At 65.4% G+C, this 56277-nt stretch carries 50 protein-coding genes and 2 tRNA genes (1 of these 52 only partly in view); 22 read left to right on the forward strand and 30 right to left on the reverse strand.

The features are described from left to right. Positions 1-250: 250 nt before the first annotated feature. Positions 251-1450 carry a tyrosine--tRNA ligase gene (gene tyrS, locus ACUY1T_RS19635; protein ID WP_446025251.1) on the reverse strand — a complete coding sequence of 400 codons (1200 nt, stop codon included), beginning with the start codon at positions 1448-1450 and terminating at the stop codon, positions 251-253. A gap of 111 nt (positions 1451-1561) precedes the next feature. Between tyrS and ACUY1T_RS19640 the strand changes: the two genes are divergently transcribed. Then, on the forward strand, positions 1562-2692 hold the full coding sequence (locus tag ACUY1T_RS19640) for an anhydro-N-acetylmuramic acid kinase (RefSeq protein WP_446025252.1): 1131 nt from the start codon (positions 1562-1564) through the stop codon (positions 2690-2692). 78 nt (positions 2693-2770) lie between these two features. Here ACUY1T_RS19640 and ACUY1T_RS19645 read toward each other — a convergent pair whose 3' ends face one another. Together ACUY1T_RS19645 and ACUY1T_RS19650 are read right to left on the reverse strand one after the other, a co-directional pair. Next, positions 2771-3913, reverse strand: coding sequence for a PilT/PilU family type 4a pilus ATPase (locus ACUY1T_RS19645; RefSeq protein ID WP_446025253.1), 1143 nt, complete (start codon positions 3911-3913; stop codon positions 2771-2773). A 29-nt stretch (positions 3914-3942) separates the two neighbouring features. Beyond that, the gene (locus tag ACUY1T_RS19650; protein ID WP_446025254.1) at positions 3943-4977 is read right to left on the reverse strand and encodes a type IV pilus twitching motility protein PilT; all 1035 of its coding nucleotides are present in this window, start codon (positions 4975-4977) and stop codon (positions 3943-3945) included. 78 nt (positions 4978-5055) lie between these two features. Here ACUY1T_RS19650 and ACUY1T_RS19655 point away from each other — a divergent pair, with 78 nt between their 5' ends. The 7 genes from ACUY1T_RS19655 to ACUY1T_RS19685 are packed head-to-tail and all read left to right on the forward strand — an operon-like array spanning position 5056 to position 9940. Further along, complete coding sequence (locus ACUY1T_RS19655) at positions 5056-5766, forward strand: YggS family pyridoxal phosphate-dependent enzyme (RefSeq protein ID WP_446025256.1); 711 nt, start codon at positions 5056-5058, stop codon at positions 5764-5766. A 60-nt stretch (positions 5767-5826) separates the two neighbouring features. Further along, the gene (gene proC / locus ACUY1T_RS19660; protein ID WP_446025257.1) at positions 5827-6651 is read left to right on the forward strand and encodes a pyrroline-5-carboxylate reductase; all 825 of its coding nucleotides are present in this window, start codon (positions 5827-5829) and stop codon (positions 6649-6651) included. Positions 6652-6707: 56 nt separating this feature from the next. After that, positions 6708-7298 (forward strand): YggT family protein, encoded by a 591-nt coding sequence (locus tag ACUY1T_RS19665; RefSeq protein WP_446025259.1) that lies wholly within the window; start codon positions 6708-6710, stop codon positions 7296-7298. 48 nt (positions 7299-7346) lie between these two features. After that, on the forward strand, positions 7347-8504 hold the full coding sequence (metX, locus tag ACUY1T_RS19670; protein WP_446025260.1) for a homoserine O-succinyltransferase MetX: 1158 nt from the start codon (positions 7347-7349) through the stop codon (positions 8502-8504). Continuing rightward, on the forward strand, positions 8504-9106 hold the full coding sequence (gene metW, locus ACUY1T_RS19675) for a methionine biosynthesis protein MetW (RefSeq protein ID WP_446025329.1): 603 nt from the start codon (positions 8504-8506) through the stop codon (positions 9104-9106). Before metX ends, metW begins: the two co-directional genes overlap by 1 nt. Before the next feature lie 34 nt (positions 9107-9140). After that, positions 9141-9602, forward strand: coding sequence for a DUF4426 domain-containing protein (locus ACUY1T_RS19680; protein WP_446025261.1), 462 nt, complete (start codon positions 9141-9143; stop codon positions 9600-9602). A gap of 8 nt (positions 9603-9610) precedes the next feature. Beyond that, positions 9611-9940 carry a Rieske (2Fe-2S) protein gene (locus tag ACUY1T_RS19685; protein ID WP_446025262.1) on the forward strand — a complete coding sequence of 110 codons (330 nt, stop codon included), beginning with the start codon at positions 9611-9613 and terminating at the stop codon, positions 9938-9940. Here the strand turns inward: ACUY1T_RS19685 and sfsA are convergent. Continuing rightward, positions 9899-10657: a DNA/RNA nuclease SfsA gene (sfsA, locus tag ACUY1T_RS19690; protein ID WP_446025263.1), complete on the reverse strand. Its 759-nt coding sequence runs from the start codon at positions 10655-10657 to the stop codon at positions 9899-9901. The genes ACUY1T_RS19685 and sfsA overlap by 42 nt on opposite strands. Positions 10658-10667: 10 nt before the next feature. Further along, the gene (locus ACUY1T_RS19695; protein WP_446025264.1) at positions 10668-11828 is read right to left on the reverse strand and encodes an aminotransferase class I/II-fold pyridoxal phosphate-dependent enzyme; all 1161 of its coding nucleotides are present in this window, start codon (positions 11826-11828) and stop codon (positions 10668-10670) included. Positions 11829-12055: 227 nt separating this feature from the next. Between ACUY1T_RS19695 and dksA the strand changes: the two genes are divergently transcribed. The 11 genes from dksA to ACUY1T_RS19750 all read left to right on the forward strand — a co-directional run bounded on the left by dksA (position 12056) and on the right by ACUY1T_RS19750 (position 24213). Next, positions 12056-12493, forward strand: coding sequence for an RNA polymerase-binding protein DksA (dksA, locus tag ACUY1T_RS19700; protein ID WP_167119305.1), 438 nt, complete (start codon positions 12056-12058; stop codon positions 12491-12493). 87 nt (positions 12494-12580) lie between these two features. Continuing rightward, the gene (gluQRS, locus tag ACUY1T_RS19705) at positions 12581-13459 is read left to right on the forward strand and encodes a tRNA glutamyl-Q(34) synthetase GluQRS (protein ID WP_446025266.1); all 879 of its coding nucleotides are present in this window, start codon (positions 12581-12583) and stop codon (positions 13457-13459) included. Between the two features lie 9 nt (positions 13460-13468). Continuing rightward, a complete protein-coding gene (locus tag ACUY1T_RS19710) occupies positions 13469-13645 on the forward strand; it encodes a hypothetical protein (RefSeq protein ID WP_197448823.1) in 177 nt (58 codons plus the stop codon). Continuing rightward, positions 13635-16592, forward strand: coding sequence for an ATP-binding protein (locus ACUY1T_RS19715; protein WP_446025268.1), 2958 nt, complete (start codon positions 13635-13637; stop codon positions 16590-16592). The genes ACUY1T_RS19710 and ACUY1T_RS19715 overlap by 11 nt, the downstream gene beginning before the upstream one ends. Then, the gene (locus tag ACUY1T_RS19720; RefSeq protein WP_446025269.1) at positions 16570-17961 is read left to right on the forward strand and encodes a sigma-54-dependent transcriptional regulator; all 1392 of its coding nucleotides are present in this window, start codon (positions 16570-16572) and stop codon (positions 17959-17961) included. Before ACUY1T_RS19715 ends, ACUY1T_RS19720 begins: the two co-directional genes overlap by 23 nt. 859 nt (positions 17962-18820) lie before the next feature. Further along, on the forward strand, positions 18821-20218 hold the full coding sequence (gene pcnB, locus ACUY1T_RS19725) for a polynucleotide adenylyltransferase PcnB (RefSeq protein ID WP_446025270.1): 1398 nt from the start codon (positions 18821-18823) through the stop codon (positions 20216-20218). Beyond that, entirely contained in the window at positions 20215-20718 is a 504-nt protein-coding gene (gene folK / locus ACUY1T_RS19730; RefSeq protein WP_446025271.1) for a 2-amino-4-hydroxy-6-hydroxymethyldihydropteridine diphosphokinase, read from the forward strand. The genes pcnB and folK overlap by 4 nt, the downstream gene beginning before the upstream one ends. A 110-nt stretch (positions 20719-20828) precedes the next feature. Next, on the forward strand, positions 20829-21620 hold the full coding sequence (gene panB, locus ACUY1T_RS19735; RefSeq protein ID WP_446025273.1) for a 3-methyl-2-oxobutanoate hydroxymethyltransferase: 792 nt from the start codon (positions 20829-20831) through the stop codon (positions 21618-21620). A 29-nt stretch (positions 21621-21649) separates the two neighbouring features. Continuing rightward, positions 21650-22498, forward strand: coding sequence for a pantoate--beta-alanine ligase (panC, locus tag ACUY1T_RS19740; RefSeq protein WP_446025274.1), 849 nt, complete (start codon positions 21650-21652; stop codon positions 22496-22498). A gap of 36 nt (positions 22499-22534) precedes the next feature. After that, a complete protein-coding gene (panD, locus tag ACUY1T_RS19745; protein ID WP_446025275.1) occupies positions 22535-22915 on the forward strand; it encodes an aspartate 1-decarboxylase in 381 nt (126 codons plus the stop codon). 122 nt (positions 22916-23037) lie between these two features. Then, complete coding sequence (locus tag ACUY1T_RS19750; protein WP_446025276.1) at positions 23038-24213, forward strand: acetyl-CoA C-acetyltransferase; 1176 nt, start codon at positions 23038-23040, stop codon at positions 24211-24213. Positions 24214-24301: 88 nt separating this feature from the next. Here ACUY1T_RS19750 and pnp read toward each other — a convergent pair whose 3' ends face one another. The 15 genes from pnp to rlmE form a co-directional block, all read right to left on the reverse strand. Further along, positions 24302-26434 carry a polyribonucleotide nucleotidyltransferase gene (gene pnp, locus ACUY1T_RS19755; RefSeq protein WP_446025330.1) on the reverse strand — a complete coding sequence of 711 codons (2133 nt, stop codon included), beginning with the start codon at positions 26432-26434 and terminating at the stop codon, positions 24302-24304. 200 nt (positions 26435-26634) lie between these two features. Then, positions 26635-26904, reverse strand: a complete 270-nt coding sequence (gene rpsO, locus ACUY1T_RS19760) for a 30S ribosomal protein S15 (protein WP_446025277.1) — start codon at positions 26902-26904, stop codon at positions 26635-26637. A gap of 106 nt (positions 26905-27010) precedes the next feature. Then, positions 27011-27928 (reverse strand): tRNA pseudouridine(55) synthase TruB, encoded by a 918-nt coding sequence (gene truB, locus ACUY1T_RS19765; protein WP_446025278.1) that lies wholly within the window; start codon positions 27926-27928, stop codon positions 27011-27013. Continuing rightward, positions 27928-28344 carry a 30S ribosome-binding factor RbfA gene (rbfA, locus tag ACUY1T_RS19770; RefSeq protein ID WP_446025279.1) on the reverse strand — a complete coding sequence of 139 codons (417 nt, stop codon included), beginning with the start codon at positions 28342-28344 and terminating at the stop codon, positions 27928-27930. Before rbfA ends, truB begins: the two co-directional genes overlap by 1 nt. An 18-nt stretch (positions 28345-28362) precedes the next feature. Continuing rightward, entirely contained in the window at positions 28363-30891 is a 2529-nt protein-coding gene (gene infB, locus ACUY1T_RS19775; RefSeq protein WP_446025280.1) for a translation initiation factor IF-2, read from the reverse strand. A gap of 27 nt (positions 30892-30918) precedes the next feature. Beyond that, positions 30919-32412: a transcription termination factor NusA gene (nusA, locus tag ACUY1T_RS19780; RefSeq protein ID WP_446025281.1), complete on the reverse strand. Its 1494-nt coding sequence runs from the start codon at positions 32410-32412 to the stop codon at positions 30919-30921. 56 nt (positions 32413-32468) lie between these two features. Continuing rightward, positions 32469-32930: a ribosome maturation factor RimP gene (rimP, locus tag ACUY1T_RS19785; RefSeq protein ID WP_446025282.1), complete on the reverse strand. Its 462-nt coding sequence runs from the start codon at positions 32928-32930 to the stop codon at positions 32469-32471. Positions 32931-33142: 212 nt separating this feature from the next. After that, positions 33143-33219, reverse strand: a tRNA-Met gene (locus ACUY1T_RS19790). 138 nt (positions 33220-33357) lie between these two features. Next, positions 33358-33444: transfer RNA gene (locus tag ACUY1T_RS19795), tRNA-Leu, on the reverse strand. Between the two features lie 25 nt (positions 33445-33469). Next, positions 33470-33829, reverse strand: coding sequence for a preprotein translocase subunit SecG (gene secG, locus ACUY1T_RS19800; protein WP_446025283.1), 360 nt, complete (start codon positions 33827-33829; stop codon positions 33470-33472). Between the two features lie 4 nt (positions 33830-33833). Further along, positions 33834-34583: a triose-phosphate isomerase gene (gene tpiA, locus ACUY1T_RS19805; protein ID WP_446025284.1), complete on the reverse strand. Its 750-nt coding sequence runs from the start codon at positions 34581-34583 to the stop codon at positions 33834-33836. A gap of 72 nt (positions 34584-34655) precedes the next feature. Further along, positions 34656-36005 carry a phosphoglucosamine mutase gene (glmM, locus tag ACUY1T_RS19810; RefSeq protein ID WP_446025285.1) on the reverse strand — a complete coding sequence of 450 codons (1350 nt, stop codon included), beginning with the start codon at positions 36003-36005 and terminating at the stop codon, positions 34656-34658. After that, the gene (folP, locus tag ACUY1T_RS19815; protein ID WP_446025286.1) at positions 35998-36864 is read right to left on the reverse strand and encodes a dihydropteroate synthase; all 867 of its coding nucleotides are present in this window, start codon (positions 36862-36864) and stop codon (positions 35998-36000) included. The genes glmM and folP overlap by 8 nt, the downstream gene beginning before the upstream one ends. 93 nt (positions 36865-36957) lie before the next feature. After that, entirely contained in the window at positions 36958-38967 is a 2010-nt protein-coding gene (ftsH, locus tag ACUY1T_RS19820) for an ATP-dependent zinc metalloprotease FtsH (RefSeq protein ID WP_446025287.1), read from the reverse strand. 226 nt (positions 38968-39193) lie between these two features. Further along, entirely contained in the window at positions 39194-39871 is a 678-nt protein-coding gene (rlmE, locus tag ACUY1T_RS19825) for a 23S rRNA (uridine(2552)-2'-O)-methyltransferase RlmE (protein WP_446025288.1), read from the reverse strand. A gap of 164 nt (positions 39872-40035) precedes the next feature. Between rlmE and yhbY the strand changes: the two genes are divergently transcribed. Next, positions 40036-40362, forward strand: coding sequence for a ribosome assembly RNA-binding protein YhbY (gene yhbY / locus ACUY1T_RS19830; protein ID WP_446025289.1), 327 nt, complete (start codon positions 40036-40038; stop codon positions 40360-40362). A 147-nt stretch (positions 40363-40509) separates the two neighbouring features. Here yhbY and greA read toward each other — a convergent pair whose 3' ends face one another. The 4 genes from greA to dapB all read right to left on the reverse strand — a co-directional run bounded on the left by greA (position 40510) and on the right by dapB (position 46491). Further along, on the reverse strand, positions 40510-40986 hold the full coding sequence (gene greA, locus ACUY1T_RS19835) for a transcription elongation factor GreA (protein ID WP_446025290.1): 477 nt from the start codon (positions 40984-40986) through the stop codon (positions 40510-40512). Further along, positions 40983-44228: a carbamoyl-phosphate synthase large subunit gene (gene carB, locus ACUY1T_RS19840; protein ID WP_446025291.1), complete on the reverse strand. Its 3246-nt coding sequence runs from the start codon at positions 44226-44228 to the stop codon at positions 40983-40985. The genes greA and carB overlap by 4 nt, the downstream gene beginning before the upstream one ends. 51 nt (positions 44229-44279) lie before the next feature. Beyond that, positions 44280-45425, reverse strand: coding sequence for a glutamine-hydrolyzing carbamoyl-phosphate synthase small subunit (carA, locus tag ACUY1T_RS19845; protein ID WP_446025331.1), 1146 nt, complete (start codon positions 45423-45425; stop codon positions 44280-44282). A gap of 262 nt (positions 45426-45687) precedes the next feature. Next, positions 45688-46491, reverse strand: a complete 804-nt coding sequence (dapB, locus tag ACUY1T_RS19850) for a 4-hydroxy-tetrahydrodipicolinate reductase (RefSeq protein ID WP_446025292.1) — start codon at positions 46489-46491, stop codon at positions 45688-45690. A gap of 133 nt (positions 46492-46624) precedes the next feature. On the opposite strand from dapB, the gene ACUY1T_RS19855 reads away from it, so the two are divergent. Beyond that, complete coding sequence (locus tag ACUY1T_RS19855) at positions 46625-48595, forward strand: MBL fold metallo-hydrolase (protein ID WP_446025293.1); 1971 nt, start codon at positions 46625-46627, stop codon at positions 48593-48595. On the opposite strand, the gene ACUY1T_RS19860 is transcribed toward ACUY1T_RS19855, so the two are convergent. The 5 genes from ACUY1T_RS19860 to grpE all read right to left on the reverse strand — a co-directional run bounded on the left by ACUY1T_RS19860 (position 48577) and on the right by grpE (position 53956). Continuing rightward, positions 48577-49506, reverse strand: a complete 930-nt coding sequence (locus tag ACUY1T_RS19860; RefSeq protein ID WP_446025294.1) for a DMT family transporter — start codon at positions 49504-49506, stop codon at positions 48577-48579. The two genes, ACUY1T_RS19855 and ACUY1T_RS19860, sit on opposite strands and share 19 nt — an antisense overlap. Then, entirely contained in the window at positions 49503-49784 is a 282-nt protein-coding gene (locus ACUY1T_RS19865; protein WP_446025295.1) for a DUF2218 domain-containing protein, read from the reverse strand. Before ACUY1T_RS19865 ends, ACUY1T_RS19860 begins: the two co-directional genes overlap by 4 nt. A 228-nt stretch (positions 49785-50012) precedes the next feature. After that, positions 50013-51164, reverse strand: a complete 1152-nt coding sequence (dnaJ, locus tag ACUY1T_RS19870; protein ID WP_446025296.1) for a molecular chaperone DnaJ — start codon at positions 51162-51164, stop codon at positions 50013-50015. Between the two features lie 105 nt (positions 51165-51269). After that, positions 51270-53201 carry a molecular chaperone DnaK gene (dnaK, locus tag ACUY1T_RS19875; protein ID WP_446025297.1) on the reverse strand — a complete coding sequence of 644 codons (1932 nt, stop codon included), beginning with the start codon at positions 53199-53201 and terminating at the stop codon, positions 51270-51272. Positions 53202-53323: 122 nt separating this feature from the next. Beyond that, positions 53324-53956: a nucleotide exchange factor GrpE gene (gene grpE, locus ACUY1T_RS19880; protein WP_446025298.1), complete on the reverse strand. Its 633-nt coding sequence runs from the start codon at positions 53954-53956 to the stop codon at positions 53324-53326. Positions 53957-54177: 221 nt separating this feature from the next. Between grpE and recN the strand changes: the two genes are divergently transcribed. Next, positions 54178-55854 (forward strand): DNA repair protein RecN, encoded by a 1677-nt coding sequence (gene recN, locus ACUY1T_RS19885; protein ID WP_446025299.1) that lies wholly within the window; start codon positions 54178-54180, stop codon positions 55852-55854. Positions 55855-55936: 82 nt separating this feature from the next. On the opposite strand, the gene fur is transcribed toward recN, so the two are convergent. Then, a protein-coding gene (gene fur, locus ACUY1T_RS19890) for a ferric iron uptake transcriptional regulator (RefSeq protein ID WP_446025300.1) crosses the window boundary here: on the reverse strand, positions 55937-56277 show its 3' portion. 106 nt of this gene lie beyond the right edge of the window; only the last 341 of its 447 coding nucleotides appear in the window; the start codon falls outside the window, past its right edge; it ends in the stop codon at positions 55937-55939.

Below are 56277 nucleotides of genomic sequence, written 5' to 3' on the forward strand. Positions count from 1 at the left end.
CAGCGGATGCGTACTTTACGGTTTTCCCCGCGCCCCTGCAAGGGCCGTTTGTAAAAAAGTTTCAGGACGATGACGGAGCCGTGATGAGCCGGGGAAGCCAGGCTGCCCACCAGCGTTTTCCACAGGCGCTCGCGCCCAAGGGCCTGTGGATGAAACGACGCTGCCGCCAGAGACGACAACGCCCGCACAGGGCGGGCGTTGGCAGAGCAACTGACTTGTAATCAGTTGCTCCGGGAAGCAGCGGAATGGCTCAGCGCAGCGTCACCCTGGCGTAGCGTTTCTTGCCCGCCTGGATCACGTAGCTCCTGCCGATATCGAGCATGTGCTCCTTGGCGACCACTTCGCCGTCGACCTTGACCCGGCCGTTGCCGAGCATGTCCTTGGCCTGGGCGCTGTTGTTGGCCAGGCCAGCCCGGTTGAGCACCGCGGCGATCGGGGCTTGTGCGCTGCCTTCGAAGTCGACCTCCACCTCGGGCAGGTCTTCGGGCAGCTCGCCCTCGGCCAGGCGGTTACCCGCCGACTTGTGAGCGTTGGCCGCGGCCTCTTCGCCGTGGTAGCGGCCGATCAGCTCCCGTGCCAGGACCATCTTGATGTCCCGGGGATTGGCACCGGCCTCGACGTCGCGCTTGAGCGCCTCGATCTCTTCGTTGGATTTCAGCGAGAGCAGCTCGAAGTAGCGCCACATGAGGCTGTCAGGCATGGATACGAGCTTATTGAACATCGCGCCCGGCGCCTCATCGACGCCGACGTAGTTGCCCAACGATTTCGACATCTTCTGTACGCCGTCGAGCCCCTCGAGCAGCGGCATGGTGATGACCACCTGCGGCTCCATGCCGAAGTGCTTCTGAATCTCGCGCCCCATCAGCAGGTTGAACTTCTGGTCGGTGCCGCCCATCTCGATGTCGGCCTCGAGCGCCACGGAGTCGTAGCCCTGCACCAGCGGGTAGAGAAACTCATGGATGGAGATGGGCTGGCCGGATTTGTAGCGCTTGTCGAAGTCATCGCGCTCGAGCATGCGCGCCACGGTACTCTGGGCCGCCAGCTCGATCATCTTGGCCGCGCTAAGCTCGCCGAACCATTCGGAGTTGAAGCGCACCTCGGTCTTGTCGGGGTCGAGGATCTTGAACACCTGCTCCTTGTAGGTCTGGGCGTTGGCGCGGACCTCCTCCTCGGTGAGCGGCTTGCGGGTGACGTTCTTGCCGGTGGGGTCGCCGATGCGCCCGGTGAAGTCGCCGATCAGGAAGATGATCTGGTGGCCCAGGTCCTGGAACTGGCGCATCTTGGTCAGCAGCACGCTGTGACCGAGGTGAAGATCGGGAGCCGTGGGGTCGAAGCCCGCCTTGATGCGCAGCTTGCGGCCGGATTCGAGCTTCTTGACCAGCTCGTCCTCCAGCAGGATCTCCTGGGTGCCTCGCTTCAGCAGCGCCAGTGCGCTTGCGACCTCGCTCATCGTCTCCCACTCCAAATACGTTGATCGCCCGTGCGGGCAGGGTCCATCGAATGGGGGACGATGGTAGCATGACTTGATGCCCTGCGGGGCCCCCAGCGTAGGGAGAGAAACATGGCACTGTTCGTGGGCTTGATGTCCGGCACCAGCCTGGACGGCATCGATGCTGCCCTGGTCGAGATCGACGCGATGAGCCAGCCGCGGCTGCTCGCCACCCATGCGGTAGCGATGCCCGAATCCCTACATGAGCAGCTATTGAGGCTTTGCCAGGCCGAACGGGTTGCCTTCGCAGAACTGGCCAGCGCCGAGGACGCCTTCAGCCGGCTACAGGCCGCTGCCGTCCTGCGACTACTCGAAGACAAGGGCATCGCAGCCGAGCAAGTCACTGCCATCGGTAGCCACGGCCAGACCATCGAGCACGCGCCCTGGGGCCACGTCGAGGGACCCGCCTACACGCTTCAGCTCGACAACCCCAGCCTGCTCGCCGAGCTAACCGGGTGCACCGTGGTAGCCGACTTCCGCCGCCGCGACCTGGCCGCCGGCGGCCAGGCCGCCCCCTTGGCTCCGGCCTTCCATGAGGCGCTGTTCCGACGTGCGGGACAGTGGCAACTGGTACTCAACCTGGGAGGCTTCGCCAACCTGACGCTGCTGCCGCCAACGGAAAGCGACGCCGAGGTGATCGGCTTCGATACCGGGCCTGCCAATGCCCTGCTCGATGCCTGGCATGCGCGTCAACGCGGCGGGCGCTTCGATACTAACGGTGACTGGGCGGCCTCGGGCCAGGTAGATGAGGCGCTCCTGGAACGCTTACTGGGCGAGCCTTTCTTTCATCGCCCACCGCCACGCAGCACCGGCCGGGAGCTGTTTCACCTCGACTGGCTCCAAAGCCACCTGACGGGGAAAGAGAACCCCGCAGACGTACAGGCGACCCTGGCGGAGCTGACCGCCACCAGCGTGGCACTGGGTATCGAAATGGCGCGGGAGATCACCGCCGCACCTGCGGCCTCAGCGCTGATTCCCTGTGGCGGCGGTGCACACAATCGCGATCTGCTTGGCCGCCTGGCCCGCCATTTGCCCGAGACCGCGCTGGTGCCCAGCAGCGATTGGGGCTGGCCGGCCGACTGGCTCGAGGCCGGCGCCTTCGCCTGGCTCGCCTGGCGCCGCCTGGAAGGGCTACCCGGCAACCTGCCCAGCGTCACCGGCGCTGCCGGCACCAGAGTTCTCGGCGGCGTCTACGCACCCTGAAGGAAGCGCTGTAGCATTAGGCGAGCCGTTGGAGCGCAACGCAGCGATTCAGCCGTGCGGCCAATGATTCAGTGCTTCCTAGAAGTCGTCGTCGTCGCGCAGCGATAGCCGCTGCGCACCATCCTGGGCCTTGGCCAGCACGTCGCTCTTCTCGTCACCGTACTTGATCATCATGCGCAGCTCGTTGGCCGAGTCGGCGTGCACCATGGCCACCTCCTCGCTGATCTTGCCCGCCTTGTAGAGATCGAACAGCGCCTGGTCGAAGGTCTGCATGCCCTGATCGCGCGAGCGGGCCATGACGTTCTTGATCTCCCCCACATCGCCCTTGCGAATGAGATCGGCGATCAGGGGCGTGCGCAGCAGGATCTCGATGGCCGGGCAGCGCCCGCCGTCTCGGGTCGGCAGCAGCTGCTGCGCAACGATGGCATGCAGGTTGAGCGACAGATCAAGCCAGATCTGCTCGTGGCGCTCGTGCGGGAAGAAATGGATGATGCGGTCCAGCGCCTGGTTGGCATTGTTTGCATGCAGGGTCGCCAGGCACAGGTGACCCGTCTCGGCAAAGGTCAGTGCGTGCTCCATGGTTTCACGGGTACGCACCTCACCGATCAGGACCACGTCCGGCGCCTGACGCAGGGTGTTCTTGAGCGCCACTTCGAACGACTCGGTATCGATGCCCACCTCGCGCTGGTTGATGATCGCCTTCTTGTGCGGATGCACGTACTCGATGGGGTCCTCGACGCTGATGATGTGCCCGCCCACGGTTTCGTTGCGCTGCTGGATCATCGACGCCAGAGTGGTCGACTTGCCGGTACCGGTACCGCCCACCACGAACACCAGCCCGCGCTTGAGGTTGGCCAGTTCGCCCAGCTGGGGCGGCAGGGAGAGTTCTTCGAGGTGAGGAATCTCGTAGGCAATGCGCCGGATGACCATGGCCCACTGGTTGCGCTGCTGGAAGGCACTGACCCGAAATCGCCCACGACCGGAGAGGCTCAGGGCGAAGTTGGCCTCGCGCTCCTGCTGGAAGCGCTCCTTGAGCCCCTCCGGCAAGGCCACGTTGACCAGCTCGCGCACCTGCTCCACCGAGAGCCGCTGGTCGCCAAGAGCGGTAAGCTTGCCGGCGGTCTTGATGGTGGGTGGCGCCTGCACCGAGATCAGCAGGTCCGAGGCCTCCTGTCGGGCCATGATATCGAGCAGCTGCTCCAGCCATTCTTGTGCTTTCATCTCCCGCTCCCCTTGTCCAATAGCCTGGATCAGCTAGCCAGCGCACTCTTGGCGCGGGCCTGGGCCTCGTCGCGATTGACCACGTTCTCGGCCACCAGCTTGGCCAAGGCGGCATCGAGGGTTTGCATGCCCTGGTTGCCGCCGGTCTGGATGGCCGAGTAGATCTGCGCCACCTTGTCTTCGCGAATGAGGTTGCGCACCGCCGCATTGGCGACAAGGATCTCGTGAGCCGCCACGCGGCCGCCGCTGCGACGCTTGAGCAGTGTCTGGGAGATCACCGCCTGCAGCGACTCCGACAGCATCGAGCGCACCATGGCCTTCTCCTCACCGGGAAAGACATCGATGATACGGTCGATGGTCTTGGCCGCCGAGGTGGTATGCAGGGTACCAAATACCAGATGACCGGTCTCGGCGGCGGTGAGCGCCAGCCGGATGGTCTCGAGGTCACGCATCTCGCCGACCAGAATCACATCGGGATCCTCGCGCAGTGCGCTGCGCAGCGCCTGGGCGAAGCCGTGGGTGTCGCGATGCACCTCGCGCTGATTGATCAGGCAGCGCTTGCTGCGATGCACGAACTCCACCGGGTCTTCGATCGTCAGGATGTGGTCGTAACGGTGATCGTTGATATAGTCGATCATGGCGGCCAGGGTCGTGCTCTTGCCCGAGCCGGTGGGGCCAGTGACCAGCACCAGGCCGCGTGGCAGCAATGCCAGGCGACGGAAGACATCGCCCAGCTCCAGGTCCTCCATGGTCAGCACCTCGCTGGGGATGGTGCGAAACACCGCGCCGGCCCCACGCGCCTGGTTGAAGGCGTTGACCCGGAAACGCGCGACGCCGGGGACCTCGAAGGAGAAGTCGGTCTCGAAGAACTCCTCGTAGTCGCGGCGCTGGCGGTCACCCATGATGTCGTAGATCAGTTTGCGGACTTCACGGTCTTCCATGGCCGGCACATTGAGGCGGCGGATGTCGCCGTCGACCCGAATCATCGGTGGCAGGCCGGCCGATAGATGCAGGTCGGAGGCGTTCTGCTTTGCCGAGAACGCCAGCAGTTCGGTAATATCCATGCGATTCCCCTGCTCCCCGGTTAAGGTTCTTGCGAGTATGACAGACCTTGTGGACATGACGGACTTCATGTGGATGAGATGACGGATACCATGCTTTCCGAGTCGCTGGCCAGTGCCCGCAGGCGTCTGGCCGAGGCCTTGGCGTCAGCTGAGAGACCGGCCGATGCGGCCAGGCTGCTTGCGGTCAGCAAGACCAAGCCGGCCGGCATGGTCCGTGAAGCCTGGGAGCTAGGCCAGCGGGAATTCGGCGAGAACTATGTGCAAGAGGCACTGGAGAAGCAGACCGAGCTTGCCGACCTGGGCGATATCGTCTGGCACTTCATCGGCCCGCTGCAGGCCAACAAGACGCGAGCCGTGGCCGAGCATTTCGACTGGGTACACAGCGTCGATCGCGAGAAGATCGCCCGGCGCCTGAACGACCAGCGTCCCGAGGGGCTGGGTCCGCTCGAAGTCTGCCTGCAGGTCAATGTCAGCGACGAAGCCAGCAAGTCGGGTGTCACCTTCGATGAGCTGGAAAGCCTGGCGCAGGCGGTACTCTCGATGCCCAGGCTACGTCTACGTGGGCTGATGGCCATTCCGGCCCCGGCCGCTGGTCTGGCAAGTCAGCGAGCACCCCTGGCACGGCTGCGCCAGGCTCTGGAGACGCTGCGCCAGCGCTTTCCCGAGGCGCCGCTGGATACCCTGTCGATGGGCATGAGCGACGACCTGGAAGCCGCCGTGCTGGAAGGCGCCACCCTGGTGCGGCTGGGCACGGCCATCTTCGGCGCACGGGACACCTCGCGTCGCTAGTAGACGCATCCGCACCGGCCATGAGCCGGTCGCACGATAACAGCAAAAGGACAGATCGCAATGGCCAGCAGAGTCACTTTCATTGGCGCCGGCAACATGGCCAGCGCCATCATCGGCGGAATGATCGACAACGGCCATCCGGCCACCGCCATCACCGCCACCTCGCCCAGCGATGCCTTCCTGGCGCCGATCCACGAGCGTTTCGGCATCCGCACCAATACCGACAACACCGCCGCGGTGCGCGATGCCGACATCGTGGTGCTGGCGGTGAAGCCGCAGGTGATGCGCGACGTCTGCGAGGGGCTGCGCGACACCCTGCAGCGTCAGCGCCCCTTGATCATCTCGGTGGCGGCCGGACTTACCGCCGCATCGATGCAGGCCTGGATGGGTGGTGGCCTGCCGCTGGTGCGCTGCATGCCGAACACACCTTCGCTGGTCGGTGCCGGCGCCGCTGGACTATTCGCCACACCCGAGGTCAGCGCCGAGCAGCGCGACCAGGCCACCGAACTGCTCGAGGCCGTGGGGCTGGTCGAGTGGGTGGAGGAGGAGGGCTTGCTGGATGCGGTCACCGCCGTGTCGGGCAGCGCTCCCGCCTACTTCTTCTTGATGTTCGAAGCCATGGAAGAGGCCGGGGTCAAGCTCGGCCTGCCGGCCGAGACCGCACGTCGCCTGGCGATTCAGACGGCCCTGGGTGCGGCCCGTATGGCGCAAGAGAGCGAACTCACCCCGGATCGCCTCAAGCGCAACGTGATGTCGCCCGGCGGCACCACCGAGCGCGCCGTGGAACACCTCGAGCAGGCCGGCCTGCGGAGTATCTTGGCCGAGGCCATGGAGGCGTGTGCCGCCCGCGCCCGCGAGATGGCCGAAGAACTCGGCAAGCGTTAGCCTTTCAGGCCGCCCGCAGCAAGAGGCGGCCATCTTGACGACATGGAGGAGCCCACATGGGCCAAATGGGAAATGCCGGCCTGCTGCTGGTCAACACCCTGCTCAATATCTACCTGTTCCTGATGATGCTGCGCTTCCTGCTGCAGGCATCCCAGGCCGACTACTACAATCCCATTAGCCAGTCGGTAGTGAAGATCACCCAGCCGGTCGTCCGGCCTTTCCAGGGCTTCCTCGGCCCGGTGTTGGGGCGCTTCGACCTGGCGACCCTGGCCGCGGCCTTCGTGCTCAAGGCGGTCAGCATCGTGGTGATCCTGCAGATCGCCGGCATCGGCATGCCACCGATCACCCAGGTGGCGATCGGTGCCATGGCCGCCATTGCCAATGCCATTCTCAAGATCTATTTCTTCGCCCTGATCGTGATGATCGTCCTGAGCTGGGTCGCCCCCAATGCGAGCCACCCCGGAGCGCTGCTGGTCATGCAGCTGGTGGAACCGATCATGGCACCGGTGCGCAAGGTCATCCCGCCACTGGGTATGATCGACCTGTCGCCGATCGTGGTTTTCATTGCCATCAGCATCATCGATGGTGTCGTGGTCGGCGCGCTGACTCGTGCCGCCGGCATCGCCGGCGCCCTGGTAGGCCTGTAAGACGCCGTTCGCCCATGGCGACCCCAACGACAGGACACAGAACGACACATGCCCGAGTTTCCCGATGACTCGGTCGGCCTGGTGACGCCGCAGACGGCGCACTTCGACGACCCCCTGGCCCTCGCCTGCGGCAGGACCTTGCCCGCCTACGATCTCGTCTACGAGACCTATGGCACGCTCAACGCCGAGCGCTCCAATGCGGTGCTGATCTGCCACGCCTTGTCGGGGCACCACCATGCCGCCGGCTACCATGACGTCGACGAGCGCAAGCCAGGCTGGTGGGACGCCCATATCGGCCCGGGCAAGTCCATCGATACCAACCGCTTCTTCGTGGTGTCGCTAAACAACCTGGGCGGCTGTCACGGCAGTACCGGACCGATCAGCGAGAACCCCGCGACAGGGCGCCAATGGGGTCCCGACTTCCCCATGGTCACAGTGAGCGATTGGGTGCACAGCCAGGCGCGCCTGGCCGAGCGCCTGGGCATAGAGCGCTTCGCTGCCGTGGTCGGCGGCAGCCTGGGCGGTATGCAGGTGCTGCAGTGGACACTGGTCTATCCCGAGCGGGTCGCCAACGCCGTGATCATCGCCGCCACCCCCAAGCTCTCGGCGCAGAACATCGCCTTCAACGAGGTGGCGCGCCAGGCGATCCGCTCCGACCCCGACTTCCATGATGGCTGGTATGCCGAGCATGGTACCGCCCCGCGTCGCGGCCTCAAGCTGGCGCGCATGGTGGGGCACATCACCTACCTTTCGGAAGATGCCATGGGCAGCAAGTTCGGCCGCGACCTGCGCAGCCAGGACCTGAACTTCGGCTATGACGTCGAGTTCCAGGTCGAGTCCTACCTGCGCTACCAGGGCGATACCTTCTCCACCACCTTCGATGCCAATACCTACCTGCTGATGACCAAGGCGCTGGACTACTTCGATCCGGCGGCGGAGCACGGCGGCGTGTTGGCCGACGCCGTCGCGCCCAGCCAGTGCCCCTTCCTGGTGGTGAGCTTCACCAGTGACTGGCGCTTCCCGCCGTCGCGCTCGCGCGAGCTGGCCAACGCCCTGACCCGTGCCGGCAAGCCGGTGAGCTACGTCAACATCGACTCGCCTCACGGCCATGATGCCTTCCTGCTGCCGGAGCCGCGCTACCAGGCGGTGTTCGCCGCGTTCATGTCGCGAGCCGCCCGTGAGCTGGGCCTGGAGGAGACCGCATGATGCGCGCCGATCTGGAGCTGATTCATCGCTGGGTGCCCGAAGGCGCCCACATTCTTGACCTGGCCTGCGGTGACGGCACCCTGCTCGAGGCCCTGGCGCGCGACAAGCGTGTGACCGGATACGGCCTGGAGATCGACCCGGAAGGCATCACCGCCTGTATCGCCAAGGGGGTCAGTGTGCTGGAGCAGAACCTCGACGAGGGCCTGGTCAACTTCGAGGACGACACCTACGACCTGGTGGTCATGACCCAGGCGCTGCAGGCGCTGCGCCGTCCCGATCGCATGCTCGACGAAATGTTGCGTGTGGCCAGGGAATGCATCATCACCTTCCCCAACTTTGCCTATTGGAGGCACCGGGTGCACCTGGGCATTCGCGGCTATATGCCGGTCTCCAAGTCGCTGCCCCATGCCTGGTACGATACGCCCAACATCCACCTGTCGACCTTCAACGACTTCGAGCACCTGTGTCGTGAGAAAGAACTCAGGATCACCGACCGGGCCGTAGGGATCGGGGATCATGAAGGACACTGGGCCACGCGGCTGTGGCCCAACCTGTTCGGCGAGATAGCGATCTTTCGCGTCGAGCGCCAGAATCGCCGATGATCGCCCTCGCCGTCGGCAGCCCAAGGAGAGCGCAATGCTGAAATTTATTCTGTCGTGTCATCGTGCTCTGGCCGTTGCCCTGCTGCTGGGGCTGCTGCCGCTTTCGAGCCAGGCCCAGCAGTTCGAGCAGGTCGGCGACTACCAGATCCACTACAGCGCCGTGAGCACCAGCTTCCTGCCTCAGTCCGTGGCCGAGGCTCATGGCATCCAGCGCAGTCCGGCCATGGCGCTGCTCAATGTCAGCGTGCTCGAGGAGGTCGATGGCGAGCTGCGTCCGGTCAACGCGCCGGTAAGCGGTACGGTGGGCGAGGCCCAGGGTCGGGAACGTGCTGCGCTGAACTTCCGCACCCTGCGCGAGGGCAACACCCAGTCGCAGGTGGCGGTCTTTCGCATCCGTGACGACGAGCCCATGCACTTCGCGCTCGAGGTGCGCTACGACCGTAATCGCGAGCCAGCCGAGGTAAACTTCATTCAGCGTTTTCATATCGACCGCTGAGTCGCCAAATGCCGCAACCCATCGCCCACCTCGAGCAGTTCGAAGCCTCGCCCTCGCGCGGCCTGACGCTACCCGATGGGAGAAACGCCTTCATCGTGCGCGTGCACGGTCGGGTCAGCGCCTTCGTCAATCGCTGCCCACACCAGCGGGTGCCGCTGAACCTGCCGGACGGGGCGTTTCTCGACGCGGGCGGCGAGTTGATCCAGTGCGGCATGCACGGGGCGCTGTTCCTGCCCGAAAGCGGCGAGTGCGTGTTCGGCCCCTGCCAGGGCCGCTTCCTGGAGCCTGTGGCGATCTCAATCGACGCCGAGGGCAATGTCTACTTGGCGAGTAAGTGACACCGAAAGCCGGGCGCTCAGGGTGATCGACACCGGCCGGCCCTCGCGCCAGCCGATCTCGCAGCCGTGTGCCACGACTTCCACCCCACGCTCGACTACCGCCTTGAGCGTCGCGGCGTAGGCCGAGTCGAGATGCGCCGCCGGTGCCACGTCGCGAATGCCGGTGTGGGCCACGCAGAACAACAGCACCGCGCGCTGGCCCTGCTCGGCCAGGGCCGCCAGTGCCAGCAGGTGCTTGCGCCCACGCTCGCTCACCGCATCGGGGAAATAGCCGTGCCCGTCGCTCTCCTTGAGCGTTACCTGCTTGACCTCGACGAAGGCGGCGCCCTGTACAGGATCATCGAGGCGAAAGTCGAGCCGCGCCCCCTCCACCTTGGCCTCGCGTTTCAACGTGGTATAGCCGGACAGCGCAGGCACCTGCCCGGCATTCAGCGCCTCCTCGACGATGCGATTGGTACGCCCGGTATGCACCGAAGCCAGCGCCACGCTGCCGTCGGGCTGGGTCAGCTCGATCAGCTCCCAGGTCCAGGCCAGCTTGCGCGCCGGATTGTCGCTCGGCGCCAGCCACACGCGGCAGCCAGGTACGTTCACCGCCCGCATCGAGCCGGTGTTGGGGCAGTGCGCCATCACTTCGCGGCCGTCGTCGAGGCGCACGTCAGCCAGGAAGCGCTTGTAGCGACGCAGCAGTATGCCGGGCACCAGGACAGGATATTCCACGGCTCGCCTCCTACTGCCGCGCCAGGAAGCGCTCGAGCCGGCTTACCGCCTCCTCCAGCCGCGCGATGCCCGTGGTGAAAGCGATACGCACGTGGTGCTCGCCGCCGCACACGGCGAAGTCGACCCCGGGCGTGATGGCGACGTTCTCCTCTTCCAGCAGGCGCTGGCAGAAGGCCTGGCTGTCGCGGCTATAGCGAGAGATGTCGAGCCACAGGTAGAAAGCTCCCTGGGGCGGCAGCGACGGCGCCAAGTCCAGGCGGGCCAGCCCGGCCAGCAGCGCATCGCGGCGGCGACCGAGTTCGACCCGCCGGCTTTCGAGCAGCTCTCGACACTCGGGGGTGAAAGCCGCCAGTGCCGCATGCTGGGCCGGGGTGGGGGCGGCCAGGAAGACGTTCTGGGCCAGCCGGGTCAGCGGCTCCACAGCCTCCTCCGGAGCCAGGAGCCAGCCCAGGCGCCAGCCGGTCATGCCGAAGTACTTGGAGAAGCTGTTGACCACGAAGGCGCCGGACGTGAGCGACGCCACCGACAGCGGCTCGATGTCGTAGCTGAGCCCCTGGTAGATCTCGTCCACCAGCAAGTGGCCCCCCTTGGCCGCCACCGTGTCGATGACACGCTTCAACTGTGCCTCATCGAGCATATGGCCGGTAGGGTTGGAGGGTGTAGCGAGCATCGCTAGCCGAGTGGTGTCGCGCCAGTGGCTCGCGATCAGTTCGGCATCGAGCTGCCAGCCGCTTTCCAGGCCGACGGGGACGGTGTCCACTTCGGCGCCGGCCAGGGCCATGAAGTGCCGATTGCAAGGGTAGTTGGGGTCGGCCATCAGGACCCGGTCACCGGGACCCACCAGCAGCTGACTGGCCAGCAGCAGCGCGCCAGAAGCGCCGGGAGTGACCAGGATGCGCCGGGGGTCGACGTCGGCGCCGAAGTGCTCGCCGTAGTGGCCAGCAATCGCCTTGCGCAGTGCCGGCAGCCCCGTGGCCGGGCTATAGCGCGTGAGCCCCGCCGCCAGCGCCTCGCACCCGGCCGCCACCACCGGCTCGGGGGTGGGGAAGTCGGGCTCTCCCACTTCGAGATGAATGACGTCGTGCCCGGCCGCCTCGCGCGCCTGGGCGGCCTCCAGCAGACTCATCACACGAAAGGGGGCGACGCGTTCAACGCGCGGATTCCACGACATCTAAGGCTCCTGAACAGGGATTGAACGACCACCGGTGGGCACTTCTGCCGTTTCAGCGGTCAAAAAACCATACCATCGATTCGGCCTGCTGGGAGGCCCTGCTCGCATTCGCGGGGTATTGCAAAATTCGCCGAATTCCGATAAACAAGCATGCCTTTGGCGTGAGATACCTTGCACGACGTGCGGCGGGTATTGATCAGCAGTCACTCAAGTAATGAGGCAGTCCCATGCCAGTAGCAGACAAGAAAACGGAAGCGCCCAAAAAATTCACCCCGTACGAGGCCGCACCGGGTGAAGAGTACATGAACGAGCAGCAGCTTGAGCACTTCCGACAGATCCTGCTGGGCTGGAAACAGGAGCTCATGGAAGAAGTGGATCGCACGGTGCGCCATCTGCAGGAGGAGGCGAACAACTACGCCGACCCTGCGGACCGAGCCACCCAGGAAGAGGGTTTCAGCCTGGAGCTGCGCACCCGCGACCGCGAGCGCAAACTGCTCAAGAAGATCAACGAGACGCTCGAGAAGATCGATGAGGACGACTATGGCTTCTGTGAGGCCTGCGGCGTCGAGATCGGCATTCGCCGTCTGGAGGCTCGCCCCACCGCGACCCTGTGCGTCGATTGCAAGACTCTGGCCGAGCTCAAGGAAAAGCAGCTCGGCGGCTGATGCCCACTCGCTGAGCGTCGGCTCTCTGCGCAACGGGCACCCATGGGTGCCCGTTTGCGTGTCGGCCACTGCCGTCAGGAGCCAGCCATGACCGGCTATCGCGGTCGTTTCGCCCCGACGCCTTCCGGCCCGCTGCACTTCGGCTCGCTGATCGCTGCCCTGGCCAGCTTTCTCGACGCGCGCAGGGCCGGCGGCGAATGGCTGCTGCGTATCGAGGACATCGACCCACCGCGCTGCCCTGCCGGGGCGGCCGAGGCCATCCTGCGTCAGCTCGAGGCCTTCGGCCTGCACTGGGACGGCCCGGTACTGTGGCAACATGACCGTGATGCGGCCTACGCTGCGGCACTGGAGCGGCTCGAGGCGCTGGGCCTGGCCTACCCCTGCAGCTGCTCGCGTAAGCAGTGGCGCAAACATCCGGTCTATCCCGGCTGGTGCCGCGAAGGCGTACGCGAGCCGTGCAAGCCGGTGGCCTGGCGACTGCGCAGCGACCTCGGCCTGCGCCCGGTTATATGGCAGGATCGTCTGTTCGGCGAGCAGCGCTTCGATCCGGCAGAACTCGGCGACGTGGTACTCCAGCGCAAGGATGGCTTGTGGGCCTATCAGCTCGCCGTGGTGGTGGACGATGCCGACCAGGGCATCAGCGACGTGGTCCGCGGCTTCGACCTGCTCGACAACACACCCTGGCAGCGCCAGCTACAGCATGCACTGGGGCTGCCCGAGCCGCGTTACCTGCACTTGCCCTTGATCGTCAACCACGACGGCCAGAAGCTATCCAAGCAGAACCTGGCCCCGGCGCTGCCGTTGGAAGATGATGCCGTGCGGCCACTGCTCCACCGCGCCTTGGCTGCGCTCGACCAGGCGCCGCCCGCTGAGCTGGCCACGGCGCCGGTAGGCGAGCAGCTCGCCTGGGCCAGCGGCCATTGGGAGCCTCGTCGCATCCGCCCCGAGGCCCACCGCAGGGAGTGAGGAGCGTCAATGTACGTCTATCGCATCATGCTGTTCCTGGTCTTTGGCGGCTACCTGCTGTCGCCGCTGCTGATGAGCGGCTGGTCGAGCCCAGGCGTCGCCTGGTACCGCCCCTTCGCCATCTGGGGCGTGCTGATTGCCTTGACGCTGTGGCTCGAGCAGAAGAGGAAACTCGATGAACGCTAGCCTCGCCAGCGTCTTCCTCCTGGGCACCGGCTACCTGCTGCTGATGTTTCTTTGCGCCCTGGCGGTGGAGCGGGGCTGGCTCAGCCGCAGGGTAACGCGTCATCCTGCTGTCTATACCCTGGCGCTCGGCGTCTATGCCAGTGCCTGGGCGATCTATGGCAGCCTGGAGCTGGCTGCCAGCTCGGGCTATGGCTATCTCGCTTACTATCTGGGCGCAGCGGGTGCCTTCCTGTTGGCGCCGGTACTGCTGGTACCGATCCAGCGCATGGCTCGAACCCACCAGCTCGCCTCGCTGGCCGACCTGTTCGCCTTCCGCTTCCGCTCGCGCTGGGTCGGCACCCTGATCACCGTGATCAGTCTGCTGGCGGTGCTGCCGCTGCTGGCACTGCAGGTCCAGACCCTGGGCGACGCCATCCACCTGATGACTGGTGTCGCCTCTCCGGCCCTACCCGCCCTGGCTCTGTGCACGCTGATCGCGCTGTTCGCGATGACCTTCGGCACACGACACGGCAAGGGAACCGCCCGACACGACACCCTGCTGGCCGTGATTGCGCTGACTTCAGTGGCCAAGCTCGTCGCCATGCTGGCACTGGGCGCCTTCGCCCTGTTCGTCGTCTTCGACGGTCCTGCCGACCTGCAAACCTGGCTGGATGGGCCAGGTCAGGCCTACCAGGCCAGCGTGGTGCAGCCGGACGCTGCACACTGGCGTACGCTGCTGTTGCTGTTCTTCGCTACGGCGCTGCTGATGCCACACATTTTCCACATCACCTTTGCCGAGACCCTGTCGCGACATACCCTGCTGCAGGCCAGCTGGTCGCTGCCACTGTTCCTGCTGCTGATGGCGATCCCGGTGCCACTGATCCTGTGGGCAGGGCAACGACTGGGTAGCCATGAAGTGATCGGCGCCGCCTACCTGGCCTTCGGCCTGTCCGAGTCGTTCTGGGTCCAGGCGCTGGCCTTCCTCGCCGGTCTGGCGGCAACCAGCGGCACCATGGTGATCATCGCCATGGCGCTGTCGGGCATGATCCTCAACCATGTGCTGCTGGTCGCCCACCCGCCCGAGGCCCAGCCCAACCTCTACCGTTGGCTGCGCTGGTTGCGTCGCGCGCTGATGGCCACGGTGATACTCGGCGGTTGGCTGTTCTATCGCACGGTGGGCGTCCACCATGACCTGACCACCCTGGGGCTGGCAGCCTTCGTCGGCATGGCCCAGTGCCTTCCCGGTCTGCTGGCGCTGCTCTACTGGCCGGGGGCCAACCGCAAGGGCATGGTCTCGGGCCTGGTCGTGGGCGTCCTGGTCTGGCTCGCCGGACTGTGGCTGCCACTGCTCACGGGATTGCCCACCCTGATCCTGATACCGCCTGGCATGGAGCTTCTCGCCGGCGAACCCAACTGGTACGTGGTGACCCTGGTGTCACTGGCGCTCAATGTGCTCGTCTTCATCATCATCTCGCTGGCCACGCCCACCTCCGAGGGCGAGCGCGCCGCCGCCGAGGCGTGCTCGGTGGATGCTGTGATAAGGCCCAAACGGCTGCCGTTGATCGCCACCACCGGCGAAGAGTTCAAGCAACCGTTGGCCCAAGCGCTGGGCGAGGAGGTTGCCCAGCGCGAAGTGGAGCGTGCGCTCACCGACCTCGGCATGTCGCCGCTCGACGGGCGTCCCTATGCCCTGCGCCGGCTGCGCGATCGCATACAGGCCAACCTTTCCGGGCTGATGGGCCCCTCGGTGGCCCAGGACATCGTCGACCGCTACCTGCCCTACCGGCGTAGCGGCCAGGAACCCACCGACGACATTCACTTCGTCGAGAGCCGGCTCGAAGCCTACCGCTCGCGACTGACCGGGCTCGCCCGCGAGCTCGACGGCCTGCGTCGCTACCATCGACGCATTCTCGCCCGGCTGCCGGTGGGGCTGTGCGCCTTCGGCGTCGACGACGAACTGTTGATGTGGAACGACGCCCTGGCGGAGCTCTCCGGCATCGATGGGGGAGGCGTCGTGGGCGCACGCCGCGACGGCTTGCCGGCCCCCTGGGCCGAGCTGCTGGGCCGCGCCCTGGTCGAGCCCAACGATCATCTCTACAAGCAACCGGTCGACCTCAAGGGCAGCACTCGCTACCTGACGTTCCATCGCGCCGAGCTGCAGGCTGACGACGACGTGCGCGGTGGCACCGTGATCCTGATCGAGGATCACAGCGAGATGAAATGGCTCGAGGACGAGCTGGTACATGCCGCACGGCTGGCTTCTATCGGCCAGCTGGCCGCCGGCGTGGCCCATGAGATCGGCAACCCGGTAACCGGTATCTCCTCGCTGGCCCAGAACCTGCGCTACGACACCGATGACCCAGAGGTGCTTGAGACCGCCCGCCAGATCCAGCAGTTGACCGACCGCATCTCGCGCATTGTCAGCTCGCTGGTCGGCTTCGCCCATGGCGGTCGGCACGTCAAGGGCACCACCCTGGCGCGAGTTCCGATTGCCGAGATCGCCGACGAGGCCCTGCACTTGATCCAGTTGGCACGCTCGGGCGAGGATGTTCATTACCACAACCGTTGCCCTGCCGAGTTGACGGTGCTCGGCGACACCCAGCGGCTGCAACAGGTGATGATCAACCTGCTGAGCAATGCGCGCGACGCCAGCGAACCGGGCGGAGAGGTGATCATCGACGCCGAGCCGGAAGGCGAGATGCTGAAGGTCACCGTCACCGACGAGGGGCATGGGCTCGACGACCGGGTTCGCGAGCACCTCTTCGAGCCCTTCACCACCACCAAGCCGCCTGGTGAAGGCACGGGGCTCGGCCTGCCGCTGGTCTACAGCATCATTGCCGAGCATCATGGCAGGATCGAGATCGAATCACCGCCCCCAGGGCAGGAACGCGGCACCCGCATCTGCCTGTGGCTGCCCACCGAACGAGAGGATGGTGAATATACCGATGAGCCGGATTCTGATCGTTGAAGACGAAGCCATCATCCGCACCGCATTGCGCAGGCTGCTGGAGCGCCACGACTATGAGGTCAGTGAAGCCGGCTGCGTGGATGAGGCGCTGGCCCTGGAGCCCCGCGGCTTCGACCTGGTGATCAGCGACCTGCGCCTGCCCGGCGAGCCCGGCACCGACCTGATCGAGCACGCGGCACCGGTGCCGGTATTGATCATGACCAGCTATGCCAGCATGCGCTCGGCGGTGGAATCCCTGAAACAGGGCGCGGTGGACTACGTGGCCAAGCCCTTCGACCACGACGAACTGCTGGAAACCGTCGCCCGCGTGCTTCACCAGCAGTCGTCGCATCGTGCCCCGCCCCCCGACATTACCGATGCCGGCGGTTCGCGCCAGCAGATGATCGGCGAATGCCCGGCCATGCAGGCGGTCTACACGCGCATTCGCAAGACCGCCCCGGCCGACGTCACCGTGCTGATCCAGGGTGAGTCGGGCACCGGCAAGGAGTTGGTAGCGCGCGCCATCCACCAGCAGAGCCAGCGCATCCACGCGCCGCTCATCTGCGTCAACTGCGCCGCCATTCCCGAGACCTTGATCGAGTCGGAGCTGTTCGGCCATGAGAAGGGGGCCTTCACCGGCGCCAGCGCCGCCCGTACCGGCCTGGTGGAAGCCGCCGACGGCGGCACCCTGTTTCTCGACGAGATCGGTGAGCTGCCGCTGGACGCCCAGGCACGCCTGCTACGCGTGCTGCAGGAGGGCGAGATCCGCCGCATCGGCTCGGTGGAGACCCGCCACGTCGACGTGCGCCTGATCGCCGCGACCCACCGCGACCTGCGTGCCTTGTCCAAGACCGGCGAATTCCGCCTCGATCTCTATTACCGGCTCAATGTGATGCAAATCGACCTGCCACCGCTGCGCGAGCGCGAGGACGATATCCTGCTGATCGCCGAAGTACTGCTGGAGAAAGCCTGCCGGCGCCACCGCCGTGACGGTTTGCGCCTGTCACGGGCCGCGCACCGTGTGATCCGCGATTACCCCTGGCCCGGCAACGTACGGGAGCTGGAAAATGCCCTCGAGCGTGGCGTGATCCTGGCCGAAGGCCACCTGATCCATCCCGACGACCTGGGCCTGAACCCGAGCCCGACACCTCAGCCTCGCAACGTTATCGAGACCAGACCACTACCCACCGGCCAGCCGCTGGAGGAGGAAGAGGACATCGAGGATCTTTCGCTGGAAGACTACTTTCAGCACTTCGTGTTGGAGCATCAGGACCATATGAGCGAGACCGAGCTCGCCCAGAAACTGGGGATCAGCCGCAAGTGCCTGTGGGAACGGCGCCAGCGCCTGGGCATTCCACGCAAGAAGCAGGCCCGCCGCAGTAGCGCCTAACGAGCGAAACATCCCTTCTACGACTAACGTTCAAGCGCCTCGGCCGGCTCGCCGAAGGCGCTTTTTCGTACCCAGGCGGACACGATTGCACCAGGTGTTACCTTCCCACCCAGAATTTGCCCCGGCATGGCGCAACGGGGGTAACACATCTGCTGCACCGAACAGAGAGTCGCCAGAGGGTTATTTATAAGGCCTTGTTCTATAAGGCGTAAAAACCACCTTGGCATGTGCCGTGCAACATTCAGTGCAAGAAAAACAACATCCGGCCGTCACCCGAGCCAACAACAATAACAAGGCATCAGGGAAGGCGGGGCCTGCGCCAACAATAACAATGGCAGGCTGTGAAGAGGATGCGGTCAGGGGCAACAACAACAAGACGCCCCGGGAAGAGCCGCCCTTCGCTTTTTCGCCCAACAACAACAAGACCTGAGCGAAGCACCGGATCCATCAGGACGCGATGCGCCAACCCCGGCCCACAACAAGAACAACGGCCGCAAAAGCGCACCTTCGGCAACAACATCAACAAGCCGAAGGCAGGCATACCTACTATGCCGTCGTGGTTGGATTATTGTTTTGAATACGAGGCGGTCGCAACCAGGAACGTCAACAATCACAACAACATTGTTTACCTGTGATTCTTGGTGACTGTGGTGCGTATTCAAGGCGATGCGCCATCACGAAGAAGAAACAGCCGCAAGGACGCAGCACCGTTTAGCTTGTCAGAGGAGGCCCAACGGCCTCCTCTTTTGCTATGCGCTCTCCTGCCACGGCATTGCACTGAATCCACCCGCCGCTTTGCAAGGTGTCGGCGGTCGGCTACACTCTACAACTTTCGCACACTGCGAGTCGAAATCGCCGCATGTTCAAAGGATTTACCCGCTTTCTGCAGAGCCCTGGCACACATCTCAGGACACTTTTCGGCCCCCAGGATGCCTCCGGGGGGCAGGCAGGCCCTCGAATCATCTCCCGTGACCAGCATCCCGTTTCGCGTCAGCACTTCAGCGAGGCGGCCCTGAAGGTACTCTATCGCCTGCACAACGCCGGATTCGAGGCGTACCTGGTGGGAGGCTGTATCCGCGACTCCCTGCTCGGCAAGATGCCCAAGGATTTCGATGTCGCGACCGACGCCACCCCGGAACAGGTACGAGAACTGTTTCGCAACTCGCGTATCATCGGCCGGCGTTTCCGCATCGTGCATGTGCGCTTTGGTCGTGAAGTCATAGAGGTCACGACCTTCCGTGGCACCCATAATGACGATCATGGCGACCATATCGCCCAGCAGTCGGAGCATGGCCTGCTGCTGCGCGATAACGTCTGGGGCAGCATCCAGGAAGATGCCATTCGCCGCGACTTCACCGTCAACGCCATCTACTACAGCATCGCGGATTTCTCCATCCACGACTTTGCCGATGGCATGCACGATATCGAGTCGCGCACACTGCGCCTGATCGGCGACCCTGCCGTGCGCTACCGCGAGGACCCGGTACGCATGCTGCGCGCGGTACGCTTCGCAGCCAAGCTCGATTTCCATATTGCGCCAGACTCGGAAGCCCCGATCAGGGAGCTGGCACCACTGCTGCTGCAGATCCCTCCGGCCCGTCTGTTCGACGAAATGCTCAAGCTGTTCATGGCCGGCCACGGCGTGGAAACCTTCCGCCTGCTGCGCCATTACGGCCTGTTCGCCATGCTGTTCCCCGAGACCGACGAGGCGATGGCCGAATTGGCCTGGGCGGAGCCGCTCATCGAGCAGGCCCTGGCCAGCACCGACAGGCGAATCCACGAAGAAAAGCCGGTGACCCCGGCCTTCCTCTTCGCCGCCCTGCTATGGAGCCCCGTACAGCGCCGCCAGGCCGCTCTGGAAGCCGATGGCATGCCGCCCATCCCGGCGCTGCAGCTTGCCTCTCAGCAGGTCCTGTCGCGCCAGCTGAAGCACATCTCGATTCCCAAACGCTTCAGCATGCCGATGCGCGACATCTGGGACCTGCAGCAACGCCTGCCCCAGCGGCGCGGCAAGCGCGCCCTGCAGACCCGTGAGCACCCACGCTTTCGTGCCGCCTACGACTTCCTGCTGCTACGCGAGGCCGCCGGCGAGATCAAGCCCGGTCTCGGCGACTGGTGGACGGCCTACCAGGAGGGCGACGAACATGAACAGCGGCGCCTGCTGGAAAAAGCCGGCGCCGACGCCGGCCCCGGCGGCAACGACCGCCGCCGACGCCCCCGCAAACGTCGGCGGCGTGGCCCTCCCACCCCCTCATGACACCTCTCGTCGACGCGTATGTCGGGCTCGGCAGCAATCTCGACGACCCCGCCGATCAGGTCCGCCGCGCGCTAGATGAACTCGACTCCCTACCGCTGACCCGGTGCCTGGCTGCATCGCGGCTGTATGCCAGCCGCCCGGTCGGCCCTCAGGACCAGCCGGATTTCATCAATGCCGTCGCCCACCTGCGCACGCGGCTCTCACCACTGGCCCTGCTCGACCAATTGCAGGCCCTGGAACAGCGCCACCGGCGGGTCCGCCAGCGCCACTGGGGACCCCGCACCCTCGATCTCGACCTGCTACTGTACGGAAACGAGACCCTGACGCTGCCACGGCTGCAGGTACCCCATCGCGAGATGGCGTCCCGAGCCTTCGTTCTGCTGCCGCTCGCCGAGCTGGCGCCGCAGCTGCAGCTACCTGACGGGCGTCGTATCGTGGACCTGACGGGAACGCTTGCCACGACCGGCGAAGTCGAAGTGTTACCTGACAACGCGAACTGAGGGGCAAGGTGTTACCGGTCGACACGACCGCCGCATTCTGGTAACAATCAAGCGCAGCCTTGGCACCACCGCTCCCAGCCAGGCGCCCCGAAACATAACGAGAGCACGCCATGAAAACCGTCACGCTAAGCACGCTGCAGGCCTACAAGCGCGCAGGTGAAACCTTCAGCTGCCTGACCGCCTACGACGCCTCCTTCGCGCGCACTGCCGCCGATGCGGGCATCGAGGTGCTGCTGGTCGGCGATTCTCTCGGCATGGTGCTGCAGGGTCATGCCAGCACTCTGCCGGTGACCCTCGACGATATCTGCTACCACACCCGCTGTGTGGCAAGTGCCAAGGGCGCGAGCCTGTTGATGGCGGACCTGCCGTTCATGAGCAATGCCAGCACCGAGCGCCTGCTGAACGATGCCGGCGAGCTGATGCGCGCCGGTGCCGAGCTGGTAAAGGTCGAGGGCGAGGCGTGGATGGCCGACGGCATTCGTGAACTGACCCGCCGCGGCGTGCCGGTGTGCGCCCACCTGGGCCTGACACCGCAGACCGTCTACCAACTCGGCGGCTACAAGGTCCAGGGCCGCGACGCCGAGCGCGCCGCCCAGATCCTCGAGGATGCTCGCACCCTGGTCGACGCCGGGGCCTCGGTCATTCTGCTGGAATGCGTGCCTGCAAGCCTGGGCAAGGCCATTACCGAGGCCCTCGACGTGCCGGTAATCGGCATCGGCGCCGGCCCCGACACCGACGGCCAGATTCTCGTCATGCACGACGTGCTCGGCGTCACCCACGGTCGCACGCCGCGCTTCGTCAAGAACTTCATGACCGAGGCCGACGACATCGCCGGGGCGTTCCTCCGTTATCATGAAGACGTCAAGGCGCGTCGCTTCCCGGCTGAGGAACACAGCTTCTAGTTCCGTTCGCTCCATCCTGGAGGCCACTGATGCGTACCCTGCAAGACATTCCTGCGCTGCGTGAAACACTCGACGAATACCGCCGTCGTGCGCAGCGCATCGGACTGGTGCCGACCATGGGCAACCTGCACGCCGGTCACCTCTCCCTGGTGGAGACTGCCCGCCAGCATGCCGATGTGGTGGTGGCCACCGTTTTCGTCAATCCGCTGCAGTTCGGCGCGGGCGAGGATCTCGATGCCTATCCGCGCACCCTGGCCGACGACCAGGCGAAGCTCGAGGCCGCCGGCTGCGACCTGCTGTTCACGCCTACCGTCGCCACCCTCTACCCCCGCGGCCTGAACGATCAGACTCGCGTCTGCGTTCCCGCCGTCAGCGAGGGGCTGTGCGGCGGCTCACGGCCCGGCCATTTCGATGGTGTCTCCACCGTGGTCAGCATCCTGTTCAACCTGGTGCAGCCCGACGTGGCCTGCTTCGGAGAGAAGGATTATCAGCAGCTGGCGGTGATCCGCAAACTGGTCAAAGATCTGCATTTCCCCATCGAGATCGTCGGCGTTCCCATCGTGCGTGCCGAAGATGGCCTGGCGCTCTCGTCGCGCAACGGCTACCTCGATGCTGGCGAGCGCGCCACGGCACCCGAGCTTCAGCGCACCCTTGCCAGTCTGCGCGACGCACTCGAGGCCGGCGAACCGATCGAACCCACCCTGGAAGCCGGCCTGGCTCGGCTGCGCGAGGCCGGTTTCGGACCCGACTATCTGGAGCTGCGAGCCGCCGACCTGGGACCGATTACCGCCACTACCCGCGAGGCCGTGCTGCTGGTCGCCGCCCGCCTGGGCACGACCCGCCTGATCGACAACCAGACCCTTACCCTGCCGCGCTGAGGCGGCACTCGTACGTACCCGGAGGAAAAAGCCCGCATGTTCACCGTCATGCTCAAGGCCAAGCTACACATGGCCCGCGTCACCCACGCCGTGCTCAACTACGAAGGCTCCTGCGCCATCGACGGCGAGCTGCTGGACATGTCCGGCATCCGCGAGAACGAGCAGATCCAGATCTACAACGTCGCCAACGGCCAACGCTTCACCACTTATGCCATTCGCGCCGAAGAGGGCTCCCGGGTCATCTCGATCAACGGCGCAGCCGCTCACCTGGCCGGCCCCGGCGACCGCGTGATCATTTGCAGCTATGCTCATTACAGCGAGGCCGAACTGGAAAATCATCAGCCGAGCCTCGTCTATCTGCAGGAAGGCAACGTCGTCAGCCATACCAGCAACGCCATTCCCGTCCAGTTCGCCTGACGGCTCGGCGGCACGGTTGGCGACACGTATGAGGGGCCATCTCCCGACGAGGCATTGCCGCAGCGCACAATAGTCGCCTATGCTGGTCCCTCAGCGTCCGTGAACGACTCAGGAGAATTCCAATGCAAGATGTGGTGATCGTTGCTGCTCGCCGTACCGCCATCGGCGCCTTCGGGGGGTCGCTTGCCGGCATTCCTGCCAGCGACCTTGGTGCGCTGGTTATCAAGGACATTCTGGCCTCAACCGGCGTGGCCCCCGACCAGGTCGATGAGGTGCTGCTCGGCCAGGTGCTCACCGCTGGCGTGGGCCAGAACCCGGCGCGGCAGGCCGCCATCAAGGCCGGCTTGCCCGCGGCCGTACCCGCCATGACCATCAACAAGGTGTGCGGCTCCGGCCTCAAGGCCCTGCACCTGGCGACCCAGGCGATCCGCTGCGGCGACGCCGAACTGATCCTCGCCGGCGGCCAGGAAAACATGTCCGCCTCGCCCCATGTGCTGCCCAATTCGCGTAACGGCCAGCGCATGGGCGACTGGAAGGCCATCGACACCATGGTTCACGACGGCCTGTGGGACGCCTTCAACGACTTCCACATGGGCATTACCGCCGAGAACCTTGCCGAGAAGTACGGCATCACTCGCGAAGCCATGGACGAATTCGCCGCCGCCTCCCAGCAGAAGGCCGCCGCCGCCATCAAGGAAGGGCGCTTCAAGGGCCAGATCGTCCCCGTGGAGATTCCCCAGCGCAAGGGGGACCCGGTGGTCTTCGACACCGACGAGAACCCCCGCGAAGTGACCGCCGACAGACTTGCCGGCATGAAGCCCGCCTTCAAGAAGGATGGCACCGTCACCGCCGGCAACGCCTCCTCGCTAAACGACGGCGCCGCCGTGGTAATGCTCTGCTCCGCCGAGAAGGCCAAGGAGCTCGGCCTCGAGCCGCTGGCGCGCATCGCCGCCTACAGCAATGCTGGCGTCGATCCGGCGATCATGGGTATCGGGCCCGCACCGGCCACCCGCCGCTGCCTGGAGAAGGCCGGCTGGAGCCTGGACGATCTCGACCTGGTCGAGGCCAACGAGGCCTTCGCCGCCCAGGCGCTCTCGGTCAACAAGGAACTCGGCTGGGATGTCTCCAAGGTCAACGTCAACGGCGGTGCCATTGCCCTGGGCCACCCGATCGGCGCCTCCGGCTGCCGCGTGCTGGTCTCCCTGCTGCACGAGATGATCGCCCGCGATGCCAAGAAGGGCCTGGCCACCCTCTGCATCGGCGGCGGCCAAGGCGTTGCCCTGGCGATTGAAAGGTAAAGTCGCTGCGCTAGCGTGACGGCAATCAAAAAAACCGCCCCCATGGCTTGGCCATGGGGGCGGTTCGCTTTTCTGCTTCGAGTGACGCTTACAGCGCGGTCTCGGCCTGCTCGGATTCGAAGGCGGCCTTCTCTTCCGGCGTGATCTCCTTGATGGTGAGCTTCACGCGGTTGCGGTTGTCGATGTCGAGCACCTTGACCACCACCTCGTCACCCTCGTTGAGGAAATCGCGCACGTCGTTGACCCGCTCGGGCACGATCTGCGAGATGTGCACCAGGCCGTCGGTACCCGGCATGATGTTGACGAAGGCGCCGAAGTCGGCGATGCGTACCACCTTGCCGCGGTAGAGCTTGCCGATCTCGGCCTCGGCGGTGATCGACAGCACGATGTCGATGGCCTTCTTGGCCGCCGCCTTGTCCTCGGCGTAGATGCGTACGGTGCCATCGTCGTCCAGATCGATGGAGGCGCCGGTATCCTCGCAGATCTTGCGGATGGTGGCGCCGCCCTTGCCGATGACGTCGCGGATCTTCTCCGGATCGATCTTGATGGTGGCCATGGAGGGCGCGTTCTCGGAGACCTCGGAGCGGCTCTGGCCGATCACAGCGTTCATCTGCTCGAGGATATGCTGGCGGGCCTCATGGGCCTGCTGCAGGGCGATCTCCATGATCTCCTCGTTGATACCCTCGATCTTGATGTCCATCTGCAGGGCGGTGACACCGGCAGCGCTGCCGGCCACCTTGAAATCCATGTCGCCCAGATGGTCCTCATCGCCGAGGATATCGGTAAGCACGGCAAAGCCGTCGTCGTCCTTCACCAGGCCCATGGCGATGCCCGCCACCGGCGCCTTCATCGGCACGCCGGCATCCATCAGCGCCAGCGAAGCGCCGCACACCGAAGCCATGGAGCTGGAGCCGTTGGACTCGGTGATCTCGGACACCACGCGGATGGTGTAGGGGAAATCCGCCTCGTCGGGCAGCATCGCCTGCACGCCACGGCGCGCCAGGCGGCCGTGGCCGATCTCGCGGCGCTTGGGCCCGCCCATGAAGCCAGCTTCGCCCACACTGTAGGGAGGGAAGTTGTAGTGCAGCAGGAAGCGGTCCTTGCGCTCGCCTTCCAGCGACTCGATCAGCTGGGCGTCGCGCAGGGTACCCAGGGTGGCGATGACGATCGCCTGGGTCTCGCCGCGGGTGAAGATGGCCGAGCCGTGGGTCTTGGGCAGGCTGCCTACTTCGATGGCCAAGGGGCGCACGGTCTTCTGGTCGCGGCCGTCGATGCGCGGCTCGCCCTTGATCACGCGCGAGCGCACCACCTTCTTCTCGAGACCGGCGAAGGCACCCTTGACCTCGTCAGCATCGAACTGGCCCTCTTCCTCACCGGCCAGCTGCTCCACCGCCTGCTCCTTGAGCGCGGCCAACGCGTCCTGCCGCGCCATCTTGTCGGTGATGCGGTAGGCTTCGCCGATCTTGGCCTCGAAGGCCGTGGCAAGGGCCTGCTTGAGCGCGGTGTTCTCCGCGGGCGGCTGCCAGTCCCACTTCGGCTTGCCGGCTTCGGCGACGAGCTCGTTGATGGCAGTAATGGCGACCTGCATCTCCTGGTGGCCGTAGAGCACGGCACCCAGCATCTCGTCTTCGAGCAGCTCATCGGCTTCGGACTCGACCATCAGCACGGCCTTCTCGGTGCCGGCAACGACCATGTCCAGCTCGGAGCCGGTGAGTTCTTCCACGGTGGGGTTGAGGAAATACCCCTTGTCCTCGTTGAAGCCGACGCGGGCGGCAGCAATGGGGCCGTTGAACGGCACGCCGGAGATCGACAGCGCCGCGGAGGTGCCAAGCATGGCCGCGATGTCCGGGTCATGGTTGCGGTCGGTGGAGAGCACCGTGCAGATGACCTGCACCTCGTTCATGAAGCCCTTGGGGAACAGCGGACGGATGGGGCGGTCGATCAGCCGCGAGGTGAGGGTCTCCTTCTCGGTGGGACGCCCCTCACGCTTGAAGAAGCCGCCTGGGATCTTGCCCACCGCGTAGGTCTTCTCCTGATAGAACACCGCCAGGGGGAAGAAGTCCTGGCCTGGCTTGACGTCTTTCTTGGCGACCACGGTGCACAGCACCACGGTATCGTCCATGGTGACCATGACGGCAGCGGTGGCCTGGCGAGCGATGCGCCCGGTTTCCAGGGTGACGGTGCTGCGACCGTACTGAAACGTTTTCTTGACCGGATTCACGGCAACTTCCTTCAACTTGTCTCTACTCATGTATGGGTCGTTTTTTGACTCGGCGACCATTTTAGGTGTTGACGCGCGTGAGAGCCACCTATACCACCGTTTTCGACCCCTGAAGCGCAAAACGGGCAGCCCCATGGGGCTACCCGTTTTGGTGTCTAGCCAGGAAAAGTTGGCATTGCGTCGCGCAACACCCTTTTCTCTTAGCGACGCAGGCCGAGGCGCTGGATCAACGACTGATAGCGCGAGATATCCTTGCGCTTCAGGTAGTCCAGCAGCTTGCGGCGCTGGTTGACCATGCGGATCAGGCCACGACGTGAGTGGTGATCCTGCTTGTTGGTCTTGAAGTGATCCTGCAGGCCGTCGATGTTGGCGCTCAGCAGAGCCACCTGAACCTCGGGGGAACCGGTGTCGTTGTCGCCACGGCCGTATTCCTTGACGATTTCGGCCTTCTGTTCAGCGGTAAGTGCCATCTGTTTCTCCAGTAAGCAATATGCCTGAAACATGAATGTGTGAGACCACGCATATTTGCAGTCTCGGGCGTCTCTCCCTTGGAAGCAGCGAGGTCGTCGCGCTTCCTCAACCGGCCGCCGTGTTCAGCAGCCGTCTCGGTGCCACCTCCTGTGGCCCGGTCACCACGCCAAGTCCGATGAAGGTCTCGTCGCAGTAGAGTCTTGCCGTTTCACCAACCTTCACGCCGATGCCGTCGATGCTGGCCGCCTGGCCGTGAACGAGCCGCAGCCTGGCTGGCTCGTTCACGTCGAGCCGCGGCAGGTGCGCCACCAGCACGTCGACCGGCAGCAGCGTAGCCTCGCGCTCACTCTGGCCCGGCAGTGCCTCGAGGTCTTCCAGCGCCAGCATCCCCCCGCTGCCGAAGGGGCCGGTGGCGAGCCGACGCAGGGCGGTAATGTGCGCCCCGCAGCCGAGTGCACGGCCGATATCCTCGGCCAGGGTACGAATGTAGGTGCCCTTGCTCACCCGAGCTTCCAGCTCGAAGGCAGCGCCCTCGAAGGCAAGCAGCCGAGCATCATACACCGTCACACGCCGTACTGCACGCTCGACGCTCTTGCCCTCGCGGGCCAGCTCGTAGAGCTTGCGCCCCTGATGCTTGAGCGCAGAATACATCGGCGGCGTCTGGTCGATCTCGCCGCGAAAGCGCTCGAGCACCTGCTCGATGTCCTCGGTCGTGAGTGGCGGCACTTCGCAGCGCTCGATCACTTCACCCTCGGCGTCACCGGTATCGGTCACCGCACCGAGCTGTACTCGGGTGCGGTAAACCTTGTCGGCCTCGAGCAGATGGGCCGAGAACTTGGTCGCCTCGCCCAGGCACACCGGCAACAGCCCGGTCGCCATGGGGTCCAGCGTGCCGGTGTGGCCCGCCTTCTGCGCCTGCAGCAGGCGCCGGGCCCGCTGCAGGGCGTGATTGCTCGACGCACCCTTGGGCTTGTCGAGCAGCAGCACGCCGTTGACCGGCAAGCCGCGACGGCGCCGCGCCATCAGCCGCGTTCTCCCTCGTCGCCGCTACCCGGCTCGCCTTCCTCGCCAGGATGACGGGCACGGTCGCTTTCGACCGCCTCGTCGATCAGCGAAGAGAGCCGCTGACCGCGCACCACGCTTTCATCGTAGTGGAAGCGCAGCTCCGGCACGTGACGCAGCTTGATGCGCCGGGCGATCTGGCTGCGCAGGAAGCCTGCCGCCTGCTTCAGGACCTTGAGGTTCTCCTTGATGCGCTCGGGGCTGTCCTCACCCAGCAGGGTCACGTAGACGTCGGCATAGCCGAGGTCACGGCTGACCGTGACCCCGCTGACGGTGACCATGCCCAGGCGCGGATCCTTGACCTCGCGCTGGATCAGCACCGCCAGCTCCTTCTGCAACTGGTCGCCGACCCGGTCGGTACGCTTGAACTCGCGCATGCTCCACTCCCGCTGCGATTACAGCGTCCGCTCGACCTTGACCTGGTCGAAGACCTCGATCTTGTCACCGACCTGGACGTCATTGTAGTTCTTGACGCCAATGCCGCACTCCATGCCGTTGCGTACTTCCTGGACGTCGTCCTTGAAGCGGCGCAGCGACTCGAGCTCGCCCTCGTAGATGACCACGTTGTCGCGCAGCACGCGGATCTTCTTGTTACGGAAGACGGTGCCCTCGACCACCATACAGCCGGCCACGGCACCGATCTTGGGTGCGCGGAAGACGTCGCGAACCTCGGCCACGCCGACGATCTCTTCCTTCCACTCCGGTGCCAGCATGCCGCTCATGGCCTGCTTGACCTCGTCGATCAGCTGGTAGATGACGCTGTAGTAGCGCAGGTCCAGCCCCTCGCGCTCGATGATCTCGCGGGCAGCGGCATCGGCACGCACGTTGAAGCCGACCACGATGGCCTCGGAGGCCAGCGCCAGGTTGGCGTCGGTACCGGTGATACCGCCCACGCCGGAGGAGACCACTGCCACCTGAACTTCGTCGGTGGAGAGTTCTTCCAGGGCGCCCTTGATCGCTTCCAACGAGCCCTGCACGTCGGCCTTGAGCACGATGTTGACCTTGGCCACCTCGTCCTGGCCCATCTGGCTGAACATGTTCTCCAGCTTGGCCTTCTGCTGGCGCGCCAGGCGCACTTCGCGGTACTTGCCCTGCCGGAAGTTGGCGACCTCGCGGGCCTTCTTCTCGTCGGCCACGACCATGAAGTCGTCACCGGCGTCCGGGGTACCGTCGAGCCCCTGGATCTCCACCGGCATGGCGGGCCCCGCCTCTTCGACCTGCTGGCCGAGTTCGTTGGTCAGCGCACGCACACGGCCGTAGTGCAGGCCGGCGAGCACGATGTCGCCTCGCTTCAGGGTGCCATTCTGCACCAGCACCGTGGCCACCGGGCCGCGGCCCTTGTCGAGACGCGACTCGACCACCACGCCCTTGCCTGGCGCTTCCGGTACCGCCTTGAGCTCGAGTACCTCGGACACCAGCTGGATCGCTTCCAGCAGGTCCTCGATACCTTCACCGCTCTTGGCCGAGACGTGGACGAACTGGGTATCGCCACCCCACTCCTCGGAGATGACACCGTGCTGGGAGAGCTCATTCTTGACCCGATCAGGGTCGGCCGCCGGCTTGTCGATCTTGTTGACCGCCACCACCATGGGCACCCCGGCCGCCTTGGAGTGCTCGATCGCCTCGATGGTCTGCGGCATGACGCCGTCGTCGGCCGCCACCACCAGGATGACCACGTCGGTCGCCTTGGCGCCGCGGGCACGCATGGCGGTGAACGCTGCGTGACCCGGGGTATCGAGGAAGGTCACGCCGCCGTGCTCGTCCTCGACGTGGTAGGCACCGATGTGCTGCGTAATACCGCCAGCTTCGCCGGTGGCCACCTTGGCCTTACGGATATAGTCGAGCAGCGAGGTCTTGCCGTGGTCGACGTGGCCCATCACCGTGACCACCGGCGAGCGGGTGATCTCCTCGCCCTCGTAGGAGATGCCTTCGAGCATTTCAGTCTCGAGGGCGTCGTCCTTGATCAGCTTGGGCTTGTGGCCCATCTCCTCGACCACGATGGCCGCGGTGTCCTGATCGATGGTCTGGTTGATGGTTACCGCCGCGCCCATGGTGAACATGGTCTTGATGACCTCGTTCGCCTTGATCGACATCTTGTCGGCAAGCTCGGCGACGCTGATCGACTCGGGGATCGAGACTTCGCGCACGATCGGCTGCGTCGGCTTCTGAAAGCCGTGCTTGCCGCCACCGGCCTGGCTAGAACCGCGGCGGCCACCGCGGCGCTCGGCGCGCTTGACCTTCTTGCCGCCGCCACGGCGACGCTCCTCGCGGTCGCCGCGATCGTCTTCGTCGCGATCGTGCCGTCCTTTCTTGGCCGAAGCCTTCTTGGGCGGCGCAGTACGGCGGTCGGTGCGACCTTCCTTGGGCGGCGCCGGCGGCTCGGGTTCGCCGGTCGGCTCCTCGGAGCTTTCCAGAGCGGGCACTGAGATCTCGGGCTCAGCCGCGGGCTTGGACGCCTCGGCCTTGTCAGCCTCCTCACGAGCGGCCTGCTCGGCGGCGCGCGTCTTGGCCTGCTCGACCTCCAGAGCCTCCTGCGCCTCACGCTTGGCCAGTGAATCGGCCATATCGCCCACCAGCTGGCGCGGCCCGGTCTCTTCCACCGGCTCGGGCGCAGCCGCCTCTTCCTCTTCGGCACGCTTGACGTAGGTACGCTTCTTGCGCACCTGCACTTCGATGGTCTTGCCACGCTCGCCGGTCTTGATCCGGCTCTTGGTCTTGCGTGTCAATGTGATGCGATTGCGCGCGCCAGCACCGCCGCCGCCATGGCTCTTGGTCAGGTAGTCGAGCAGCTTGCGCTTGTCCTCTTCGGACACGGCATCGCTTTCGGACTTGTGCTCGAGCCCGGCTTCTTTCATCTGTTCCAGCAGGCGGGGCACATCGCGCCCTACCTTCGCTGCAAAATCCTTAACGGTCATTTCCGACATCTCGACCCTCCTCAGCCCGTGACCCGTTTACTGTTCGTTCTCGAACCAGGGCGCACGGGCAGTCATGATCAGTGCTGCAGCGCGCTCCTCGTCCATGCCCTCGATGTCCATCAGATCGTCGACGGACTGCTCGGCGAGGTCCTCCATGGTGACGATGCCCCGGCTCGCCAGGATGAAGGCCAGGTGACGCTCCATGCCATCCATCTCCAGCAGGTCGTCGGCCGGCTGTGCGCCGTCCAACTCCTCCTCGGAGGCGATGGCGAGAGTCAACAGCTCATCCTTGGCACGTGCACGCAGTTCTTCTACCAACTCTTCGTCAAGCTCCTCGATCTCGAGGATTTCCTCGAGGGGCACGTAGGCGATCTCCTCCAGCGTGGTGAAACCCTCTTCCACCAGCAACCGGGCGAGGTCGTCCTCGATCTCCAGGTGCTGAATGAAATGCTCGACCAGGCTGTCGATTTCCTGCTCGCGCTTGTCTTCCGCTTCACCCTCTGTCATGACGTTGATTCGCCAGCCGGTGAGTTCGGAGGCCAGACGCACGTTCTGTCCGCTGCGGCCGATGGCCTGAGCCAGGTTGTCCTCGGCCACCGCCACGTCCATGGCGTGGGCATCCTCATCGACCAGGATCGAGCCGACGTCCGCCGGTGCCATGGCATTGATGACGAGCTGGGCCGGGTTGTCATCCCACAGGATGATGTCGACCCGCTCGTTCTGCAGCTCGCTCGATACCGCCTGTACGCGGGAACCGCGCATACCGACGCAGGCGCCGACCGGATCGATGCGACGGTCATTGGTCTTGACCGCAATCTTGGCCCGGGAGCCGGGATCACGCGCCGCGCCCTTGATCTCGATGAGCTGCTCGGCAATCTCCGGCACCTCGATCTTGAAAAGCTCGATGATCAGCTCGGGGCAGGTACGCGAAAGAATGAGCTGAGCGCCGCGCGCCTCGGCGTCGACCTTGACCAGCAGCGCACGCACCCGGTCGTTCATGCGGTAACGCTCGCCGGGGATCATCTCGCTACGCGGCAGGAACGCCTCGGCGTTGTCGCCCAGGTCGATGATCAAACCGTCGCGAGTGGTCTTCTTGACGATGCCGGCAACCAGCTCGCCTTCGCGTTCGGCATACTGTCGCACCACCTCGGCGCGCTCGGCCTCGCGCACCTTCTGCACGATGACCTGCTTGGCGGTCTGGGCCGCGATGCGCCCGAAGGCAGCATTCTCGATCTGCTCCTCGACCACGTCACCCAGCGTGAGCGGTGGATCGCGGCGCTCGGCGAAGGACTGCTTGATCTCGGCGTCCGGGTTCTCGAACTCGTCGTCCTCCACCACTTCCCAGCGGCGGAAGGTCTCGTAGTCGCCGGTTTGGCGATCGATATGCACGCGTACACTGACCTCGCGCCCTTCGAAGCGCTTGCGTGAGGCGCTGGCCAGCGCCGCTTCGACGGCCTCGAAGATCACTTGGCGGGGAACGCCCTTCTCGTTGGAGATCGCATCCACGACCGTCAGAATTTCTTTACTCATGCCTATGCCTCGCCAGAAAACCTGTTCTTGTGCGCCAGCAACCTTGGCCGGCGACCTCAGTCTTCGAACCGGGGGACTACCCGCGCCTGATCGATGCTTTCGATGGGAAAGCAGTACTCTTCGCCGTCCAGCTGCAGCAACACCTCGTCCTCTTCGATGCCAGCCAGCAATCCCTGAAACTTGCGTCGCCCATCGAACGGCACACGCAACTTCAGCGCCACCTGGTGTCCAGCGAAGCGCGCGAACTGGTCGAGGGTGAAGAGCGGACGGTCCATGCCCGGTGACGACACCTCCAGGCGATATTCACCCGGAATGGGATCCTCCACGTCGAGCACGGCACTGACCTGGCGACTGACGTCGGCGCAGTGATCCACGCTCACACCGTCGGCATGATCAATGTAGATCACCAGTTGGGAGTGCTTGCCCTGGGGACGATAGTCGATGCCCCAGAGCTCGAATCCCATGGCGGTGACCACCGGTTCGATCAGCGCATACAGCGCAGCGTCCTTGAGTGCCACAGAGAAAGCTCCTACAGCCGTTGCATCAGGCACCTGGCCGGGAGTGAACAGGAAAGCTAGGTGGCTGATTGGCATTGCCCGGATAAGCACTGCCGACCCATGCCGACAGTAAGCTGCTAACAAAAAGCCCCTTCGCAGGAAGGGGCCTTTCACAAGAAACCTGTAGTACCACTTTCGGCATCTTGCATCCCGTTCGGACGCACGCCGTAAGATGGTAGCGGGGACCGGATTTGAACCGATGACCTTCGGGTTATGAGCCCGACGAGCTACCAGACTGCTCCACCCCGCAACATTCCAGGTCGGCGATTGTAGGCGTGATATGGGCTTGAGTCAAGGTGACATGAGCCGGACTACCGCCTGCAATCTTCCTGGTGCCAATCCTGCTTCTGATGACTCGCGATCCTACATCAGACCGCAGCACTTCAGATGGTGCCGAAGGCGGGACTTGAACCCGCACGACCTTACGGTCACTACCCCCTCAAGATAGCGTGTCTACCAATTCCACCACTTCGGCTTGCTTGACTGCCGGAAGCGCGACCTCAGTCGTCGCTTTCCTCCAGCACTGGCGCGGTATTATCCACATCACGGGCATCATCGTCAAGCGTCGGCAGACCGCGCTGCTGCTCGATCAGGCGCGAGTCGGGAATGCCCGCTTCCGGTGCCTGGCCGGCCTGGCTGGCAAAGTAGGCCAGGGTCAGCGAAGTGGCGAAGAAAGCCGCCGCCAGTACCGCCGTGGTGCGCGAGAGGAAGCCGCCGGTGCCGCGCGAGCCGAATACGGTCTGGGAAGCACCGCCACCGAAGGCGGCACCGGCTTCGGCGCCCTTGCCCTGCTGTAGCAGGATGAGGACGACCAAGGCGATGGCGATCGCCACATGGGTCATGAGAATGGCAACTTGCATGGGTTCAACCTGCTGACTGACAAATGGCTAGAAAATCGTCGACCTTGAGCGAAGCGCCGCCCACCAGGCCGCCGTCGATGTCGGGCTGAGCCAACAGCTCAGCCGCGTTGTCGGCATTCATGCTGCCGCCATACAGCAGGCGCAGGCCTGCCGCGAGTTCTCGGTCGAAGCCGGCCTGGTACTCCCGGATGCCGGCCATGACCTCTTGCGCCTGCCTGGGCGTCGCGGTACGCCCGGTACCGATGGCCCACACCGGCTCATAGGCGATGATGACGCGCGTGCGCTGGTCGGGCTCCAGGCGGGCCATCACGTAGCCCACCTGACGCAACACCACCTCCATGGTCTTGCCCGCGTCGCGCTCCTCGAGGGTTTCACCCACGCACAGGATCGGCGTGATGCCGACACTCAGTGCCGCCAGCAGCCGATCATGCACGGCCTCGTCGTCTTCGCGGTAGAGCTGACGACGCTCGGAGTGCCCCACCAGGGCATAGGCAACACCGAACTCCTTGAGCATGCGTCCACTCACCTCGCCGGTGCGAGCACCGGAATGGAGCGGATTCAGCGTCTGGGCACCCAACCGTAGCGCGGTACCGTCGAAGGCGCGCCGCGCGGCGTCCAGGTAGGGAAAGGGCGGCAGAATGACCACGTCGAGCGATGTCGGGAGCCGGGCGTCGGCAAAGACACGGCCGAACTCTTCGACCAGCGCAGCCGAACCGTTCATCTTCCAGTTCCCGACGATCAGCGGCGTTCGCATGCTGCGTCCTCTTTCAAAGTGGAGCGAAATGGTATAGGAGGCGCCGAGTCAAGACAACCGCCGCAGCGAATGTCAACCCAACTCCTCCTCGACTTGAGCGGCAAGGCGGCTCGCCAACCCCTCGACATCGAGGTGCGCCCGCCCTTCGACCATCACCCGGATCAGCGGCTCGGTACCGGATGGACGCAGCAACACGCGCCCCTCGTCGCCCAGCTCTGCCTCCATCGCGGCCACGGCATCCTTGACCGCCGGGCTCGCCATCAATGCCTTAGCGTCGCTGCCCGGCGTGAGGCGCACGTTGACCAGCGCCTGCGGCACCTTCTCGAGCCCGGAGAGGAGCGCATGCAGCGGCTTGCCCTCGCTGATCATGATAGCAAGCACCTGTAATGCCGAGACGATGCCATCGCCAGTGCTCTGTACGTCGGCACAGACGATATGACCGGAGGACTCGCCGCCGAGCTGCCAGCCGTTGGCCACCAGCCGTTCCACCACGTAGCGATCGCCCACCTTGGCACGCTCGAAAGGAATTCCCAAGCCCTCGAGTGCCATGGCCAGGCCGAAGTTGGACATCAGGGTACCGACCACGCCGCCTACCAGTTGGCCGCGCTCATGGCGGTCCCGGGCAATCAGGTAGAGGATGTCGTCGCCGTCGATCTCACGCCCGTCGGCATCGACCATCAATACGCGGTCGCCATCACCGTCGAAGGCGATACCCAGATCGGCGCTCTGCTGGATCACCGCGGCACGCAAGGTAGCCGGGGAGGTGGAGCCGACGTCGCGGTTGATGTTGAGGCCGTCGGGACTGGCTCCCACTAGGCTGACCTCGGCGCCCAACTCGCGAAACACGCTGGGCGCAATGTGATAGGTAGCGCCATGGGCACAGTCGAGCACCATGCGCAGCCCGTGCAGGCTGACGCGATTGGGGATGGTCGACTTGCAGAATTCGATGTAGCGCCCTGCGGCATCGTCGATACGCATCGCCTTGCCCAGCTTGCCCGCGGCCACCGTGGTCAAGGGTTCATCGAGCATCGCTTCGATGCGCTCTTCGAGCGCATCGGCGAGCTTGGTGCCTTCAGTGGAGAAGAACTTGATGCCGTTGTCAGCGAACGGGTTGTGCGATGCCGAGATGACGATCCCGGCATCGGCACGGAAGGTCCGCGTCAGGTAAGCGATACCCGGCGTGGGCATCGGGCCGAGCAGCGCCACGTCGACGCCGGCCGCCGAAAGCCCGGCCTCGAGGGCCGATTCGAACATGTACCCCGAAATGCGCGTGTCCTTGCCGATCAGCACCCGGGCGCGCCCTGACTCACGGGCCAGCACCCGCCCCATGGCCCAGCCCAGCTTGAGCATGAAGTCCGGGGTGATGGGGTACTCCCCGACCGTTCCGCGAATGCCATCCGTACCGAAGTATTTTCTAGTCATGCTCGCAGCCTTCCCTTAGCACGGCCCAGGTCATGTTCACCGCATCCATGACCGGGCCAACGTCATGGACACGCAGGATACGGGCACCGCGCTCGACCGCCAGCGATGCCAGCGCCAGCCCGCCGGGCAGCCGCTCCTCCACCGGCCGGCCCAGCACCTTGCCGATCAGGCTCTTGCGCGACAGACCCACCAGCAGCGGCAGCTCGAGGGCAGCCAGCCGCTCCATGCGGTTGAGCAGGCGCAGGTTATGCTCGACGGTCTTGCCGAAGCCGAAGCCGGGGTCGATCAGCAACCGCTCGCGGCGCAGCCCCACGGTCTCACAGGCCGCCACCCGGTCAGCCAGGAAGCCGCCCACGGCCTCCTCGATGGGCTCATCATAGCGGGGCGCCTGCTGCATGTCCCGAGGCTCGCCCTGCATGTGCATCAGGCACACCGGCAGGCCGGTAGCGAGTGCCGCCTCCAGCGCCCCTTCGCGCGTGAGGGCACGCACGTCATTGATCATGCCGGCGCCCAGTGCCGCGGCTTGCTGCATGACTTCGGGGCTGCTGGTATCCACCGACACCAGCGCATCGAGTTCGCAGACCAGCCGCTCGACCACCGGCGCCACCCGGTCCAGCTCCTGCTGCGCCGTGATCGCCTGAGCCCCTGGACGGGTCGATTCTCCGCCTACGTCGATGATGGCAGCCCCTTCCGCCAGCATGCGCTCGGCATGACGCAGCGCGTCGTCGATGGCGACATGATGGCCACCATCGGAAAAGGAGTCGGGAGTGACGTTGAGTATGCCCATGACCCGGGGATAGGAAAGGTCGAGGCGGTGCCGCCCACACGGCAGCCAGGTCGGTGAGGAAGTGTTTCTCATGTCATGAATCCTGTGGCGCAAGCGGGACCGGGCTCGGGCGCCCCCACGGCAAAGGCGCCCCGGTGGGGCGCCTGCTGGTTTCTCGCATGGCCGTCACGACCCGGCTGGGCCACCCAGCGGGTCGGAGGGGCGACGGCGGGGCTCCTCGTCTTCGTCCTCGTCACCGTGATTGTCATCGCCACCGCTGTCATTCGGCCCCTGGGCGGACTCTTCCTCACGCGCGGGCTCGGTTTCGCCGGTGATGGGGGCGCCGCTACCGGAGTCGCCGTCTTCCCAATCCTTGGGCGGACGCGGCTTGCGGCCTTCCATGATGTCCCGGAGCTGATCGGCATCGATGGTCTCGTACTGCATCAGCGCCTCGGCCATGGCATCGAGTTTGTCGCGGTTCTCCTCGAGGATCTGCTGCGCCTTGGCGTAGCACTCGTCGATGATCTTGCGCACTTCCTTGTCGAGCCGGGAGGTGGTCTCGCCGGACTTCAGCTTGCCGCCGCCCTGACCCGGGCCGCCGAGGAACTGGTGCGACTCGTCCTCGTCGTACATGATCGGGCCCATTTCTTCGGAGAGGCCCCACTTGGCCACCATGTTGTGGGCCAGCTCGGTGGCACGCTTGATGTCATTGGAGGCTCCGGTGGTGACACCGTTGGGGCCCAGCGTCATCTCCTCGGCGATACGGCCGCCGAACAGCGAGCAGATCTGGCTGATGATCTGCTGGCGCGACAGGCTGTAACGATCCGCCTCGGGCAGGAACATGGTCACGCCCAGGGCGCGGCCGCGCGGGATGATGGTGACCTTGTAGACCGGGTCGTGCTCAGGCATTACCAGGCCGATGATGGCGTGACCCGACTCGTGGTAGGCGGTATTGAGCTTTTCCTTGTCGGTCATGACCATGGAGCGGCGCTCGGCGCCCATCATGATCTTGTCCTTGGCCAGCTCCAGCTCCTCCATGCCCACCAGGCGCTTGTTGCGTCGCGCGGCGAACAGGGCACCTTCGTTGACCAGGTTGGCCAGGTCGGCACCGGAGAAGCCCGGCGTGCCACGAGCGATCAGCGACGGCTTGACGTCGTCGGCCAGCGGCACCTTGCGCAGGTGCACGTTGAGGATGTGCTCGCGGCCGCGAATGTCGGGCAGCGGCACCACCACCTGGCGGTCGAAACGGCCCGGGCGCAGCAGCGCGGGGTCGAGCACGTCAGGACGGTTGGTAGCGGCGATGACGATGATGCCCTCGTTGGCCTCGAAGCCGTCCATCTCCACCAGCAGCTGGTTCAAGGTCTGCTCACGCTCGTCGTTGCCGCCGCCCATGCCGGCGCCGCGTGAACGGCCCACGGCATCGATCTCGTCGATGAAAATGATACAGGGCGCCTGCTTCTTGGCCTGCTCGAACATGTCACGCACGCGGGAAGCACCCACGCCGACGAACATCTCGACGAAGTCGGAGCCGGAAATCGAGAAGAACGGCACCTTGGCCTCGCCGGCAATGGATTTCGCCAGTAGCGTCTTGCCCGTGCCCGGCGGCCCCACCATCAGCACGCCGCGCGGGATGGTGCCGCCCAGGCGCTGGAACTTGGAGGGGTCACGCAGGAAGTCGACCAGCTCCTCGACCTCCTCCTTGGCCTCGTCGCAGCCGGCCACATCGGCAAAGGTGGTCTTGATCTGGTCCTGGGAGAGCAGCTTGGCCTTGGACTTGCCGAAACTCATCGGCCCGCCCTTGCCACCGGCACCACCCTGCATCTGGCGCATGAAGAACATGAAGATGGCGAGAATCAGCAGGATCGGGAAGCTGGCGATCAGCAACCGCGTCCACAGGCTCTGCTGCTGCGGTTCACGACCGATCACGGTGACGTTGTTGGAGAGCAGATCGTCCATCAACTTGGGATCTTCCGCCGCCGGCCGGATGGTCTGGAACTGCGACCCGTCACTGCGCTCACCAGTGATGGTGTAGCCATCGATGGTCACGCTGCGGATCTGCTGGTTCTGCACCTGCTGGACGAACTGCGAATAGTTCATCGTCTGCGGTGTGCCATCGACAGTGAAATTGTTGAACACCGTCAGCAGCACCGCCGCGATGACCAACCACAGGATCAGGTTCTTCGCCATATCGTTCAAGGGACCACCCTCATTGCAAGCATCTCTCGGCCGTAACGCCTGGCACTCCAGTCCACAAAGGACCACAGTATTGACCACAGGCGGGCATGGCATGTTCCGCCAGCCCCGGCCTTCCTGATCACCACTGTGACACAGTTGGGCCGCGCTGTCCGGTCATTGGGCCGTTAGTCTGTCACTATCAGGACCAGTCTGGCTGGTCGGGAAGCGCCGAACCGACGGTATCGGCTCAGCCACGGAAACCATCCGCCAGCAGGTAGACCTCTCGCGAACGGGCGCGGGAGGCTTCCGGCTTGCGGGTCACTACCTTGGAAAAACTGCTGCGCAGCTCCTTCAGGTAGGCATCGAAACCTTCGCCCTGGAACACCTTGGCCAGGAATCGGCCACCGGGCCGCAGGGTCTGGCGCGCCAGGTCCAGGGCCAGCTCCACCAGGTACATCGCCTGGGGTTGGTCAATGGCGCTCATACCACTCATATTGGGGGCCATGTCGGACATCACAAGGTCTACCGGCCGACCGTCCAGCACAGCGAGGATCGCCTCCAGCACGGCCTCCTCGGTGAAGTCGCCCTGGATGAACTCGACCCCGGCCAGGCCGTCCATTTCGAGAATGTCCGAGGCGATCACCACCCCCTCCGGCCCCACCTTGTCCGCTGCCACCTGGCTCCAGCCCCCGGGGGCTGCGCCGAGGTCGATCACGCTCATGCCGGGCCTGAATAGACGGTCTTTCTCGTCGAGCGCGAGCAGCTTGTAGCTGGCACGGCTGCGGTAGCCATCCTGCCAGCTCTGCTGAACGAAGCGGTCGTCGAAATGCTCCTTGAGCCAGCCGGCACTGCTCTTGCTGGCACCACGCTGACGACGTGAGCTATCGGACGTACCATCGCGGGAGGAGGAAGTGGATCGAGCCACACGATCACCTTGACTGAAGATGCCGAACAGCATGTAGGCACGCCGGCCTGGTTCGGTATGACGCGGAGCTGGCCGAGGCCGAACCCGGCCTTGCCATGCTTTCGCCGGCGCGCATTTCACCGTACCATGTCAGGTTACGCGCAACCGGGAAGACGCAAGATACCATGAGCTTGTCACAGGCACAAAAGAAAGCATTTCGCAGTATCGGCCACCACCTCAACCCGGTGGTGACGGTTTCGGAGAACGGTGTTTCCGAAGGCGTGCTGGCCGAACTCGACCGGGCGCTCGCCGACCACGAGCTGATCAAGGTGAAGCTGGCCCTGGCCGAGCGCGACGACCGCGCCGCCATGCTCGAGGAGCTGCTGGCTGCCAGCGGCGCCGAGCGCGTGCAGACTATCGGCAAGATGGCCCTGCTCTATCGTCGGAATCCCCAGGCCAATCCCAAGCTTTCCAACGTCAAGCGCTTCGAGGATCATCACGGGCGGCACTAGACGCTGACGCGCCAGCGCCGAGCCTCGGGCTGCGAGCACTTCACAAAAAAGCCCGCGACAATCAGTCGCGGGCTTTTTGCTGGCTCATAGCTCATAGCTCGTAGCTCGTAGCTCGTAGCTCGTAGCTCGTAGCTCGTAGCTCGTAGCTCAGCGATGCTCGACGCTCGAGATCTCGTACTCGACCTCGCCACCGGGCGTGGCGACCACTACCACGTCACCCTCCTCCTTGCCGATCAGGGCGCGGGCGATGGGCGAGGTAACGGAGATCTTGCCACTCTTGATGTCGGCTTCGTCCTCGCCGACGATCTGGTAGGAGACCTCTTCGTCGTTGCCGAGGTTGATCAGTTCGACGGTGACGCCGAAGATCACCTTGCCGGTCTGCGGCAGCTTGTGCACGTCGATCACCTGGGCATTGGAGAGCTTGCTCTCGATCTCCTGGATTCGCCCTTCGATGAAGCCCTGCTGTTCGCGCGCCGCATGGTATTCGGCGTTCTCCTTGAGGTCACCGTGTTCACGGGCCTCGGCGATCGCCGCGATCACCTTGGGACGCGCCTCACCCTTGAGCTCCTCGAGTTCCTTACGCAGGCGTGCCTCACCGGCAACGGTCATCGGGACCTTGTTCATTGCGTTGCTCCTGCATGCAGTTCCTGTAGCCGCCGTACCGTGATTTCATTGCCATATTCCAGCGCCATGCAAACGGCACTCGCCCCTGCCAGGGTAGTGGCATAGGGTACCTTGCGGGCCAGCGCGGTACGGCGGATCACCGAGGAGTCGTTGATCGCCTGGCGACCCTCGGTGGTATTGACGATATAGGCGATGTCGTCGTTCTTGAGCAGATCGACGATATGCGGACGACCTTCGTAAACCTTGTTGACGACCTCGACCTCGAGGCCGGCGGCTTCGAGGGCAGCGGCAGTGCCGCGGGTCGCACACAGGGTGAATCCCAATCCTAGCAGAGAACGGCCGATCTCGATAACGCCCGCCTTGTCCGGTTCGCGCACCGAGAGGAACGCCTTGCGCTCACCTGCGAGACTGGGAATCGCCTCGCCGGCCCCCAGTTGCGCCTTGTAGAAGGCCTCGGCGAAGGTTTCGCCGGAGCCCATCACCTCACCGGTGGACTTCATCTCCGGCGACAGGATGGGGTCGACGCCGGGGAACTTGTTGAACGGGAACACCGCCTCCTTGACGCTGTAGAAGTGCGGCACGATCTCGCGGGTGAAGCCCTGTTCGGCCAGGGTCTTGCCGGCCATGCAGCGGGCGGCGACCTGGGCCAGCGAGGTACCGATGCACTTGGAGACGAACGGCGCGGTACGCGAGGCGCGCGGATTGACCTCGATGACGTAGATTTCGCCATCCTGCCACGCCAGCTGCACGTTCATCAGCCCCACCACGCCGAGCTCGACCGCCATGCGCTTGACCTGGTCGCGCATCTCGTCCTGCACGTCGGCGGGCAGCGAATAGGGCGGCAGCGCGCAGGCCGAGTCGCCGGAGTGCACGCCGGCCTGCTCGATGTGCTGCATGATTCCGCCGATCACCACCTCGTGACCGTCGGAGACGGCGTCGATGTCGATCTCGATGGCCGCATTGAGGAAGTGGTCGAGCAGCACCGGCGAGTCGTTGGAGACCTTGACCGCATGGGTCATGTAGTTCTCGAGCTCCGAGGCGTCATAGACGATCTCCATGGCGCGCCCGCCGAGCACGTAGCTCGGGCGCACCACCAGCGGGTAGCCGATCGCCTCGGCCTTGGCGAAAGCCTCGTCGAAGCTGCGCGCGGTGGCGTTGGGCGGCTGCTTGAGGCCCAGCTTGTCGATCATCTGCTGGAAGCGCTCGCGGTCCTCGGCGCGGTCGATGGCGTCCGGCGTGGTGCCGATGATCGGCACGCCGGCGGCCTCGAGTTCACGGGCCAGCTTGAGCGGGGTCTGGCCGCCAAACTGCACGATCACGCCGACCGGCTGCTCCTTGTCGGCGATCTCCAGCACGTCCTCCAGCGTCACCGGCTCGAAGTAGAGGCGGTCGGAGGTGTCGTAGTCGGTGGAGACGGTCTCGGGGTTGCAGTTGACCATGATGGTCTCATAGCCATCATCGCGCATGGCGAAGGCGGCGTGGACGCAGCAGTAGTCGAACTCGATGCCCTGGCCGATGCGGTTGGGCCCGCCGCCCAGCACCATGATCTTCCGGCGATCCGAGACCTCGGCCTCGCACTCCTCCTCGTAGGTGGAGTACATGTAGGCGGTGTTTGATGCGAACTCGGCGGCGCAGGTGTCGACCCGCTTGTAGACCGGGCGGATGCCGGCCTTCTGGCGCGTGCGACGGAACTCCTTCTCGGAGACCCCGAGCAGCCCAGCCAGGCGCGCGTCACTGAAGCCCTTGCGCTTGAGGCCGAACAGCTCACGCGGGGTGAAATCGGAGAGCGAGCGCTTGACCACGTCCTGCTCGATGCGCACCAACTCCTCGAGCTGGACCAGGAACCAGGGGTCGATCCTGGTCAGGGTGAAGATCTCCTCCACACTCATGCCGGCGCGCATGGCGTCGGCGATGAAAAAGATGCGCTCGGCGCCGGCCGCCTGCAGCTCGCCCTTGATATGGGCCATGGCGTCGTCGCTGAACTCCCCGGCCTTGAATTCAGGAAACTTGGGGTCGAGGCCGTCGTTGCCGGTCTCGAGGCCACGCAGCGCCTTCTGCAGCGACTCCTGGAAAGTACGCCCGATGGCCATCACTTCGCCCACCGACTTCATCTGTGTGGTGAGGCGGTCGTTGGCCTGGGGGAACTTCTCGAAGGTGAAGCGCGGGATCTTGGTGACCACGTAGTCGATGGAGGGCTCGAACGAGGCCGGGGTGCGCCCGCCGGTAATGTCGTTGGAGAGCTCATCCAGGGTATAGCCCACCGCCAGCTTGGCGGCGATCTTGGCGATCGGGAAGCCGGTGGCCTTGGAGGCCAGGGCCGAGGAGCGCGACACCCGCGGGTTCATCTCGATGACCACCATGCGCCCGGTGTCGGGATCCACGCCGAACTGCACGTTGGAGCCGCCGGTCTCGACGCCGATCTCGCGCAGCACCGCCAGCGAGGCGTCGCGCATGATCTGGTATTCCTTGTCGGTCAGCGTCTGGGCCGGGGCCACGGTGATGGAGTCGCCGGTGTGCACGCCCATGGGGTCGAAGTTCTCGATCGCACAGACGATGATGCAGTTGTCGTTCTTGTCACGAACGACCTCCATCTCGTACTCCTTCCAGCCCAGCAGCGACTCGTCGATCAGCAGCTCATGGTTGTTGGAAAGCTCGAAACCGCGGGTACAGATCTCCTCGAACTCCTCCTTGTTGTAGGCCACGCCGCCGCCGGAGCCGCCCATGGTGTAGGAGGGACGAATGATCACCGGGAAACCCAGCGACTCCTGGATGCGCCAGGCCTCCTCCATGGAGTGTGCTACCTCGGCCTTGGGGCATTCCAGGCCGATGCGCTTCATGGCCTGGTCGAACAGGTCGCGATCCTCGGCCTTGTTGATGGCGTCGGCGTTGGCGCCGATCATCTCCACGCCGTATTTTTCGAGCACGCCGTGCTTGTCGAGATCGAGCGCGCAGTTGAGCGCGGTCTGGCCGCCCATGGTGGGCAGGATGGCGTCGGGACGCTCGGCCTCGATGATCTTCTCCACCGCCTGCCAGGTGATCGGCTCGATGTAGGTGGCGTCGGCCATGGCCGGGTCGGTCATGATGGTGGCCGGGTTGGAGTTGACCAGGATGACCCGGAAGCCCTCCTCGCGCAGCGCCTTGCAGGCCTGGGCGCCGGAGTAGTCGAACTCGCACGCCTGGCCGATGACGATGGGGCCGGCGCCAATGATCAGGATACTGTTGATGTCGGTACGCTTGGGCATGTCGGTTCCCGCAAAATATGGTGACGAATGGCGACGTTTCTCGGGCTCGGCCTAGCGGCGGGCCTTCATCATCTCGACGAAGCGATCGAACAGCGGCGACACGTCGCGCGGGCCAGGGCTAGCTTCCGGGTGGCCCTGGAAACTGAAGGCCGGACGATCGGTCAGCTCGATGCCCTGCAGCGTGCCGTCGAACAGCGAGCGGTGAATGGCGCGCACGTTGCCCGGCAGGCTCGCCTCGTCGACGGCGAAGCCGTGGTTCTGGCTGGTGATCATCACGTGGCCGGTCGCCAGATCCTGCACCGGGTGGTTGGCACCGTGGTGGCCGTGGTTCATCTTCACCGTCTTGGCACCGGCCGCCAGCGCCAGCAGCTGGTGGCCCAGGCAGATGCCGAACACCGGAATCTCGGTTTCGAGGATTTCCTGGATCGCGGCGATGGCGTAGTCGCAGGGCGCGGGGTCGCCGGGGCCGTTGGCCAGCAAAATGCCGTCAGGGTTCTTGGCCAGCACCTCGGCGGCCGGGGTCTGCGCCGGCACCACGGTGAGGCGACAGCCGCGTGAGGCAAGCATGCGCAGGATGTTGTATTTCACGCCGTAGTCGTAGACCACCACGTGGAAGGGACGCTCACTGCCCGTGGCATCGATATTGCCCTGGCCCAGCACCCACTCGGCCTCGCTCCATTCGTAGGCCTGCTTGCACGAGACCTCCTTGGCCAGGTCCATGCCCTTGAGCCCGGGGAACTCCCGCGCCGCGGCCAGCGCGCGCTCGACGGCATCGTCGCCTTCGGCCTCGGTGCCGGCCAGGATCGCTCCGTTCTGGGCACCCTTGTCGCGCAGGATGCGGGTCAGGCGGCGGGTATCGATATCCGCGATGCCAAGCACGTTCTGGCCCTTGAGGTAGTCGGAGAGCGACTGCTCGGAGCGGAAGTTGCTGGCGATGAGCGGCAGATCGCGGATCACCAGGCCGGCGGCGGCGATCGAGCCCGACTCGACGTCCTCGGCATTGACGCCGGTGTTGCCGATGTGCGGGTAGGTGAGGGTCACGATCTGCCGGGTATAGGAGAGATCGGTGAGGATCTCCTGATAGCCGGTCATGGCCGTATTGAACACCACCTCACCGCTGGTTCGTCCATCGGCGCCGATGGCCGTGCCGTGAAAGATACTGCCATCTTCCAGGGCCAATATCGCGGGTCTGTTCAATGCGGGGCTGTTCAAGACAAGGTCCTCCCATGCTGAGGCGAGCCTGAGGGGCGCAGGCTCGGCGGCTATCGTCATTGCGACAGATTCGGCTCGTAAAAAAGCGGGACGAAGCCGATAAAGAACCGGTTTCATCCCGCTTGTTGTCTTTGCTCGGGGGCTGGCCACGCAACAAGCGCGCAGTGTTGGACTGCTGTATTTCAGGCGCCCGGCCAAAATTTTGGAGATGTTACAGGATTCGATCTCATTTGGCTACCGCGATGGCTCACAAACCCAATACATCCTGGATGCCGTACCGACCGTTTTCTTGATCGGCGACCCAGCGCGCCGCGCGCACCGCGCCCTTGGCGAAGGTCATGCGGCTCGAGGCCTTGTGGGTGATCTCGATGCGCTCGCCCTCGGTGGCGAACATCACCGTGTGCTCGCCGACGATGTCGCCGGCGCGCACCGTGGCGAAGCCGATCTCCTTGTCGGTGCGTGGCCCGCACTGGCCGACGCGCTCGAACACGCCGTGCTCCTTGAGCGTGCGACCCAGCGCCTCGGCCACGACCTCGCCCATCTTCAGCGCGGTGCCGGAGGGTGAGTCGACCTTGTGGCGATGATGAGCCTCGATCACCTCGATGTCATAGCCTTCGTCGCCCAGCGCCTTCGCCGCTGTCTCCAGCAGCTTCAGCGTGAGATTCACCCCCACGCTCATGTTGGGGGCGAAGACGAAGGGCAGCCTGTCACGATAGCCATCGAGTTCGGCCAGCTCATCGTCGGCGAGCCCGGTGGTGCCGATCACCATGCGCTTGCCGTGGGCGGCGCAGAAGGCCAGGTTGGCCAGCGTCACCTGGGGCGCGGTGAAGTCGATCAGCACGTCGAAGTCGTCGACGATGGCATCGAGCGAGTCCACCGCCACCACGCCCAGCTTACCAAGGCCCGCCAGCTCGCCGATGTCGGCTCCGGCCAGCGTGCTGCCCGGCTCGACGATGCCGCCGGCCAGGCTGGCCCCGGCATCCTGCTGCACGGCGTTGACCAGGGTGCGGCCCATGCGGCCGGCGACACCGACGATGGCGATACGGGTCATGCGGACTCCTGCGAAATCGGTAAGTTGGACATGACAGGGGAGTATACCAGAGCATGCCCCGCCTGGGCCGATGCTTGGGTAGCGGCGGCAGAATCGCCCACACTGGACATGACGATGCGATGCAAGGAACGCCATGCCGACCCCGATACCGCCCGGCTCCGCCAACGAAACCGCCCTGCTCGACCTGCTGCGCCGCCACCCCCGCGTATTGCTGACCGGCCCGCCCGGCAGCGGCAAGACCACGCTCGTGCACCGCGTGGCCACCCGGCTGGCCGATCAGGGCCAGGCTTGCCATTGCCTCGCCGCCGACCCCGGCCTGCCCGGCTTCGGCCCACCCGGTGCCATCTGCCTGGGGCGCTGGGACCCGAGGCTGGATGAAGGAGGCGGCTGGCGACTCGAGACCATCGAGGCCCTGGCCACCCTGGACAGCGCGCGCTTTCGCCTGCCACTGGTCGAGGCGGTACGCCGGCTCGCCGCGCGCACCGAAGCCGGCCCGCTACTGATCGACGCGCCCGGTGTGGAGCGAGGCATCGGCGGCGCCGAGCTGCTCGCAGCACTCGTCAACGCCAGCCACGCTGGCGCCGTGGTGCGGCTGGCGCCGGAAAACGCGCCCGACCCTTACGCGCAGGAGCGTGTGGCGCTGGGCCTGGAAGTACTGAAGTTGCCCGCCGCCCCAGAGGCACGCCACCCGGGGCACCAGCTTCGCACCCAGCGACGTACCGAAGCATGGGACACCTACCTGACCGAAGCCGTGGAGCAATCGCTCGATCTCGTCGACCTGGCCATCGTCGGCACACCGCCACCGCACGACGTCACCGCGGCCTGGCACAGGCGCCAGGCCGGCCTGCTCGACGCTACCGGCCGCACCCTGGCCATGGGGGAAGTGCTGGCACTGGAAGGGGGGCGGCTCAAGCTGCTGGCTCCGCCACTGGGCGACACCCCGCGCACCCTGGTGATACGTGACGCCATGCGCCATTCCGAGGGCCATCTCGGCACGGCGCGCCCCTATCGTGCCCCTTACCCAGCGACACCCGACGAACCATCCCTGAGGCTGCCGTTGCAGGAAGCCGTCGACGGCCCGCGCCCGACGCTGCGCCTCGATGGGGTCCGCGCCACGCTGGTCAACGGCGTGTTCGGCGACCCGCTGCTGCATCTGCGCCTGCGTCATCGCAAGCGCAGCCTGCTGTTCGACTTGGGCGACCCCGGTCGGCTGCCGGCGCGACTGGCCCACCAGGTCAGCGACGTCTTCATCAGCCACGCCCACTTCGACCATATCGGCGGTTTCCTGTGGCTGTTGCGCTCGCGCATCGGCGATTACACGCCGTGCCGGGTCTACGGCCCACCCGGGCTCGCCGGTCACCTGGACGGCTTGATGCGCGGCATCCTGTGGGATCGTGTCGAGGAGAAAGCGCCTCGCTTCGAGGTCTTCGAGCTGCACGACGAGCGCCTGGCCCATTATCGCCTGGTGGCCGGCCAGCCGATGAAGGCGCTCTCGCCGCGCGAGGTCGATGACGGCGTGCTGCACGTGGAGCCCGGCTTTCGCGTGCGAGCGGTCACGTTGGATCACGGCACGCCGGTGCTGGCCTTTGCCTTTGAGCCGGACGTCGAGGTCAAGGTGCGCAAGGAGCGCCTGGATGCGCATGGCTGGGCACCCGGCCCATGGCTCGGCGAACTCAAGCAGCATGTACACGCCGGCGTGGACGAGACGGTGATCGAACTGCCCGATGGCAGCCAGCGGACGGTCGCCGAACTGGCCCAGCACCTGCTACTTTCGCAACCTGGGAAGCGCCTCGTCTATGCCACCGATTTCGGTGATACGCCTGATAATCGCGAACGCCTGTTGCGCCTTGCCCGCGGTGCCGAGGTGCTGTTCTGCGAGGCCTCGTTTCGCGAGGATCAGGCGGAGCAGGCCCGGCGTACCGGCCACCTGACTGCCCGCGGCTGCGGCGAGATCGCCGCCGCGGCCGCGGTCGGCCAACTGGTGCCGTTCCACTTCTCGCGTCGCCACGTCGACGACGTGGGCGAGCTCTACGAAGAGATTCGCCGGCATTTTCCGCGCCTGGCCGCCACACCCGGCAGCGACCCCTATTCCGAAGTGGATTGACACTTCTGGGCGCCCTTGCCGTTCTGGCGCAACAGCATGCCGATGGCGGCCAGCACCAGGGCGCTGCCCGGCAGCCACTGCCAGCCGATCTGCTCGGGCGCGGTGGCGAACAGCAACAGCATCGAGACGAAGGGCACCATGTAGCCGTAGGCGGTGACGGCCCCGGGCGTGAGCACGGAGGTGGCACGCTGCATCAACCAGAAGGTGAGCGCGCTGGAGAAAAGGCCCAGATAGACCACCAGGGCGACGTCCGTCCAGCGCATGCCGGCCAGTTCGGCAGCGGGCTCGATGGCAAGCCCCAGCAGGCCGATGGCGAGCCCTCCCAGCCCCAGGCTCCAGAAGGTGCGCACCGCCGCCGACTCCGGCAGCCATTCGCGGGCCAGCCCCCACTTGCTCAGCACCGGATAGAGTGCCGACGACATGCAGCCGAGGAAGAACACCGCCTCACCGATACCCAGCTGCAGGCCTTCGCCGTGGCTGAGGGCTTCGGCAAAGGCGAGCGCCAGCGCCCCGCAGGCCCCCAGCGCCAGGATCGCCGGCAACTGCCAGCCCAAGCGCTCGACGCGAAACCCGAGCCCCAGCAGGTAGGCCAGCAGCGGCACGGTGACGTAGAGGGTGGCCATGGAGAGCGCGGTGGCGTGGTGGGCGGCCCAGAACATGGCAGCGAAGAAACCGGCCAGGCACAGCCCCATCAGCGCATAGAGCGGCAACAGCCGCCTGGCCGGCAGGAAGTCGGGGGAACGCCGCGCCAACCACCATAGCCCGGCGCAGGCGATGGCGAAGCGCAGGGCGGTGAGAGAGAGCGGCGGCAGCTCGCCCATCAGCCCCACGGCGGGAAACGACAGCCCCACCAGCAAGGCCCACAGCAGCATGCCCAGATGAGCGAGGCGGGGCGTTATCGGCGCGCTCAATTTTCCCAGACGATCGCCAGGTCCTCGTCGCCCGCCATGCGCTGCAGGTGGGCGTCGACGACGCCTTCCAGGCGGTCGAGGCTCTCCTCCTCCAGCGCCTCGATGGCCACTACCAGCTTGCCCGGCTCCACGCGCATCACGCAGGAACCCTCCTCGAACACCACGCGGCTCTCCACCTCGCCCTGCTCCACCTCCAGCTTGTGCGCCCAGTGCTTGCACAGCCGGCTCATCAGCCTCGCCCCGGACTCGGTAGCGATCTCGGCACGCGACATCGGCATAGAACGATCTCCATTCGTAGGGGAACTAACAGACTAAGATGCCGGCCGGGGCGATGCCAGCCCTCACACAGAACAATGCGTTCGCTTGAGCGGCCCCCCATCCGCAGCCGCAGCCGCAGCCGCAGCCGCAGCCGCACGCCAGGCGACCACGCCTGGGCAGCAAAGAAACGGCCCCGGCACTTGGCGTGACCGGGGCCGAAAGCGAGGCACCGAAACGATACGCGGGGCTTACGGCTTCATATCCTCGAAGAACTTCTTCACGCCGTCGAAGAAGCCGCTCTTCTTGGGCGAGTGGTGGGCGCTGTTGCTGCCCCCCAGGCTCTCCTGGAGCTGACGCAGCAGCGTCTTCTGCTCCTCGCTGAGGTTGACCGGGGTCTCCACCACCACCTTGCACAGCAGGTCGCCGGGCGGGCCGCCGCGTACCGGCTTGACGCCCTTGCCACGCAAGCGGAAGAGCTTGCCGGTCTGGGTCTCGGCGGGGATCTTGAGCTTGACCCGGCCATCCAGGGTCGGCACCTCGAGTTCTCCGCCCAGCGCGGCATCGACGAAGTTGATCGGCACCTCGCACTGCAGGTGCTTGCCGTCGCGCTGGAAGATATGGTGCGGCTTGATCGCCACCTGCACGTAGAGATCACCGGGCGGGCCGCCATTGACGCCGGACTCGCCCTCGCCGTTGAGGCGAATGCGGTCGCCGGTGTCCACCCCGGCGGGTATCTTCACCGACAGGGTGCGCGTCTCGCGCATGCGGCCCTCGCCGTGGCACTTGTGACACGGCACCTTGATGTGCACGCCACTGCCGTGGCAGGTGGGGCAGGTCTGCTGCACGGCGAAGAAGCCCTGCTGCATGCGCACCTGGCCATGGCCGTTACAGGTGGGGCAGGTCTCCTTGGTGGAGCCCGGCTCGGCGCCCTGGCCGTCGCAGCGGTCGCACTCCACGTGACGCGGTACGCGAATGTCCACCGTGGTGCCGGCGACCGCGCTCTCGAGATCGAGCTCGAGGTTGTAGCGCAGGTCGCTGCCCCGCTGCGGCGCATGGGGGCTGCGCCGACCACCGCCGCCGCCGAAGATGTCGCCGAATACGTCGCCGAAGATATCGCTGAAGCCGCCGGCACCGGCGCCGCCGAAACCACCACCGCCGAAGCCTCCGGCCTGGCCGTCTACGCCGGCATGGCCGAACTGGTCGTAGGCGGCGCGCTTCTCGCTGTCGGCAAGAATCTCATAGGCCTCGGAGACCTCGCGAAACTTCTCCGCCGCGGTGTCGTCATCCGGGTTGCGGTCCGGGTGGTATTTCTGCGCCAGCCGTCGGTAGGCCTTCTTGATGTCTTTGGTGTCGGCCCCACGCTCTACGCCGAGCACCTCGTAATAATCGCGTTTGGACATGGGTCCATGCGCCTCCTGGTCTAGGCAGTTCTGCCCGATCCGCGGAAACGGCAACGCGGGAGTCGTCCCCCCGCGCTACCGTCATCCGTGGCATCGCCTTGCCGATTACTGCTTCTTCTGGTCGTCGTTGACTTCTTCGTACTCGGCGTCGACCACGTCTTCTTCCGGCTTGGCGCCAGCCTCCTGGCCTTCGCCACCGGCCTGCTGAGCGGCCTCGGCCTGAGCGGCGTACATCTTCTGCGCCAGGTTGCCGGAGGCCTCGGTCAGCTTGTCCAGCTTGGCCTGGATGTCGTCCTTGTCGTCACCCTTGAGTGCCTCCTCGAGCTCGGAGGCAGCCGCCTCGATGGCCTGCTTCTCCTCGTCGGTGGCGTGCTCGCCGGCTTCCTGCACGGTCTTGCGGGCAGCGTGGACCATGCCATCGGCTTGGTTGCGCAGGGCCACCAGCTCCTCGAACTTCTTGTCCTCGTCGGCATGGGCCTCGGCGTCGCGGACCATCTGCTCGATCTCTTCATCGGTGAGGCCGCTGGAGGCCTTGATGACGATCGACTGCTCCTTGCCGGTGGCCTTGTCCTTGGCGGACACGTTGAGGATGCCGTTGGCGTCGAGATCGAAGGCGACCTCGATCTGCGGCACACCGCGCGGCGCCGGCGGAATGTCGGCCAGGTCGAAGCGGCCCAGCGACTTGTTCTGCCCGGCCTGCTTGCGCTCGCCCTGCAGCACGTGAATGGTCACGGCGGTCTGGTTGTCGTCCGCGGTCGAGAAGGTCTGGGTCTTCTTGGTCGGGATGGTGGTGTTCTTCTCGATCAACGGCGTCATCACGCCGCCCAGGGTCTCGATACCCAGGGTCAGCGGGGTGACGTCGAGCAGCAGCACGTCCTTGACGTCGCCGCCCAGCACGCCGCCCTGGATCGCCGCGCCCACGGCCACGGCCTCGTCCGGGTTGACGTCCTTGCGCGCTTCCTTGCCGAAGAAGTCGGCGACCTTCTTCTGTACCAGCGGCATGCGGGTCTGGCCGCCGACCAGAATCACGTCGTCGATCTCGGACGCTGACAGGCCGGCGTCGGAGAGCGCGGTCTTGCACGGCCCCATCGAACGCTGCACCAGATCCTCCACCAGCGACTCCAGCTTGGCCCGGGTCACCTTCACGTTGAGGTGCTTGGGCCCGGTGTTGTCGGCAGTGATGTAGGGCAGGTTGACGTCGGTCTGCTGGGCGCTCGAAAGTTCGATCTTGGCCTTCTCGGCGGCTTCCTTGAGGCGCTGCATGGCCAGGTTGTCACCGGAGAGGTCGATACCGCTGTCGGCCTTGAACTGATCGACCAGGTAGTTGATCAGCGCCATGTCGAAGTCTTCACCGCCCAGGAAGGTGTCACCGTTGGTGGCCAGCACCTCGAACTGGGTCTCGCCGTCGACGTCGGCCACCTCGATGATGGAGATATCGAAGGTACCGCCGCCCAGGTCGTACACGGCGATGGTCTTGTCGCCGCGCGACTTGTCCATGCCGTAGGCCAGCGCCGCCGCGGTGGGCTCGTTGATGATACGCTTGACCTCGAGGCCGGCGATACGACCGGCATCCTTGGTGGCCTGGCGCTGGCTGTCGTTGAAGTAAGCCGGCACGGTGATCACCGCCTCGGTGACGGTCTCGCCCAGGTAGTCCTCGGCGGTCTTCTTCATCTTCTTCAGCACTTCGGCGCTGACCTGTGGCGGCGCCAGCTTCTTGCCCTTCACCTCCACCCAAGCATCGCCGTTGTCGGCCTCGACGATGCCGTAGGGCACCATCTTGATGTCCTTCTGCACCACATCGTCCTTGAAGCGACGACCGATCAGGCGCTTGATCGCGTACAGGGTGTTCTGCGGGTTGGTGACCGCCTGGCGCTTGGCCGACTGCCCCACCAGCGTCTCGCCATCGTCGGTATAGGCGATGATGGAGGGCGTGGTGCGGGCGCCTTCGGCGTTCTCGATCACCTTGGCGCTGTCGCCGTCGAGCACGGCCACGCAGGAGTTGGTGGTCCCCAGGTCAATACCGATGATGCGTCCCATAGGAAATCCTCGAAAAATCGTTTGCCTTTGATCCATCTCAGCGGCAGTTGCCGCGGTTGACGTCTATCTGGGGGGTGCAGCGAGAATTTTCAAGCCCCGCCCCCGTTTTCATCCACTCGGCTTCAACTGGCGGCCTGGCTGACCACCACCATGGCCGGGCGGACGAGGCGGCCGTTGAGCAGATAGCCCTTCTGGATCACTTCCATCACGCTGTTGGGCTCGAGCTCGGGGTTGGGCACCATGGCCATGGCCTCGTGATACTGTGGGTCGAACGGCTCGCCGGCCGGCTCGACCATCTCGACGCCGAACTTGGCCAGCACGTCGTGCTGCATCTTCAGCGTCATGGCGACACCCTCGCGGTGGGCCTCGCTGGCATCCTCACCCATGGCCTCGAGCGCCTTCTCGAGGCTGTCGACCACCGGCAGCAGTTCCTTGACGAAGCGCTCCAAGGCGAACTTGCGCGCCTTCTCGGCCTCCTGTTCGGCACGGCGCCGCACGTTCTGCGCTTCGGCGGCAGCCCGCAGCGCCTGGTCCTTGGCTGCGGCCAGGCTCTGCTCCAGCTCCTCCACCTGGGCGGCCAGCACGTCGGCCTCGGGATTGTCGCTCTCCACCGCCGTCTCCTCGGGTGCGACAGCAGCCTCATCATCCCCGGCGCCGGCCGAATCCTGCAGTTCGCCTTCCATCGGCTCCGGCTGGATTTCCTGCTCGCGCCGCTCCAGCTCGTCATCAAGCGGGGTCTGGGGTTCTTTAGCCATGCGCATCTCCTGAAGCTATGCCGGCCCAGCGGGGCCGGAAAATTTCGATTCGGCGAAAGCCTTGAAGGTCTGCCGCCTATATGGGGGTCCTTGCGGCAAACTCAAGTGACCCGGCAGCAACCGGCGAAGCGTGTATTGAGAGCGAACCTCTACTACTGTATAAAAATGCAATAACGTGTATGGATATACAGCCACCAGGATACCGGCCGCCGGGAGGTGCCATGCTGACTCAACTTGCCATTCGCGATTACGCCATCGTCGAGACACTCGACCTGGAGCTTGCCGGGGGCATGACGGCCATTACCGGCGAGACCGGTGCCGGCAAGTCGATCCTGCTCGGCGCCCTGGGGTTGTGCCTGGGCGAGCGTGCCGATGCCGGCAGCGTGCGCCACGGCTGCGAGCGTGCCGATCTCTCGGCGCGCTTCGACATTGCCACGCTGCCGGCCGCCCGGCACTGGCTCGAAGAGCGTGAACTGCCCGTCGACGACTGCCTGCTGCGCAGGGTGGTAACCGCCAATGGCCGCTCCAAGGCGTGGATCAACGGCCAACCGGCAACCGTGACCGACCTCAAGGCCCTGGGCGAACATCTGGTCGAGATCCACGGCCAGCACGCCCATCAACTGCTGCTGCGCGAGGAGACCCACCTGCGCCTGCTCGACGACTTCGCCGGCAACCGTGGCGACGTGGGCGAGCTGACCGAGACCTTTCGCCGCTGGCAGGCGACCCGGCGGCGCCTGAAGCAGCTGACCGAGAGCGGCGACGAGGTACAGGCGCGTCGCCAGCTGCTGCGCTATCAGGTCGAGGAGCTGGACGCCCTGGCTCTGGGCGACGAAGAGCTCGCCACGCTGGAGCACGAGCAGGAGCAGCTCGCCCACGCCGAGGAGACGCTGCGCGAGGCGCAACATGCCGCCGAATGCTGCGACTCGGACGAGGCTGGCGTACTGGCGCTGCTCAACCAGGCGACCCATCGGCTCGATCCGCTGCCAGGCAGCGACCGTGGCACGCTGGCCGAAGTGCTGGGCATGCTGAACGACGCCCGCATCCAGGTCGAGGAGGCGGTACGCGAGCTGCATCGCTTCGCCGACGCCACCGAGCTGGACCCGGAGCGCCTGGCCTGGGTCGAATCGCGCCTGGGCGAGGTCCACCGCATCGCACGCAAGCATCACGTCATGCCAGAGGAGCTGCCCGCCCTGCACCGTCGGCTGCAGGCCGAGCTGGAATCCCTCGAAGGCGGCGAGCATGACCTCGAGGCTCTGCGCGCCGAGGTCGAGGTGCTACGCGATACCTGGCGCGAACGAGCCCGCAGCGTGGGCGAGGCCCGCCGCCAGGCAGCGGGCCGCTTCGGCAAGGCGGTGCAGGAGCAGCTTGCCTTCCTGGCCATGGGCAAGGCGCGCTTCGAGGTGGAAGTGGAGGCCAGACAGTCACCGCAACCGGATGGCATGGAAGAGGTGCGCTTCCTGATCAGCGCCAACCCCGGCCAGCCGTCGCGGCCGCTGGCCAAGGTCGCCTCCGGTGGCGAACTGTCGCGCATCAGCCTGGCCATCCAGGTAGTCGCCGCGCGCCACTCGACCATCCCCAGCCTGGTATTCGACGAGGTGGACGTGGGCATCTCGGGTGCCACCGCCGAAATCGTCGGCCAGTTGCTGCGTCGGCTGGGCGCAAGCGGCCAGGTGATGACCGTGACCCACCTGCCCCAGGTGGCGGCCCAGGCCCATCATCACCTGCATATCGAGAAGCAGGCCAAGCGCAACACCACGCTGACGCGCATGGCGCTGCTCGACGAGGCCGGCCGGGTCAGCGAGCTGGCGCGCATGCTCGGCGGCGTCAATCTCTCCGACCGCACCCTGGCCCATGCCCGCGAGATGCTCGATGCCAGCCAGCAGGGCGCCTCGCACTAGGTCTCACCGCGGAAGTGCATCCAACGAACACGGCCCCGATCATCCGATCGGGGCCGTGTCGTATCGTCAGGCGGAAAAGACGCTACTTGCGCGGCTGACCGTCCTGGCGCGTGGCATTGGAGCCGCGCGGGCGCACATAAAGCACCAGCGCATGGTCGACGAGCTCGAAGCCGTGCTCCTCGGCGATCTCTTTCTGGCGACGCTCGATGGTCTCGTCGAAGAATTCGATGATTTCACCACTGTCGAGACACACCATATGATCGTGGTGCTCCTCCTGGGAGATCTCGAACACGGCATGGCCGCCATCGAAGTTGTGGCGGATCACCAGCCCTGCGGACTCGAACTGGGTCAACACGCGATAGACGGTGGCCAGGCCAACGTCTTCCCCGGCTTCCAGCAGAGTCTTGTAGACATCCTCGGCGC

This window comes from Billgrantia sp. Q4P2 (assembly GCF_052806135.1).

What these genes read in the sequence shown, in the direction of transcription:
- tyrS (WP_446025251.1), bottom strand. Translation starts at nt 1,450, where the DNA reads ATGAGCGAGGTCGCAAGCGCACTGGCGCTGCTGAAGCGAGGCACCCAG.
- ACUY1T_RS19640 (WP_446025252.1), top strand. Translation starts at nt 1,562, where the DNA reads ATGGCACTGTTCGTGGGCTTGATGTCCGGCACCAGCCTGGACGGCATC.
- ACUY1T_RS19645 (WP_446025253.1), bottom strand. Translation starts at nt 3,913, where the DNA reads ATGAAAGCACAAGAATGGCTGGAGCAGCTGCTCGATATCATGGCCCGA.
- ACUY1T_RS19650 (WP_446025254.1), bottom strand. Translation starts at nt 4,977, where the DNA reads ATGGATATTACCGAACTGCTGGCGTTCTCGGCAAAGCAGAACGCCTCC.
- ACUY1T_RS19655 (WP_446025256.1), top strand. Translation starts at nt 5,056, where the DNA reads ATGACGGATACCATGCTTTCCGAGTCGCTGGCCAGTGCCCGCAGGCGT.
- proC (WP_446025257.1), top strand. Translation starts at nt 5,827, where the DNA reads ATGGCCAGCAGAGTCACTTTCATTGGCGCCGGCAACATGGCCAGCGCC.
- ACUY1T_RS19665 (WP_446025259.1), top strand. Translation starts at nt 6,708, where the DNA reads ATGGGCCAAATGGGAAATGCCGGCCTGCTGCTGGTCAACACCCTGCTC.
- metX (WP_446025260.1), top strand. Translation starts at nt 7,347, where the DNA reads ATGCCCGAGTTTCCCGATGACTCGGTCGGCCTGGTGACGCCGCAGACG.
- metW (WP_446025329.1), top strand. Translation starts at nt 8,504, where the DNA reads ATGCGCGCCGATCTGGAGCTGATTCATCGCTGGGTGCCCGAAGGCGCC.
- ACUY1T_RS19680 (WP_446025261.1), top strand. Translation starts at nt 9,141, where the DNA reads ATGCTGAAATTTATTCTGTCGTGTCATCGTGCTCTGGCCGTTGCCCTG.
- ACUY1T_RS19685 (WP_446025262.1), top strand. Translation starts at nt 9,611, where the DNA reads ATGCCGCAACCCATCGCCCACCTCGAGCAGTTCGAAGCCTCGCCCTCG.
- ACUY1T_RS19695 (WP_446025264.1), bottom strand. Translation starts at nt 11,828, where the DNA reads ATGTCGTGGAATCCGCGCGTTGAACGCGTCGCCCCCTTTCGTGTGATG.
- dksA (WP_167119305.1), top strand. Translation starts at nt 12,056, where the DNA reads ATGCCAGTAGCAGACAAGAAAACGGAAGCGCCCAAAAAATTCACCCCG.
- gluQRS (WP_446025266.1), top strand. Translation starts at nt 12,581, where the DNA reads ATGACCGGCTATCGCGGTCGTTTCGCCCCGACGCCTTCCGGCCCGCTG.
- ACUY1T_RS19710 (WP_197448823.1), top strand. Translation starts at nt 13,469, where the DNA reads ATGTACGTCTATCGCATCATGCTGTTCCTGGTCTTTGGCGGCTACCTG.
- ACUY1T_RS19715 (WP_446025268.1), top strand. Translation starts at nt 13,635, where the DNA reads ATGAACGCTAGCCTCGCCAGCGTCTTCCTCCTGGGCACCGGCTACCTG.
- ACUY1T_RS19720 (WP_446025269.1), top strand. Translation starts at nt 16,570, where the DNA reads ATGAGCCGGATTCTGATCGTTGAAGACGAAGCCATCATCCGCACCGCA.
- pcnB (WP_446025270.1), top strand. Translation starts at nt 18,821, where the DNA reads ATGTTCAAAGGATTTACCCGCTTTCTGCAGAGCCCTGGCACACATCTC.
- folK (WP_446025271.1), top strand. Translation starts at nt 20,215, where the DNA reads ATGACACCTCTCGTCGACGCGTATGTCGGGCTCGGCAGCAATCTCGAC.
- panB (WP_446025273.1), top strand. Translation starts at nt 20,829, where the DNA reads ATGAAAACCGTCACGCTAAGCACGCTGCAGGCCTACAAGCGCGCAGGT.
- panC (WP_446025274.1), top strand. Translation starts at nt 21,650, where the DNA reads ATGCGTACCCTGCAAGACATTCCTGCGCTGCGTGAAACACTCGACGAA.
- panD (WP_446025275.1), top strand. Translation starts at nt 22,535, where the DNA reads ATGTTCACCGTCATGCTCAAGGCCAAGCTACACATGGCCCGCGTCACC.
- ACUY1T_RS19750 (WP_446025276.1), top strand. Translation starts at nt 23,038, where the DNA reads ATGCAAGATGTGGTGATCGTTGCTGCTCGCCGTACCGCCATCGGCGCC.
- rpsO (WP_446025277.1), bottom strand. Translation starts at nt 26,904, where the DNA reads ATGGCACTTACCGCTGAACAGAAGGCCGAAATCGTCAAGGAATACGGC.
- truB (WP_446025278.1), bottom strand. Translation starts at nt 27,928, where the DNA reads ATGGCGCGGCGCCGTCGCGGCTTGCCGGTCAACGGCGTGCTGCTGCTC.
- rbfA (WP_446025279.1), bottom strand. Translation starts at nt 28,344, where the DNA reads ATGCGCGAGTTCAAGCGTACCGACCGGGTCGGCGACCAGTTGCAGAAG.
- infB (WP_446025280.1), bottom strand. Translation starts at nt 30,891, where the DNA reads ATGTCGGAAATGACCGTTAAGGATTTTGCAGCGAAGGTAGGGCGCGAT.
- nusA (WP_446025281.1), bottom strand. Translation starts at nt 32,412, where the DNA reads ATGAGTAAAGAAATTCTGACGGTCGTGGATGCGATCTCCAACGAGAAG.
- secG (WP_446025283.1), bottom strand. Translation starts at nt 33,829, where the DNA reads ATGCAAGTTGCCATTCTCATGACCCATGTGGCGATCGCCATCGCCTTG.
- tpiA (WP_446025284.1), bottom strand. Translation starts at nt 34,583, where the DNA reads ATGCGAACGCCGCTGATCGTCGGGAACTGGAAGATGAACGGTTCGGCT.
- glmM (WP_446025285.1), bottom strand. Translation starts at nt 36,005, where the DNA reads ATGACTAGAAAATACTTCGGTACGGATGGCATTCGCGGAACGGTCGGG.
- folP (WP_446025286.1), bottom strand. Translation starts at nt 36,864, where the DNA reads ATGAGAAACACTTCCTCACCGACCTGGCTGCCGTGTGGGCGGCACCGC.
- yhbY (WP_446025289.1), top strand. Translation starts at nt 40,036, where the DNA reads ATGAGCTTGTCACAGGCACAAAAGAAAGCATTTCGCAGTATCGGCCAC.
- greA (WP_446025290.1), bottom strand. Translation starts at nt 40,986, where the DNA reads ATGAACAAGGTCCCGATGACCGTTGCCGGTGAGGCACGCCTGCGTAAG.
- carB (WP_446025291.1), bottom strand. Translation starts at nt 44,228, where the DNA reads ATGCCCAAGCGTACCGACATCAACAGTATCCTGATCATTGGCGCCGGC.
- dapB (WP_446025292.1), bottom strand. Translation starts at nt 46,491, where the DNA reads ATGACCCGTATCGCCATCGTCGGTGTCGCCGGCCGCATGGGCCGCACC.
- ACUY1T_RS19855 (WP_446025293.1), top strand. Translation starts at nt 46,625, where the DNA reads ATGCCGACCCCGATACCGCCCGGCTCCGCCAACGAAACCGCCCTGCTC.
- ACUY1T_RS19865 (WP_446025295.1), bottom strand. Translation starts at nt 49,784, where the DNA reads ATGCCGATGTCGCGTGCCGAGATCGCTACCGAGTCCGGGGCGAGGCTG.
- dnaJ (WP_446025296.1), bottom strand. Translation starts at nt 51,164, where the DNA reads ATGTCCAAACGCGATTATTACGAGGTGCTCGGCGTAGAGCGTGGGGCC.
- dnaK (WP_446025297.1), bottom strand. Translation starts at nt 53,201, where the DNA reads ATGGGACGCATCATCGGTATTGACCTGGGGACCACCAACTCCTGCGTG.
- grpE (WP_446025298.1), bottom strand. Translation starts at nt 53,956, where the DNA reads ATGGCTAAAGAACCCCAGACCCCGCTTGATGACGAGCTGGAGCGGCGC.
- recN (WP_446025299.1), top strand. Translation starts at nt 54,178, where the DNA reads ATGCTGACTCAACTTGCCATTCGCGATTACGCCATCGTCGAGACACTC.